The 56528-nt window shown below is 73.7% G+C and carries 57 protein-coding genes (2 of these 57 only partly in view); 27 read left to right on the top strand and 30 right to left on the bottom strand.

What is annotated here, in order from left to right; genetic code table 11:
* Together OG799_RS02185 and OG799_RS02180 are read right to left on the bottom strand one after the other, a co-directional pair.
* A protein-coding gene (locus OG799_RS02185) for an SGNH/GDSL hydrolase family protein (protein ID WP_406042554.1) crosses the window boundary here: on the bottom strand, positions 1 to 400 show its 5' end (the start). Its footprint begins 404 nt before the window's first position; 400 of the gene's 804 nt are visible here — the first part of the coding sequence; it begins with the start codon at positions 398 to 400; the stop codon falls past the left edge of the window.
* A gap of 206 nt (positions 401 to 606) precedes the next feature.
* A complete protein-coding gene (locus OG799_RS02180; protein ID WP_406042552.1) occupies positions 607 to 1098 on the bottom strand; it encodes a GNAT family N-acetyltransferase in 492 nt (163 codons plus the stop codon).
* Positions 1099 to 1147: 49 nt separating this feature from the next.
* On the opposite strand from OG799_RS02180, the gene OG799_RS02175 reads away from it, so the two are divergent.
* The 3 genes from OG799_RS02175 to OG799_RS02165 are packed head-to-tail and all read left to right on the top strand — an operon-like array spanning position 1148 to position 3785.
* Positions 1148 to 2113 carry a DUF4397 domain-containing protein gene (locus tag OG799_RS02175; protein WP_406042550.1) on the top strand — a complete coding sequence of 322 codons (966 nt, stop codon included), beginning with the start codon at positions 1148 to 1150 and terminating at the stop codon, positions 2111 to 2113.
* On the top strand, positions 2110 to 2790 hold the full coding sequence (locus OG799_RS02170) for a sortase domain-bontaining protein (RefSeq protein ID WP_406042548.1): 681 nt from the start codon (positions 2110 to 2112) through the stop codon (positions 2788 to 2790). The genes OG799_RS02175 and OG799_RS02170 overlap by 4 nt, the downstream gene beginning before the upstream one ends.
* A 47-nt stretch (positions 2791 to 2837) precedes the next feature.
* Positions 2838 to 3785, top strand: a complete 948-nt coding sequence (locus OG799_RS02165; protein ID WP_406042546.1) for a threonine/serine dehydratase — start codon at positions 2838 to 2840, stop codon at positions 3783 to 3785.
* A 44-nt stretch (positions 3786 to 3829) separates the two neighbouring features.
* On the opposite strand, the gene OG799_RS02160 is transcribed toward OG799_RS02165, so the two are convergent.
* From OG799_RS02160 to OG799_RS02140, 5 genes are all read right to left on the bottom strand, one after another.
* Positions 3830 to 4180, bottom strand: coding sequence for a DUF2203 domain-containing protein (locus OG799_RS02160; protein ID WP_406042544.1), 351 nt, complete (start codon positions 4178 to 4180; stop codon positions 3830 to 3832).
* A gap of 103 nt (positions 4181 to 4283) precedes the next feature.
* Positions 4284 to 5102, bottom strand: coding sequence for a pyrroline-5-carboxylate reductase (proC, locus tag OG799_RS02155; protein ID WP_406042542.1), 819 nt, complete (start codon positions 5100 to 5102; stop codon positions 4284 to 4286).
* 74 nt (positions 5103 to 5176) lie between these two features.
* Positions 5177 to 6205 carry a 6-phosphofructokinase gene (locus tag OG799_RS02150; RefSeq protein WP_406046174.1) on the bottom strand — a complete coding sequence of 343 codons (1029 nt, stop codon included), beginning with the start codon at positions 6203 to 6205 and terminating at the stop codon, positions 5177 to 5179.
* 179 nt (positions 6206 to 6384) lie between these two features.
* On the bottom strand, positions 6385 to 6888 hold the full coding sequence (locus tag OG799_RS02145) for a pyridoxamine 5'-phosphate oxidase family protein (protein ID WP_406042540.1): 504 nt from the start codon (positions 6886 to 6888) through the stop codon (positions 6385 to 6387).
* An 86-nt stretch (positions 6889 to 6974) separates the two neighbouring features.
* Positions 6975 to 7472: a polyadenylate-specific 3'-exoribonuclease AS gene (locus OG799_RS02140; protein ID WP_406042538.1), complete on the bottom strand. Its 498-nt coding sequence runs from the start codon at positions 7470 to 7472 to the stop codon at positions 6975 to 6977.
* A gap of 247 nt (positions 7473 to 7719) precedes the next feature.
* Between OG799_RS02140 and OG799_RS02135 the strand changes: the two genes are divergently transcribed.
* The gene (locus OG799_RS02135; RefSeq protein WP_406042536.1) at positions 7720 to 8412 is read left to right on the top strand and encodes a Crp/Fnr family transcriptional regulator; all 693 of its coding nucleotides are present in this window, start codon (positions 7720 to 7722) and stop codon (positions 8410 to 8412) included.
* A 57-nt stretch (positions 8413 to 8469) separates the two neighbouring features.
* Here the strand turns inward: OG799_RS02135 and OG799_RS02130 are convergent, their stop codons facing one another.
* Entirely contained in the window at positions 8470 to 8682 is a 213-nt protein-coding gene (locus tag OG799_RS02130) for a hypothetical protein (RefSeq protein WP_406042534.1), read from the bottom strand.
* A 178-nt stretch (positions 8683 to 8860) separates the two neighbouring features.
* Between OG799_RS02130 and OG799_RS02125 the strand changes: the two genes are divergently transcribed.
* Positions 8861 to 12451 carry an ATP-binding protein gene (locus OG799_RS02125; protein WP_406042532.1) on the top strand — a complete coding sequence of 1197 codons (3591 nt, stop codon included), beginning with the start codon at positions 8861 to 8863 and terminating at the stop codon, positions 12449 to 12451.
* 7 nt (positions 12452 to 12458) lie between these two features.
* On the opposite strand, the gene OG799_RS02120 is transcribed toward OG799_RS02125, so the two are convergent.
* Positions 12459 to 13160 (bottom strand): lysophospholipid acyltransferase family protein, encoded by a 702-nt coding sequence (locus tag OG799_RS02120; protein WP_406042530.1) that lies wholly within the window; start codon positions 13158 to 13160, stop codon positions 12459 to 12461.
* Between the two features lie 244 nt (positions 13161 to 13404).
* Here OG799_RS02120 and OG799_RS02115 point away from each other — a divergent pair, with 244 nt between their 5' ends.
* On the top strand, positions 13405 to 14253 hold the full coding sequence (locus OG799_RS02115) for a DUF308 domain-containing protein (protein ID WP_406042528.1): 849 nt from the start codon (positions 13405 to 13407) through the stop codon (positions 14251 to 14253).
* Positions 14254 to 14423: 170 nt separating this feature from the next.
* A complete protein-coding gene (locus OG799_RS02110) occupies positions 14424 to 15842 on the top strand; it encodes a trehalose-6-phosphate synthase (RefSeq protein ID WP_406042526.1) in 1419 nt (472 codons plus the stop codon).
* Positions 15843 to 15868: 26 nt separating this feature from the next.
* On the opposite strand, the gene OG799_RS02105 is transcribed toward OG799_RS02110, so the two are convergent.
* The 6 genes from OG799_RS02105 to OG799_RS02080 form a co-directional block, all read right to left on the bottom strand.
* A complete protein-coding gene (locus OG799_RS02105) occupies positions 15869 to 16693 on the bottom strand; it encodes an alpha/beta hydrolase (RefSeq protein ID WP_406042524.1) in 825 nt (274 codons plus the stop codon).
* Between the two features lie 55 nt (positions 16694 to 16748).
* Positions 16749 to 18155 (bottom strand): flavin-containing monooxygenase, encoded by a 1407-nt coding sequence (locus OG799_RS02100; protein WP_406042522.1) that lies wholly within the window; start codon positions 18153 to 18155, stop codon positions 16749 to 16751.
* A 105-nt stretch (positions 18156 to 18260) separates the two neighbouring features.
* Positions 18261 to 18968 (bottom strand): endonuclease/exonuclease/phosphatase family protein, encoded by a 708-nt coding sequence (locus OG799_RS02095; RefSeq protein ID WP_406042520.1) that lies wholly within the window; start codon positions 18966 to 18968, stop codon positions 18261 to 18263.
* A gap of 1 nt (position 18969) precedes the next feature.
* Positions 18970 to 19926 (bottom strand): ROK family glucokinase, encoded by a 957-nt coding sequence (locus OG799_RS02090; protein ID WP_406042518.1) that lies wholly within the window; start codon positions 19924 to 19926, stop codon positions 18970 to 18972.
* 52 nt (positions 19927 to 19978) lie between these two features.
* Positions 19979 to 20653: a hypothetical protein gene (locus tag OG799_RS02085; protein ID WP_406042516.1), complete on the bottom strand. Its 675-nt coding sequence runs from the start codon at positions 20651 to 20653 to the stop codon at positions 19979 to 19981.
* A 39-nt stretch (positions 20654 to 20692) separates the two neighbouring features.
* Positions 20693 to 21148 (bottom strand): SRPBCC family protein, encoded by a 456-nt coding sequence (locus OG799_RS02080; protein WP_406042514.1) that lies wholly within the window; start codon positions 21146 to 21148, stop codon positions 20693 to 20695.
* A gap of 189 nt (positions 21149 to 21337) precedes the next feature.
* Between OG799_RS02080 and OG799_RS02075 the strand changes: the two genes are divergently transcribed.
* From OG799_RS02075 to OG799_RS02055, 5 genes are all read left to right on the top strand, one after another.
* Positions 21338 to 23149 (top strand): AMP-dependent synthetase/ligase, encoded by a 1812-nt coding sequence (locus tag OG799_RS02075; RefSeq protein ID WP_406042512.1) that lies wholly within the window; start codon positions 21338 to 21340, stop codon positions 23147 to 23149.
* Positions 23150 to 23163: 14 nt separating this feature from the next.
* On the top strand, positions 23164 to 24855 hold the full coding sequence (locus tag OG799_RS02070) for a GAF domain-containing sensor histidine kinase (protein ID WP_406042510.1): 1692 nt from the start codon (positions 23164 to 23166) through the stop codon (positions 24853 to 24855).
* Between the two features lie 7 nt (positions 24856 to 24862).
* Positions 24863 to 25531, top strand: a complete 669-nt coding sequence (locus OG799_RS02065) for a response regulator transcription factor (RefSeq protein WP_007072219.1) — start codon at positions 24863 to 24865, stop codon at positions 25529 to 25531.
* A gap of 201 nt (positions 25532 to 25732) precedes the next feature.
* Positions 25733 to 26545: an SAM-dependent methyltransferase gene (locus tag OG799_RS02060; RefSeq protein WP_406042506.1), complete on the top strand. Its 813-nt coding sequence runs from the start codon at positions 25733 to 25735 to the stop codon at positions 26543 to 26545.
* An 82-nt stretch (positions 26546 to 26627) separates the two neighbouring features.
* Positions 26628 to 28295, top strand: a complete 1668-nt coding sequence (locus OG799_RS02055) for a putative bifunctional diguanylate cyclase/phosphodiesterase (RefSeq protein WP_406046173.1) — start codon at positions 26628 to 26630, stop codon at positions 28293 to 28295.
* A gap of 57 nt (positions 28296 to 28352) precedes the next feature.
* Here the strand turns inward: OG799_RS02055 and OG799_RS02050 are convergent, their stop codons facing one another.
* Complete coding sequence (locus OG799_RS02050) at positions 28353 to 29477, bottom strand: glycosyltransferase family 4 protein (RefSeq protein ID WP_406042504.1); 1125 nt, start codon at positions 29475 to 29477, stop codon at positions 28353 to 28355.
* Positions 29474 to 30733, bottom strand: coding sequence for a M48 family metallopeptidase (locus OG799_RS02045; protein WP_406042502.1), 1260 nt, complete (start codon positions 30731 to 30733; stop codon positions 29474 to 29476). Before OG799_RS02045 ends, OG799_RS02050 begins: the two co-directional genes overlap by 4 nt.
* A 230-nt stretch (positions 30734 to 30963) precedes the next feature.
* Here OG799_RS02045 and OG799_RS02040 point away from each other — a divergent pair, with 230 nt between their 5' ends.
* From OG799_RS02040 to OG799_RS02025, 4 genes are all read left to right on the top strand, one after another.
* Entirely contained in the window at positions 30964 to 31479 is a 516-nt protein-coding gene (locus OG799_RS02040) for a ribbon-helix-helix domain-containing protein (RefSeq protein ID WP_406042500.1), read from the top strand.
* 67 nt (positions 31480 to 31546) lie between these two features.
* Positions 31547 to 32392 carry a DUF4097 family beta strand repeat-containing protein gene (locus OG799_RS02035; RefSeq protein ID WP_406042498.1) on the top strand — a complete coding sequence of 282 codons (846 nt, stop codon included), beginning with the start codon at positions 31547 to 31549 and terminating at the stop codon, positions 32390 to 32392.
* Positions 32393 to 32419: 27 nt separating this feature from the next.
* Positions 32420 to 33373 carry an ATP-binding cassette domain-containing protein gene (locus OG799_RS02030; protein WP_406042496.1) on the top strand — a complete coding sequence of 318 codons (954 nt, stop codon included), beginning with the start codon at positions 32420 to 32422 and terminating at the stop codon, positions 33371 to 33373.
* A complete protein-coding gene (locus OG799_RS02025) occupies positions 33370 to 34161 on the top strand; it encodes an ABC transporter permease (protein ID WP_406042494.1) in 792 nt (263 codons plus the stop codon). The genes OG799_RS02030 and OG799_RS02025 overlap by 4 nt, the downstream gene beginning before the upstream one ends.
* Before the next feature lie 24 nt (positions 34162 to 34185).
* Here OG799_RS02025 and OG799_RS02020 read toward each other — a convergent pair whose 3' ends face one another.
* Both OG799_RS02020 and OG799_RS02015 read right to left on the bottom strand, forming a co-directional pair.
* Positions 34186 to 34404: a hypothetical protein gene (locus tag OG799_RS02020; protein WP_406042492.1), complete on the bottom strand. Its 219-nt coding sequence runs from the start codon at positions 34402 to 34404 to the stop codon at positions 34186 to 34188.
* Positions 34405 to 34547: 143 nt separating this feature from the next.
* Positions 34548 to 35999, bottom strand: a complete 1452-nt coding sequence (locus OG799_RS02015; protein ID WP_406042490.1) for an NYN domain-containing protein — start codon at positions 35997 to 35999, stop codon at positions 34548 to 34550.
* A gap of 127 nt (positions 36000 to 36126) precedes the next feature.
* Here OG799_RS02015 and OG799_RS02010 point away from each other — a divergent pair, with 127 nt between their 5' ends.
* From OG799_RS02010 to OG799_RS01990, 5 genes are all read left to right on the top strand, one after another.
* Positions 36127 to 37884, top strand: coding sequence for a DEDD exonuclease domain-containing protein (locus tag OG799_RS02010; RefSeq protein WP_406042488.1), 1758 nt, complete (start codon positions 36127 to 36129; stop codon positions 37882 to 37884).
* Positions 37885 to 38012: 128 nt separating this feature from the next.
* Positions 38013 to 39800, top strand: a complete 1788-nt coding sequence (locus OG799_RS02005; RefSeq protein WP_406046172.1) for a RelA/SpoT family protein — start codon at positions 38013 to 38015, stop codon at positions 39798 to 39800.
* 49 nt (positions 39801 to 39849) lie between these two features.
* Positions 39850 to 40389, top strand: a complete 540-nt coding sequence (locus OG799_RS02000) for an NUDIX hydrolase (RefSeq protein ID WP_406042486.1) — start codon at positions 39850 to 39852, stop codon at positions 40387 to 40389.
* 110 nt (positions 40390 to 40499) lie between these two features.
* Complete coding sequence (locus OG799_RS01995) at positions 40500 to 41411, top strand: NDP-sugar synthase (protein ID WP_406046171.1); 912 nt, start codon at positions 40500 to 40502, stop codon at positions 41409 to 41411.
* Positions 41408 to 41695 (top strand): Lrp/AsnC family transcriptional regulator, encoded by a 288-nt coding sequence (locus OG799_RS01990; protein ID WP_406042484.1) that lies wholly within the window; start codon positions 41408 to 41410, stop codon positions 41693 to 41695. The genes OG799_RS01995 and OG799_RS01990 overlap by 4 nt, the downstream gene beginning before the upstream one ends.
* A 57-nt stretch (positions 41696 to 41752) precedes the next feature.
* On the opposite strand, the gene OG799_RS01985 is transcribed toward OG799_RS01990, so the two are convergent.
* From OG799_RS01985 to OG799_RS01965, 5 genes are all read right to left on the bottom strand, one after another.
* Positions 41753 to 42451 (bottom strand): DUF4142 domain-containing protein, encoded by a 699-nt coding sequence (locus OG799_RS01985; RefSeq protein WP_406042482.1) that lies wholly within the window; start codon positions 42449 to 42451, stop codon positions 41753 to 41755.
* 213 nt (positions 42452 to 42664) lie between these two features.
* Entirely contained in the window at positions 42665 to 44293 is a 1629-nt protein-coding gene (locus OG799_RS01980; protein WP_406042480.1) for a cytochrome b N-terminal domain-containing protein, read from the bottom strand.
* Complete coding sequence (locus tag OG799_RS01975) at positions 44290 to 45381, bottom strand: ubiquinol-cytochrome c reductase iron-sulfur subunit (RefSeq protein WP_406042478.1); 1092 nt, start codon at positions 45379 to 45381, stop codon at positions 44290 to 44292. The genes OG799_RS01980 and OG799_RS01975 overlap by 4 nt, the downstream gene beginning before the upstream one ends.
* A 67-nt stretch (positions 45382 to 45448) precedes the next feature.
* The gene (locus tag OG799_RS01970; RefSeq protein WP_406042476.1) at positions 45449 to 46285 is read right to left on the bottom strand and encodes a cytochrome c; all 837 of its coding nucleotides are present in this window, start codon (positions 46283 to 46285) and stop codon (positions 45449 to 45451) included.
* Positions 46286 to 46357: 72 nt separating this feature from the next.
* The gene (locus OG799_RS01965) at positions 46358 to 46957 is read right to left on the bottom strand and encodes a heme-copper oxidase subunit III (RefSeq protein ID WP_406042474.1); all 600 of its coding nucleotides are present in this window, start codon (positions 46955 to 46957) and stop codon (positions 46358 to 46360) included.
* A gap of 108 nt (positions 46958 to 47065) precedes the next feature.
* On the opposite strand from OG799_RS01965, the gene OG799_RS01960 reads away from it, so the two are divergent.
* From OG799_RS01960 to OG799_RS01945, 4 genes are all read left to right on the top strand, one after another.
* Positions 47066 to 48019 (top strand): cytochrome c oxidase assembly protein, encoded by a 954-nt coding sequence (locus OG799_RS01960; RefSeq protein WP_406042472.1) that lies wholly within the window; start codon positions 47066 to 47068, stop codon positions 48017 to 48019.
* 185 nt (positions 48020 to 48204) lie between these two features.
* Positions 48205 to 48603, top strand: a complete 399-nt coding sequence (locus OG799_RS01955; protein ID WP_406042470.1) for a hypothetical protein — start codon at positions 48205 to 48207, stop codon at positions 48601 to 48603.
* Between the two features lie 86 nt (positions 48604 to 48689).
* On the top strand, positions 48690 to 49736 hold the full coding sequence (gene trpD, locus OG799_RS01950; RefSeq protein ID WP_406042468.1) for an anthranilate phosphoribosyltransferase: 1047 nt from the start codon (positions 48690 to 48692) through the stop codon (positions 49734 to 49736).
* A 169-nt stretch (positions 49737 to 49905) separates the two neighbouring features.
* Positions 49906 to 50115, top strand: a complete 210-nt coding sequence (locus tag OG799_RS01945; protein WP_406042466.1) for a hypothetical protein — start codon at positions 49906 to 49908, stop codon at positions 50113 to 50115.
* A 303-nt stretch (positions 50116 to 50418) separates the two neighbouring features.
* Here the strand turns inward: OG799_RS01945 and OG799_RS01940 are convergent, their stop codons facing one another.
* Positions 50419 to 50844 (bottom strand): cytochrome c oxidase subunit 4, encoded by a 426-nt coding sequence (locus OG799_RS01940; protein ID WP_406042464.1) that lies wholly within the window; start codon positions 50842 to 50844, stop codon positions 50419 to 50421.
* Positions 50845 to 50854: 10 nt separating this feature from the next.
* On the bottom strand, positions 50855 to 51826 hold the full coding sequence (gene coxB / locus OG799_RS01935) for a cytochrome c oxidase subunit II (RefSeq protein WP_406042462.1): 972 nt from the start codon (positions 51824 to 51826) through the stop codon (positions 50855 to 50857).
* A 170-nt stretch (positions 51827 to 51996) separates the two neighbouring features.
* On the opposite strand from coxB, the gene OG799_RS01930 reads away from it, so the two are divergent.
* Positions 51997 to 53148, top strand: coding sequence for a cysteine desulfurase family protein (locus OG799_RS01930; protein ID WP_406042460.1), 1152 nt, complete (start codon positions 51997 to 51999; stop codon positions 53146 to 53148).
* The gene (locus tag OG799_RS01925; RefSeq protein ID WP_406042458.1) at positions 53145 to 53372 is read left to right on the top strand and encodes a sulfurtransferase TusA family protein; all 228 of its coding nucleotides are present in this window, start codon (positions 53145 to 53147) and stop codon (positions 53370 to 53372) included. Before OG799_RS01930 ends, OG799_RS01925 begins: the two co-directional genes overlap by 4 nt.
* Before the next feature lie 4 nt (positions 53373 to 53376).
* Here the strand turns inward: OG799_RS01925 and OG799_RS01920 are convergent, their stop codons facing one another.
* From OG799_RS01920 to OG799_RS01905, 4 genes are all read right to left on the bottom strand, one after another.
* On the bottom strand, positions 53377 to 53961 hold the full coding sequence (locus tag OG799_RS01920; protein ID WP_406042456.1) for an AAA family ATPase: 585 nt from the start codon (positions 53959 to 53961) through the stop codon (positions 53377 to 53379).
* Positions 53958 to 54935, bottom strand: coding sequence for a carbohydrate kinase family protein (locus OG799_RS01915; protein WP_406042454.1), 978 nt, complete (start codon positions 54933 to 54935; stop codon positions 53958 to 53960). The genes OG799_RS01920 and OG799_RS01915 overlap by 4 nt, the downstream gene beginning before the upstream one ends.
* A gap of 228 nt (positions 54936 to 55163) precedes the next feature.
* The gene (gene erpA / locus OG799_RS01910) at positions 55164 to 55532 is read right to left on the bottom strand and encodes an iron-sulfur cluster insertion protein ErpA (RefSeq protein WP_322442650.1); all 369 of its coding nucleotides are present in this window, start codon (positions 55530 to 55532) and stop codon (positions 55164 to 55166) included.
* A 166-nt stretch (positions 55533 to 55698) separates the two neighbouring features.
* Positions 55699 to 56528 carry the 3' portion of a glycerate kinase gene (locus OG799_RS01905; RefSeq protein ID WP_406046170.1) on the bottom strand. The gene runs 331 nt beyond the window's last position, so the window shows 830 of its 1161 coding nt (coding positions 332-1161); its start codon lies off the right edge, out of view; it ends in the stop codon at positions 55699 to 55701.

The raw sequence follows: 56528 nt of genomic DNA, 5'->3' as shown, positions 1-56528 counted from the left end.
CCACGCACTCGGTGGTGCCGTAGAGCACGCAGGTGGTCATGATGTTGGCGAAGCCGACGTCGTTGCCGCCGACGGTGACGCTGACCAGCGTGGTGGTCGAGCCGAGGGCGGCGAGCTGGCCGTTGACCACGTCCGTGGTGCGCGCGCCCGAGCAGGCCACCGAGCGGTACGAGGCCGGCCGGACGCTGGTGTTGTAGAGGGCGGGATAGGCGTTGGTGCTGCGCTGGCAGGAGCCGCTCTCGGCGGTGTAGCTGCCGGCGCCCACGCCGGAGGCGTACGAGTCGCCGAGGGCGACGTACCGATCGGTGGGGGCGGCCTGGGCCGGAACGGCCAGGGCGAGCGTGGCGCCGAGGGACGTCGCCAGACTCAGGGCGAGGGTTACCAGACGGGATCTCCGCACGTCGCACTCCAGGGGTGGGAAGTGGTGGTGGGAGATAGATATCAATGAGTTGGGATCTTGCGAAAGCCCGGTGATTCGCGCCAGAAGCTCATAGAAGCTCATAGATACAAATCATTGCCAGCCGTATGCTGTGGCGTGAAGGATTTCGCCACCGACAACCGGCCACGGTGGTCGGGAACGCCCGCGGCCACCGCCGCGCCCGGCGGTCAGTCCACCGGATCGGCCGGGAGGGCCAGCCGCATCGCCGGGTCGCGGGTGAGCTGGAAACCGAGCGACCGGTAGAGGGGCTGCGCCGACGCGGAGGTGCGCAGGTCGACCGTGCGCACCCCGCGATCGTGATACCAGTCCAGCAACGCCGTCAGGCACGCCCGGGAGTAGCCGCGCCGGCGGTGGCGCGGGTCGGTGCAGACGTTGAAGACGTAGCCCACCCGACCGCTCGGGTTGGCCGGACCGCCGAGCCGCCGCTCGATCGTGCCGGCGGCGCAGGCGGCCAGCGTTCCCGGCGCGTCCGGGGCGTCGACCACGAACGCCGTCATCGATCCGTCGGGATCGCCCAGGCGTTCCCGCAGGGCCTCCCGCGCAGTGTCCCGCCACGGGCCCGGCGGCGGTTCCGTCCCGGCCATCGACGCCAGCATCAGCCCGCGCAGCCGGACCAGCTCGGCAGCGTCCTCGCCGGTCGCCCGACGTGCCTCGATCATGGACCGGACCGTACCGGGGTGGGTCGCGTCGCCGCCGGCCGGGTCCGCCGTGGACGGACAGCGTGTCCGACCGGCCGGACGGACGACTTGCGGCCTGGTCCCGTGGACGGGACCCTGGAGGCCGGGCCGGACCGGCCGGACCGCTCCCGGAGGCGACAAGCACCTGCTCCGTACCGCGCCGCGCCGGCTGCTGGCCGCCGCGGGCGCCCTGCTGCTCGGCGCCGCGCTCACCGCGCCCGCCACGCCCGCCGGCGCCGCCACCCGGCAGGAAACCGTCGGGTACGTGCGCCTCGCGCACCTCTCCCCCGACACCCCCGCGGTGGACGTCTACCTCTCCGCGCCGGGCGCCGCCGAGCCGCGGGTCTTCCCCGGCGTCGGGTACGGGGTGGTGTCGGCGTACCTGCCGCTGCCGGCCGGGCGCTACGCGGTGGCGATGCGCGGGGCGGGCGCCCCGGCCGACCAGCCGCCGGTGCTCACCACCGAGGTCGCGGTCACGCCCGGCGCGGCGTACACGGTGGCCGGGGTGGGCCGGCACGCCGACCTGGGGCTGCGGGTCATCACCGACGACCTGAGCGCCCCCGCCGGCGGGCAGGCCAAGGTGCGGGTGGTGCAGGCCTCGGTACGCGCGCCGGTGCTGGACGTCGCCGCCGCCGACGGGCCGACCATCGCCGACGCGGTCCGCTTCGCCACCACCACCGACTACCGCGAGGTCCAGCCGGGTCGCTGGCGCCTGCGGCTGGGCGGCGGCACCGGGCCGAGCACGGACACCGAGGTAAACCTCCACGGTGGAGTCGTCTACTCGCTGCTGGTGCTCGACGCGAAGAGCGGCGGACTCACCGCCGAGTTGCGCCAGGACGCCAGCGGCGGCACCGTGGTCCCGGCCGGGGGCATCGACACCGGCGCGGGCGGGCTGGCCGGCCCGCCCGCGGGGACGTACGCGATGATCGCCGGCGGCCTGCTCGCGGGCGCCGCGCTGCTCGGGGTGGCGTGGCGTCGCCGGCGCGCCACCTGGTGACCACCGGGCCGGGCCCCGCGATCCGACGGCACCGCGCCCGCCGGGCGCCCCGGGCCGCGCTCGGCGCGGCCGGCGTGGCGCTCTGCCTGGCCGCCGGCACCGGCGTCGGCCTGGCCGGCACCACCGGCCCGCCATCGGCTGCGGCCCCACCGGCGGCCGCCGCCTGGCGGCCCGGCTGCGCCACCGACTGTCCGACCCCGGTCCCGGACCGACCTGCGGGCGCACCGGACCGGGTACGCGTGCCCCGGATCGGCGTCGACTCGCCGCTGACCGTGCTCGGGCTCGACCGCGCCGGCGCACTCGTCCCCCCGGCCGACTTCGCCCGGGCCGGCTGGTACGGCGGCGGACCGTCCCCCGGCGACCCCGGGCCGGCCGTGCTCGCCGGCCACCTCGACTCCCGCGCCGGCCCGGCCGTCTTCGCCCACCTCGGCGAGCTGCGCCCCGGCGACCGGGTCGAGGTGCGGCGGGGCGACCCGGTGGCTGACGTTCCGCGTCACCGGGTCGCTGCGCGTCGCCAAGGACCGCTTCCCCACCGCCCGGGTGTACGGCCCCACCTCCGGGCCGGAGTTGCGCCTGGTCACCTGCGGCGGCGACTTCGACCGCCGGCGCGGCCACTACCGCGACAAGTGGTGGTCTTCGCGGTCGCCGAGTCCCCGGCCGACCCGCTGCCCGGCTGACCCCCCGCGGGCTCCGCCGCGCCGCCCGGCGGGCTAGGCTCCCGCGAATGCGGCTGGTGACGGGCGACGACATCACGGCGGCCGAGAAGCGCCTCGACGGGCGGGTGGTCCGGACCCCGCTGCTCGCGGCCGCCCCGCTCAACGCGGAACTGGGCCTGCGGATCTCGGTGAAGGCGGAGAACCTCCAGCACACCGGCAGCTTCAAGGCCCGGGGCGCGATGAACGCGCTGCTCGCCCGCGCCGAACGCGAGGGCATGCCCGCCGGGCTGGTGGCCTTCTCCGCCGGCAACCACGCGATCGCGGTGGCCTTCGTCGGCCGCGCCTTCGGACTGCCCACCGTGGTCTGCATGCCGCCGGGCGCCGTGCCCACCAAGGTGGACACGGTCCGCCGGCTCGGCGCCGAGGTGGTCCTCACCCACGACCTGCTGGACACCGCGCAAGGGCTCGCGGCCGAACGCCGCTACCACCTGCTGCCGCCCTTCGACGACCCCGACGTGATCGCCGGCCAGGCCACCATCGGGCGGGAGCTGCTGGCCGACGGTCCGGTCCCGGCCGTGGTGCTGGTGCCGGTCGGCGGTGGGGGCCTGATCAGCGGCATCGCGGCGGCCGTGAAGAAGGCGTCCCCCACCACCCGGATCGTCGGGGTGGAACCGGACGGCGCGAACGCGATGTCGTACGCCCTGCGCACCGGCACGCCCACCCCGCCGGTACGGCCCGTCTCCGTCGCCGACGGTCTGGCCGCCCCGTTCGCCGGTCGGCACACCCTGGCCCACGTCCGGGCGCTCGTCGACGACCTGGTGGAGGTGCCGGAGGAGTCGATCCTGCCCGCCTGGTCCGACCTGGTGGACGCGACGAAGCTGCTCGTCGAGCCGGCCGCCGCGGTGACCCTGGCGGCGCTGCGCGCGGGTCTGGTCAAGGTGGCCCCCGGCGACCGGACCGTCCTGGTCCTCAGCGGCGGAAACGTCGACCTGTCCCGGCTCGCCTCCCTCGGCTGACGCCGGCTCGCCCGTCGGCTGGCGGCGCTGCGGCCGGTCCCCGGTCAGACCGGGTGCCGGCCGGCGAAGCCGCACTCCACCCGGTGGTACCAGCGCACGTCGGAGTCGCCCTCCAGCCAGCACCAGAGCACCTGGCGGCCGTCCCGCTCGCCGGGGAAGTCCAGCAGCACCGGCGCGATCCCCTTGACCTGGATCTCATGGGTGTGGAACTCGTCCACGATGGCGTGCAGCCGGGCTTCGAGGGCCTTCACCTCGGCCAGCCCGCCGAGCACGCTGGCCCCGTGGTCGGCCAGGTCGACCCGCAGCTCGGCCAGGTCGGCCCGGAGCCGGATCAACTCGTCGACGCGCGGCCGCAGGGTGGCCACCAGATGGCGCGCCTGGGCGAGAGTGAACACCGCGCCAGTATGCGCCACGGCGGGCCACCGCTCGCCCCCACCGCCCGGGGCGGGGACCCACGCGGCCTGGGCGCCCGGTTCGCCGGCCCGAGTCCGGCCGGCGTCAGTCGGCCTGGGCGGCCAGTTCGCGGGCGCGGTCCCGGGCGGCCTCCAGCGCGGCCAGCAGGGCGGCCCGGACGCCGTGGTTCTCCAGCTCCCGGATCGCGGAGATGGTGGTGCCGGCCGGCGAGGTGACCGCCTCGCGGAGCTTGACCGGGTGTTCGCCGGAGTCACGCAGCATCACCGCCGAGCCGATCGCGGTCTGCACGATCAGCTCGTGCGCCACCTGCCGGGGCAGGCCGAGCAGGATGCCGGCGTCGATCATGGCCTCGACCAGCAGGTAGAAGTAGGCCGGGCCGGAGCCGGAGAGGGCGGTCACCGCGTCCTGCTGGGACTCGGGGACCCGCAGGGTCGCGCCGAGGGGCTTGAACATCTCCTCGGCGAGCGCCAGGTGCTCACCGGTGGCGTGGGCGCCGGCCGAGATGGCGCTCATCGCTTCGTCGACCAGGGCCGGGGTGTTGGTCATCACCCGGACCACCGGGGTGCCCTCGGGCAGCCGGCGGTTGAAGAAGGTGGTGGGCAGGCCGGCGCAGAGCGAGATCACCAGCTTGTCGGCCGGGACCTTGGGACCGATCTCGTCGAGCAGCGCCGCGGCGTCCTGCGGCTTGACCGAGATGGCCAGCACCGCCGCCTCGTCCACCGCGGTGAGGTTGTCCACCACCCGGACGCCGTACCGGGCGGTCAGCTCCTCGGCGCGGCTGGGCCGCCGGGCCGTGGCGAGCAGCCGCTCCACCGGCCAGCCGGAGCGGAGCAGACCGGAGAGCATCAGCTCGCCGATCTTGCCCGCGCCGATCACCGCGACCGTGTGCACCTCGGGTGCCATTCCGCCGTACCCCTCTCGCCTGCCAGCCGGGGCGCGGCGGTCCCCCGCGGGACCGCCGCGCCGCCTGCCGTCGATCAGCTGCCGAAGAAGACCTCGGCCTCGGCGTACCGCTCCAGCGGCACGGTCTTCAGCTCACGGGTGGCCTCCGCGAGGGGGACCCGGACGATGTCCGTGCTCTGCATCGCGACCATCTTGCCCCAGTCGCCCTCGTGCGCGGCGTCGATGGCCTGCAGGCCGAGCCGGGTGGCGAGCACCCGGTCGAACGCGGTCGGGGTGCCGCCGCGCTGGATGTGGCCGAGCACGACGGTGCGGGCCTCCTTGCCGGTCTTCGCCTCCAGCTGCTCGGCGAGCCACTGGCCGATGCCGCCGAGGCGGACGTGGCCGAACGAGTCCAGCTCCTGGTTGTGCAGGACCATCTGGCCGTCCAGCGGCTGGGCGCCCTCGGCGACCACGACGATCGGGGCGTACTGGTGCTGGAAGCGCTTCTCGACGTAGCCGGCGACCTGGTCGACGTCGAACTGCCGCTCCGGCAGCAGGATCACGTTGGCGCCGCCGGCGAGCCCGGCGTGCAGGGCGATCCAGCCGGCGTGCCGGCCCATCACCTCGACGACCAGGGTGCGGTGGTGACTCTCCGCGGTGGTGTGCAGCCGGTCGATCGCCTCCATCGCGATGTTGACCGCGGTGTCGAAGCCGAACGTGTAGTCGGTCGCGCCCAGGTCGTTGTCGATGGTCTTCGGCACGCCGATCACGTGCACACCCAGCTCGTGGAGCTTGGTGGCGACGCCGAGGGTGTCCTCGCCGCCGATCGCGATCAGCGCGTCCACGCCCTGCGCGGCCAGGTTGTCCTTGATCCGCTCCACCCCGTTCTCAATCTTGAACGGGTTGGTGCGGGACGAGCCGAGGATGGTGCCGCCGCGCGGCAGGATGCCGCGGACCTCCGCGATGCCGAGCGGCTTGGACAGCCCCTCGAGCGGGCCCTTCCAGCCGTCCTGGAAGCCCACGAACTCGTGATCGTAGGTGGCGACGCCCTTGCGGACCACCGCCCGAATGACCGCGTTGAGACCTGGGCAGTCGCCACCGCCGGTGAGCACGCCGATACGCATGATCTGCTCATCCTCCTGGAGCATCAGGTGAAGCCCGGATAAGCCCCAGGATATGTGTCAGATCAGACCATCGGCGCCGTTGCCGGCCCGGGGCGGGCCGTCAGTGCGCACTGTAGTCGGCGTGGGGGTACGCCGACACCGCGCCCCGGCCCGTTCCGACCGCCGGACGGGGCTACCCGTCAGTAGCTGACCTCGTGGTTTTCGCCCGCCTTCGGCGACCGCCCGGTCGCCGCCGCCTTGGCGAAGCCGAGCAGGTTGACCACCGTGCTGCCGGGCGATTCCCAATACTCGGCCGAGCTGGCGCGCACCTTGATCAGCGTGATGCCCGGGGCGTCCAGGCCGTCCGGGAACCAGGTCCGCAGCAGGGGGTTCCACAGCTCCTCAGCGCGGTCCCGGTCCCAGCCCTCCTGGGCGGTGCCCGCCACCGCGACCCAGGCGTGGTGCCGCTGGTCGGAGAAACCGACGTTGACCTGCGGGTTCACCCGGATCTGGCGGACCTTGGCGGAGTCGGCGTAGGCGAAGAACCACAGAACGCCGTCGAACTCGGCGGCCTGCAGGCCCATCGGCCGGCTGACCAGCCGGCCGTCCACGGCGGTCGTGGTCAGCAGGCAGATCCGGGCGTCCCTGATCAGCTCGGTGACCCGCCCGCGGGCCTCCTCGGCGCTGGTCGGCTCCTGGCTCATTACGGCACTCCCTCGCATCGGCTCGATGCCGAACGGTGCCCGGGACAGAACCGGTCAAACCTGCGGGACGTCACGATCCGGACAGATCACCGCCGGGCCATCGCCCGCCACCGGGCCAGGTTGTGCCGGGCGTCGACCAGGGCGTCGTGCCGGTCCGCCTCGGCGTCCGGCAGCTTCGGGCGGCCCCGGTCGTCCCAGAGCTGGCGCAGCTCCTTGGTGAAGCGGGGGATCTCCCGGGGCAGTGCCGGCATCGCGCCCCAGAGCTGGGCCAGCACCACGTGGTCGTACGCGGCGAACCAGGCCCAGAGTTCGAGCTGCTCGCCCGGCCGGTCCCGGATCGGCTCCAGCAGGAAGTCGTACAGCTCGTCGCGGATGCGCTCCCGAGAGCGCCAGGCCCGGTCGGCCGGCGAGGGAAGCTTGTCGAGGACGTTACGGCGCACCCAGGGCACGGCGCGGGAGTCGTCGAACTCGGTGGAGACCGCGTAGAACTCACGGCCGTACTCGTCGACGACGCCGATCGACACGAGGTCGACGATCTGGCCGTCCTCGATGAATTCGCAGTCGTAGAAGTAGCGGTAGACCATCCCCGCCATCCTCGCCCACGCCCGACGGGCGCCGGGCGGCGGGGCACCTGACGGGCCGGCCGCCGTCCCTGCGCCGCAGCTCGGCAGGGTCACGGAAGTGTTTCCAGGGGTGTACAGCACGCAACCGGACCGTCATGATCTGATGTGTACCGCTACCGGACGCCGAACCGGTTCAGAACCTCGTACCGGGGGCTGTCAGGTTCACCCGGCTGCGATTTGTGGTCCTTGACCGGGGAGGGGTTGGGCCGTGGAGGTTCGCCTGCCGGAGCCGGGTGACGCGCTCACGGGCGTCGACATGTTCGCCGGCCTCGAAGCGGAGGTGCGACAGCGAGTGATCGCCGCGGCGGTGCCCCGCACCTACCGCAAGGGTCAGCTGCTGTTCGTGGAGAACGATCCCGGCGAGTCGCTGATCGTGCTGCGCCGGGGGGCCGTCGCGGTGTTCCGGACGGCCCCGACGGGCGAACGGGCCATCCTGACCGTGATGCGTCCGCCGGACGTGCTGGGTGAGGTCTCGCTGCTGGACGCCTCGACCCGGTCGACGTCCGCCGAGGCGATCGAGGACACCGCCGCGCTGGCGCTGAGCCGAGGCGCTTTCATGGAGCTGGTGCACTCCAACCCGCGGATCCTCGACGCGGTGATGCGCTCGCTCGGCGGGCTGATCCGCCGGCTCACCGAGCAGAACGCCGACCACGTCTTTCTCGACCTGCCCGGCCGGGTGGCCAAGACGCTGGTTCGGCTGGCCGGCGAGAGCCAGGCCCCAATGATCACGATCGAGCTCAACCAGAGCCAGCTCGCCGAGATGGCCGGCGGGTCGCGGCAGAGCGTCAACCAGGCGATCGGCTCGTTCGCCAGCCGCGGCTGGCTGCGTACCGAGGGGCGCCGGATCGTCGTCACCGACGTGGCCGCGCTGCGCCGCCGCGCCGGCATGAACGACCGCTGAGCCGTACGCGAGGGGCCGGGGTGGCGAGGCCACCCCGGCCCCTCGTCGGCGCGGTCCTCAGACCCCGGCGCTGCCCGGCCCCGCCCAGGCGGTGGTGCTGCCCGGGCCGGCCCAGTCGGTGGTGTCCTTGCCGCCGCCGGACCCCTCGCTGACGATCCCGTCGGCCTGCAGTGCGGCGAGCGTGGCGGCGTCCACGTCGACCGACTCGCCCGCCGAGTGGGCGACCCCGTCGGCGTCGGTCCAGTCGCTCTCCAGCTTCACGTACACCATGGCAGTATCCCCCTTGATCGCGGTCGCATTCGGCCGCCTGAATGTAGCTCTTGACACGTCCGGCGTACTGTCCACAAGCCAACAGCCCGGTACCTGACAGCATCGTCGGCGGTGATACTCACGGTGGACGCCGCGGGGGGCGCGGCGCCCGGCTGCGGGGCGGCCGGCAGATCCACCAGTGGAGGGTGTCATCTCCGCGCAGTGTGACCGTTGTGGACGTACCGCCGCCGACGGCGACCGCTTCTGCGGTGGCTGCGGCGCGGAGCTGGGCGCCGTCTGCCCGCACTGCCTGCGTCCGTTGGCCGCCGACGTGGCGTACTGCACCTCGTGCGGGGCGCCCCGGACCGGGACGCGGCGCCCCGCCGCGGCGCCGCAGGAGGACCGCCGCCGGGTCAGCGTGCTCTTCGTCGACCTGATCGACTTCACGCCGTACGTCGAGCGGGCCGACCCGGAGCAGGTCCGCGGCATGCAGACCGGCTTCTTCTCCGCCGCGAAGCGGGTGGTCGGCCAGTACGGCGGCGTGGTCGAGAAGTACATCGGCGACGCGGTGATGGCGCTCTTCGGCGCCCCGGTGGCCACCGAGACCGACGCGTTGCGCTGCGTGCGGGCCGGGCTGGAGCTGCAGCGGGTGCTGACCCGGTTCGCCCCGACCGGTGCCGACGAGCTGCGCTTCCGGGTGGGGGTGGCGACCGGCGAGGCGCTGGTCGACGTGGCCGCGGCCCGCGACGGCGGGCAGGCCATCGTCGCCGGTGACGTGGTCAACACCGCCTCCCGGATGCAGTCGGTCGCGCCGCCGGGCGGGGTGCTGGTCTGCGGCACCACCCACGCGCTGACCAAGGACGCGATCCGCTACGAGGAGCAGGCCCCGGTCACCCTGCGCGGGCGTTCCTCCCCCACCGAGGTCTGGCTGGCGCTGTCCCCGGTCCGGCGGCAGCCGACCGACCGGGAGCCCGACACCACCCCGCTGATCGACCGCGAGCACGAGCTGGGGCTGCTGGTCAACGCCCTGCACCGGTCGCTGCGGGACCGGTTGCCGCAGGTGGTGACCGTCTTCGGCCGGGCCGGCATCGGCAAGAGCCGGCTGGTCCGCGAGCTGTACCGGCACGCCGGGCGGCTGGTCGACGAGCCGCTGACCTGGCGGACCGGGCGCTGCCCGCCGTTCGGCGAGAACGTCACGTTCGCCGCGCTGGCCGACGTGGTCAAGACCGAGGCGGGCATCCTGGACACCGATCCCGCGTCGACCGCGGCACAGCGGCTCGCCTCGGCGGTGACCGAGCTGGTCGGCCCCGGCGAGCGGGACCGGATCGTGGACGCCCTGCGCCCGCTGGTCGGGCTGACCGGCACCACACTGCCGGCCGAGGAGGCCGAGTCGGCGTGGCGGCGGTTCCTGCTGGCGCTCGCCGCCCGCCGACCCACCGTGCTGGTCTTCGAGGACCTGCACTGGGCCGACGACGCGATGCTGCGCTTCGTCGAGCTGCTCGGCGCGGCCGCCCGCGACGTGCCGCTGCTGCTGCTCTGCACGGCCCGGCCGGAGCTGGTCGACCGGGACCCGAGCTGGGCGGGGACGATCACCGGCTCGGTCACCATCACCCTGCCGCCGCTGCGGGACACCGGCATCGCCTCGCTCTACGCGCACATGTTCGGCCAGGCGGCCTTCGCCGCCGACATGCTCAGCCCGCTGGTCGAGGTGGCCGGCGGCAACCCGCTCTACGCCCACGAGTACGTGCGGATGCTGATCGAGCAGGGTGCGCTGCGCCAGTCCGGCCGCGGCTGGTCGCTGGAGAAGCACCTCGACCTGCCGATGCCGGAGAGCGTGCACGCGGTCATCGCCAACCGGGTGGACCTGCTCGACGCCAAGGACCGGGCGGTGCTGCTGGCCGCCTCGGTGGTGGGGGTGCAGTTCTGGCCGGGCGCGGTGGCGGCCGCCCTGGGGCTGGCGGTGGAGTCGGTCGAGCGGGCGCTGCGCCGGCTGGAGCAGCGCGACTTCGTGCACGAGCAGGCGGCGTCCACGATGGCCGGGCAGCCGGAGTTCCGGTTCCGGCACGTGCTGGTCCGGGACGTCTGCTACCAGCGGCTGCCGCGTACCGAGCGGGTGGCCCGGCACGAGCGGACGGCGGACTGGCTGGACGCGCTGTCGCAGAGCCGGGACACCGACCTGGCGGAGGTCCTCGCGCACCACCGGTGGGCCGCGCACGAGATCGCCCGGACGCTGGGCATGGACACCCACCGGTACGCCGGCCCGGCCCGCGCGGCGCTGCACCGGGCGGCCCGCCGGGCGTACGCGCTGCACGGCCTGGACGCGGCCGCCGGCCACGCGGGCCGCGCGCTCGGCCTGGCCGACGACGGCGATCCGGTCGGCCGGCTCCAGCTGGAGCTGCTGAGCACCGAGATCTCGTTCTACCGGGACGGCAACACCTTCCTCTCCGGCGGCGGGCCGGAGCAGTTGCACACGCTCGCCGACCGGCTGCTCGCGCACGGCGACGACGCCTGCGCCGCCCGGGCCTGGACGCTGCTCGGCCAGGCGGCCTGGCTGCGCGCCGACCGGACCACCGCGGTGGCCTGCCTGGACCGGGCGGTGGCGCTGTTCGAGCCGCTGCCGGACGGCGCCCAGAAGGCGGACGCGTACGCCGAGCTGGGCCGGCTGCACATGCTCAACTACGAGCGGGACGCGGCGGTCGCCGCGGCGGAGACGGCGGCCGAGATCGGCGAGCGGCTGGGGCTGTCGGAGACCCGCACCAACGCCCGGATCACCGCGGCCACCGCCCGCTACCAGGCCGGCGACCGGGTCGGCCTGGACGAGCTGTACGCGATCGTCGAGTTCAGCCGGGCGCAGCAGTTGCTGGCGCTGCACCGAGCGGTGCAGAACCTCGCGTACGCGGTCCGCGAGGAGGGCGACTGGCTGCGCTCGGACGCCCTGCTGTCGGCGGCGCCGGCGCGGACGGCCAGCGGGCAGACGCTGACCACCAGCTACTCGGGGGAGGCGATGCGAGCGTACTTCGACGGGGACTTCCCCCGTCTGCTCGCCGCCGCGGACGCGTTCGTGGACACCCCGACCGGCGGCTGGGACATGCAGGTCCGCGGGCTGCGCTCCTGCCTGCTGGTGCTGCGCGGCCAGCCGGTCCCGCCGGCGTCCCGGCCCACGCCCGCGCAGCGGGACGGCACGGACCGGCGCGCGGAGCCGCCGCCGCACCGCGACGACGTGGCCGCCGCGCTGGACACCGCCCGCCGCAGCGGCTTCCACCGGCCGCACTGGACGATGCTCGGCATGGCGGCGCTCTGCCGGGCCCTGCAGGGGCGGGCCGCCGAGGCGGCGGCGCTGGTCGACGAGCTGGCCGACTCCTGGTCGGCGGTGCCGGCGCTGGCCAGCGGCGAGTGGATCGCCGCGGCGGCGTACGCGGCGGCCCTGGCCGGCCGGAACGCGGCGGTGCGGGTCCGCGCGATGCTCGATCGGCTGGGACACCGCACGCCGTGGTCGGAGGCGGCGCTGCGGACGGTCACCGGTGCGCTCGCAGCGGCCGACGGCGATCACCGGCGGGCCGGTGAGCTGCACCTGGCCGGCGCCGAGATCTACGCACGGATCCCGGACGTGACCGACCGGATACTGGCGCTCGCCCTGGCCGTCGCGGAGTTCGACCGGGCCGGTGATCGGGCGGCGGCCGGGGCGCCGCTGGCCGAGGTGCGGACTTTCGCGCTGCGCAACGAGGCGCCCGGCCTGCTGGCCCTGGGCCGGCGTCCGATTGCCGACACCGGGCCCGCGGTGGCCTGCTGAGGCCCGCTCAGACCGGGACGGGTTCGCTCGGCACGGCCGGCTGGCTCTTCGCCTTCTGCGCGTACATGTCGACGTACTCGCGGCCGGAGAGCTCCATCAGGTCGTACATGATCTCGTCGGTGACCGCGCGTTCGACGAACCGGTCGCCGGCCATCCCGGCGTACCGGGAGAAGTCCAGCGGCGCGCCGAAGCGGATCCGCACCCGCTTGACGTTGGGGATCAGCTGACCGGGGGGCTGGATCTCGTCGGCGTTGAGCATCGCCATCGGGACCACCGGGGCGCCGCTCTCCAACGCCAGCCGGGCCACTCCGGTCTTGCCTCGGTAGAGCCGGCCGTCCGGCGACCGGGTGCCCTCGGGGTAGATGCCGGCGATGCCGCCGGAGCGCAGCACCGTGAGCTGGGTGTCCAGGGCGGCGCGGGCGGCGCGGCCGCCGGAGCGGTCGACCGGGATGGTGCCGGAGCCGACGAAGAACATCTTGGTCAGCCAGCCCTTGATGCCCTTACCGAGGAAGTATTCCGCTTTGGCGATGAATGTGACTTTTCGCTTGACGATGAGCGGGGTGAAGATCGAGTCCGAGAAGGAGAGGTGATTGCTGGCCAGGATGACCGGGCCGGTCTCCGGGACGTTCTCGAGCCCTTCCACCTGCGGGCGGAAGATCAGCCTCAGCAGCGGGCCGAGAATGATGTACTTCATCAGCCAGTACAGCACCGGTGTCCTTCCAGCGGGGGCGGCGACGCCCGTCGCCGGGAGCCCGGCCGGGCCGCCGGCACCCGCCGGGGACCACGCCCGGGGCGCCGTCGGCGAGCGGGACTGTCGGGGATGAGCCTACGAACCGGGAGCGGCACGCCACAACGCACTCCCGGAACCGGGTCCTGACGTGTCACGATTCAGGGCACGGCGTAGCGCGCGCCGCGGCAGGGAGCACCATCAGGTGCCACGAGGAGGGTGTCCGGTGTCAGCGGGTGGGCCCCGTCGGGGACGGCGGGACAACGGGCTCGACGCGAGCGAGTACGCCGTCGCGGGCGATGTCGATCCGCGCGTCGGCGAGCATCTGCTCGACGTGCTCGCCGCCGGCGGCATCGCCGCGTACCTCCAGCCCTCCGCCGACCTCAACCCGGTGACCCGCACCACCACCGTGCCGTCCCGGCCGGTCGACCGGCTCTACGTCGACCGTTCCCACCTGACCACCGCCCGGGACTACCTCACCCAGCTCGCCGACGAGGGCGACCCCGAGCCGGCCCGGGACGACGAGCCCGACATCGAGGCCGAGTGGGCCCGGATCGTCGCCGCCTTCGACACCGCGCCGGCCTCCGGGAACCACCCCTGGCCCGCCGCCGAGGACGTGGACGACCCGGTCGACCCGAGCGAACCGGCCGGCGGGACGGCCCCGCGCGCCGGGGCCGAGGAGTCGGGCGGCCCGACCGCCACCGACGTCCGGCGGCTGCCGTACGCCGCGGACATCTCCGGGATCTCGGTCACCCGGGGCCGGCAGGACGAGCCGTCGCTGCTGGACGGCCTGGACACCTTCGGCGCGGACCTGCCGGCGGACGCCGACGAGGAGCACTTCACCCCGCCGCCACCACCCCCGCTGCCCCGCTTCTCGAAGTACACGGTGGTCGGCGTGCTGGCCATCGTCGTCGGCTTCGTGTTCTTCCTCTACCCCACGGCGCTCCCGGTCGACCCCTCGGTGGTGACGCTGCTCGGCTTCACCGGCATTCTGGCCGGCTTCGTGACCCTGGTCTGGCGGCTGCGTCCCGGCGACACCGACGACCACGACCCGGACGACGGCGCGGTCGTCTGACTCCGCCGCACCTCACCCGCAGGCCGGGCCGATGACGGCCTCCGACCGGCGGCGTAACAATGGTGTAACTTACGGTCAGTAGGAATATCGCTGCACGTCACTTCCCCCACTGACTGCCCGGTTCCTCCCCGCTCGCGGCGGTCAGCCCTCTGCTGATCGGAATGCCCGAGATGCGACAGAGTCCCCTGGTAGTGGTCGCCAACCGCCTCCCCATCGACGACAGTGTGGCGCCGGACGGCGCCTGCGAGTGGCGCCGCAGCCCCGGCGGCCTGGTGAGCGCCCTGTACCCGCTGCTCCGACACACCCCGGCCACCTGGGTCGGTTGGGCCGGGGGCACCGGCCCGGCGCCCCACCTGCCCGAGGTGGACGGCGTCCGCATGCACACCGTGCCGCTGACCGCCGAGGACCTCCGCGACCACTACGAGGGCTTCGCCAACGCGACCCTCTGGCCGCTGTACCACGACGCCGTGGAGCAGCCCGAGTATCACCGCCGCTGGTGGGAGGCGTACCAGCGGGTCAACCAACGGTTCGCCGCGGCGGCCGCGGAGGTGGCCGAGCCGGGCGCCCTGGTCTGGGTGCAGGACTACCACCTGCAACTCGTCCCCGGGCTGCTCCGGGCGCTCCGCCCCGACCTGCGGATCGGCTTCTTCCTGCACGTGCCGTTCCCACCGCCGGAGCTGTTCATGCAGCTGCCGCGCCGGGCCGAGCTGCTGCGCGGGATGCTCGGCGCCGACCTGATCGGCTTCCAGCGGGCCCAGGCGGCGCACAACTTCGCGCAGCTGGTCACCAAGGTGCTCGACCTGCCCGCCACCGACCGGCGGATCGGCGTCGACGACCGGGTGGTCCGGATCGGCGCGTTCCCGGTCTCCATCGACACCGCCGAGATGGCCGCCCTCGCCGCCCGACCGGCGGTCGCCGACCGGGCCCGCCGGCTGCGCCGGGACCTCGGCGACCCCGCGCACGTCATCCTCAGCGTCGACCGGATGGACTACACCAAGGGCATCGAGCAGCGGCTCAAGGCGTACAGCGAGCTGCTGGCCAGCGGCGACGTCAAGGTCCGCGACACGGTGCTGGTCCAGGTGGCGGTGCCCAGCCGGGAACGGGTCGCCCAGTACCAGATCCTCCGGGACCGGGTGGAGCGCGAGGTGGGGCGGATCAACGGCGAGTTCGGTCGGGTCGGCGAACCGGCCATCCACTACCTCAACCAGACCTTCGACGCCGCCGAGCTGGCCGCCCTCTACCGGGTCGCCGACGTGATGGCGGTGACCCCGCTGCGGGACGGGATGAACCTGGTCGCCAAGGAGTACGTCGCCGCCCGGGTGGACGACACCGGCGCCCTGCTGCTCAGCGAGTTCGCCGGGGCGGCCACCGAGCTGTCCCAGGCGTTCCTGGTGAACCCGCACGACCTGGAAGGGCTCAAGCAGGAGCTGCTCGCCGCGCTGCGGGCGACACCGGCCGACGTCGCCGCCCGGATGCGGGCCATGCGGGAGTACCTGCATCGCAACGACATCCACGCCTGGGCCCGGTCCTACCTGAGCGCGCTGGACGCCAGCGGCTCCCTGCTCACCCGGGTCGTCGGGGCCGACTGACGGGTGCCCGGCGCCGGGCCCGCCGCTCAGCCGGCCGTCGGCGCCGGGTCCTTCTCCAGCCAGTCGAGGATCGCGTCGATCGGCTCCCGCCAGCGGGCGTCCAGCATCAGGTCGTGACCCATGCCGGGAAAGAGCAGCGGGGCCGAGGCGTACCGGCGGGCGGCCCGGGTCAGCGCGGCGACCGGCACCACCCGGTCGTCGGGGCTGCCCAGCACCAGCACCGGCGGACGACCCACCGCCGGCTCGGGCTCCCGGCCGGTCAGCAACTGCCACTGCGCGCGCCGACCGGCCCGGCCCAGCCGGGAAACGTAGCGGCGGGCCTCGCCGTCCGGCAGCTCCCGGCTGAACAGCTGCCGGCGGCTCAGCCGCAGCCCGCCGCCGAAGACCGCCGGCAGGGTGCCGCCGGGATTGCGCCGCAGCGCGGCGCCGAACGTCCCCCAGCCGCCGAGCACCGGCGCCACCAGCACCGCGGCCCGGGCCGGGTAGCGGGCCAGCGCGTGCGCCGCCACCCGGGCGCCGGCGCCGTGCCCCACCAGCACCGCCCGCCGCGGCAGGCTCGCCGCCACCTGGGTCACGTCATGGGCGTACGACCGCAGCGTCGCGCCCGGCGCCGGCTCGCTGCCGCCGTGCCCGCGCAGGCTCAGCGCGTACGCCGGGAAACCGCGCGACGCGGCGTGCTCCAGCCAGTGCTCGGCGAACGCCCACGCCCCGTGCCCGAACCCGGGCACGAAGAGCAGCGGTGGCCGCGCCTCGTCCAGCTCCGGCAGGGCGCTGAGCACCTCGCGACGGGCCGGGCGCTCCGGTCGGGCCCACTCCCACGCCCGGACCACCCGTACCCGCTCCGTGGTCACTGGCTCTCCCTCTCGTTCGCGACCGCGGGGCTCCGCTGCGCTGCACTCCTCGCGCTCACCGGCTTCCCTCCAGGTCGTGGAGGGCGCGTTCCAGCGCCCGCAGGTAGTCGGCGTGGCCGACCTCGAACCAGTGCCGGGTGCTGTCCTTGACCGCCCCGGAGTAGCGCTCGCCGATGCCGGCGGCGACCTTCCGGTCGAACGCGGCGGCCCGGTCCGGCCGGGTGGCGCGCAGCCGCAGCAGCCGGGCGAAGAGCACGCTCTGCCAGTGCGAGATGGTGAAGACGCCGGAGTCGGGCTGCACCAGGCCGACCACCGCCAGGGTGGGATGCCCGGCGGTGAACTCGTTCAACCAGAGTCGGGGCCGGCCGACGCCCTCGTCGTCGCCGAGCACCTTCGCCTCCAGGAACTCGAAGCGGGGCAGGTAGCCGGTGGCGAAGACGACCAGGTCGGGATCGATCTCCCGGCCGTCGGTCAGCTCGACCGTCCGGTCGTGGAAGCGGGCCAGCTCCGGCACCGGGCTGATCCCGCCGTGGCCGACGTGGTAGACGAGTTGGCTGTTGGCGATCGGATGGGTCTCGTAGACCCGGTGGTCCGGCCTGGGCAGCCCGAACCGGGTGAGGTCGCCGACGGTGAGCCGCAGCGTCCAGTGGTAGAGCCACTGGCGAACCCGCAGTGGCACCCGCAGCGCCAGCAGCCTGTCGTTGACCTGGTCGGCGGGTCGGCCCAGGACGTACTTCGGGGCGTACCAGTAGCCGCGGCGGGTGGAGTGCCAGCAGCGGGAGGCCTGCTGGGCGGCCTCGACCGCGATGTCGCAGCCGGTGTTGCCGGCGCCGACCACCAGCACCCGCTTGCCGCGCAGCTGCGCGGGGTCCTTGTAGGACGAGGCGTGCATGACCTCGCCGCGGAACCCCTCCAGCCCTTCGTAGCGGGGCAGCTTGGGCGACCAGTTGTGTCCGTTGGCGACGACCACGGCCGCGTACCGGGAGGTGCGCTCCGGGCCGTACCCGCCGGTGCTGCGGGTGGTGACGTCCCAGCGGTCGCCCTCGACCGGCTCCACCCGGACCACCTCGGTGCCGAACCAGATGTGCCGGCGCAGGTCGAAATGGTCGGCGTACCGCTCGAAATAGGACAGCAGCTGGCTGTGGTGCGGGTAGTCCGGCCAGTCGTCCGGCATCGGGAAGTCGGGGAACTGGGTGAACGGCCGGGACGAGATGAGGTGGGTGCTGGCGTAGACCGGGCTGCGGTCGTGCCGCCAGTTCCAGGCCCCGCCGACGCCGGTCTCCCGCTCGTAGCAGTCCACGCCGAAGCCGTGCTCGGCGAGGTTCTTCACCGCGGTGAGGCCGCTGGCCCCGGCCCCGATGACGCAGACCGTGTCGCCGCGGTCCGAGACCGGGCGGCCGTCCCGGGTCAGGGCGAGCGTCGTCGGCCCCGGGTCGGGGTCGAGGTCGGTGGAGGAGGACACCGGGGAATCTCCTTATGTGCGGCACGGTGTGCCGGGTCGCTGCGAAATCCTGCCGACAACTGCGGCCGTTGTCCAGCCCCCGCCCCGCCGGGCGGGGGCGGCGGCTCAGTCGGCGGCGGGCAGCAGCAGGTCCACCAGGATCGGGAAGTGGTCGCTGGCCCGGCGGGTCAGCGGCGTGTCCACCACGTCGTAGTCGACCACGGTGATGCGCGGGTCGACGAAGAGGGCGTCGATCCGGCGGCGCGGGTCGGCACACGGGTAGGTGTGCCGATCGGCCCGGTCGGCCGCGACCGCGGCGTCGGTCAGTCCCGCCGCGACGGTCTGCCAGGCGGGCCCGTCCGGCCCCTCGTTCAGGTCGGCGCCGGCCACCACCGGCAGGGTGGCGGCGAGCTCCCGCTTGAACGCCGCCGCCTGGGCCGGCCGCTCCGCCGGGTCGGTGGACAGGTGCGAGCCGGCCAGCAGGAACCGCGCCGCGCCGACCTGGCATTCGGCGTACGCGGCGCCGCGCAGGTGCCGCCCCGGGGTCAGCGGGTAGCGCTGGCAGCGGGTGTCGTGTACCCGGACCCGGAGGCTGGTCAGCAGCAGGTTGCCCAGCGACGGCAGGCCGCCGGCCGCCACCACCAGCCCGAACGACTCGGCCAGCGTGGCCGACTTCTGCCGCCACCGGAACCGCCGCGGCGCCTCCTGCACGATCAGCACGTCCGGCGCGGCCGCCCGGACCACCGCGGCCAGCGCGGTCGTGTCGTCGCGCCGGCTGTGGATGTTGTACGACACCACCCGCAGCGGCACGCCGCCGGAATCTGGCGTCGTCACCTCAGGCCCGGCGGGCCAGGTCGGCGGCGCCGATCACCCCGGCGGTGTTGCCCAGCTCGGCGGGGCGGACCTCGGCCACCGGGAGCCGGCTGCGCTGGGCGAGGGCGTCGGTGAACGACCGGCGGGTCGGGCCGAGCAGCAGGTCGCCGGCCTCCACCACGCCACCGCCGACGACCAGCACCTGCGGGTCGAGGATCTGCGCCATGTCCGCGAGGCTGGTGCCGAGCCAACGTCCGACCTGGGCGAACGCCTCGGCGGAGACCGGGTCGCCGCCCTTCGCGGCGGCGGTCACCATCGGGCCGGTGACCGCCTCGGCCTCGCCGCCGGCCAGCTCCAGCAGGGCGGTGGCGCGGTGCGGCTCCTGGCGGGCGGCGGCGCGGGCGAAGCGGACCAGGGCGCTGCCGCTGGCGTACTGCTCGATGCAGCCCAGGCGGCCGCAGCCGCACTGGTGGCCGTCCGGCACGGTGAGCATGTGCCCCAGCTCGGCGGCGATGCCGTGGGCGCCGCGGAGCAGTTCGCCGCCGAGCACGATGCCGCCGCCCACGCCGGTGCCGATGGTGAACATGACCATCGAGTCGTCGGCTTCCCGCGCCGCGCCGTAGCGGAACTCCGCCCAGGCGGCGACGTTGGCGTCGTTCTCCACGATCACCGGCAGGCCGGTGGCGTTGCTGACGTACTCCCGCAGCGGCTCGTCCCGCCAGGCCAGGTTGGGGGCGAAGAGCACGGTCGACCGGGTGGCGTCGATCCAGCCGGCCGCGCCGATGCCGACCGCCGCGATGTCCCGGCCCACGGCCAGCTCGGTGACCAGCTCGATGATGACGTCGCGGGTCTTGCCCACGTCCTCGGCGGGGGTGTCCCGTCGGGCCTGCACGAGAACCTTGCCGGTGTCGTCAACGACACCGCCGGCCACCTTCGTGCCACCGACGTCGACTCCGATGGTCAGCGTCACCGCTGCCACTCCCCTCTGCTGTGCTGCCCGAACCGCCGTGCAAGGTCGGGATGTCCGGTGGTCAGGCCCCGTCGCCTGGTGCGTCCCCGCCCACCTCGCCGGACGCCCGCGAGGCGGGCACCACGGGACGGCCGGCCGGCGGCCGGATCGTCACCGGCGCGTCCGGCCCGGCACCATCGGCAGGCGGCACGACGGCACCCGGATCGGCCGCGCCCTCCCCCCGGGTGGCGGCGGACCACACGTCCTGCTCGGGTGCCGGCTGAGAATCATGCCCGGTACGGGTGGCCTCGCGCCACACGTGGTCCCCCGCCGCAGCTCCGGCGGCCGGTCCGGCGGTGGCCGGGGAGGCCGGGCGGGCGGGTTCGGCGGGGGCGAAGGCGCGCAGCAGGCTTGCCACCCCGGCGGCCAGGTCACCGGCTCCGGTGGCGAGTCGCTCGGCGAATTCGGGACTCGGATCGCGCAACGCGGCGATACCCCGGCAGACCGGGCAGATGCAGCATTCGGCCGAGCCGGTGGCGAATCCGGCGGGTCCGGAGCCGGCGCCGGCGGGCGGGGCGTCCCCGCCGCCGGTCCGGCCGGAGCCGGCACTGTGACCGAGGACACCCGAAAGGATCCCACCGAGCGGACCCCAGGGCCCGGCCCCGGGAGCCGAACCGGCCAGCCGGGCGGTCGCCAGCACCATCGCGACCAGACGTTCCGCCTCTTCCCGGGCCGAACCCGGATCCGTACTCCCCATGGTCGGCTCCTCTACGTGCAGACCGGGTCGCCGGTCGGGTCAGTGGGCCGCACCGGGTGCTTCTACCCGGCGCTTGAGCTGCTTCAACGCGGTATCCATGATCATTTTCTCGGCCTTGCGCCGAAACATGCCGAGCATGCCCACCGACAGCTCCACCTCGAGCGTGTACGTCACCGTCGTGGTGCCGTCCGGGTTGCCGACCAGGTCGTACGAGCCGCGCTGGGCCTTCTGCATCTTCGAGGGCTCGACCAGGTGCCACTCGATCCGGGAAAGGTCCTCGGCGTACTCGTAGGCGAGCACGTACTCGTCGGCCAGCACGCCGGCGTCGATGGTGAACCGGACCTGACTGGCGTACCCGTCCTCGTACTCCTCGACCACCTCCGCCCGCCGCACCGCTTCGGTCCACTCGGGGTAGCTGGGGAAGTCGCAGATGACCGCCGCCACCTGGTCCGGTGGCGCGCCGACGACGATCGACTGGGTGGAGGAGTCCGCCATGGGGGGAGGCTACCCGGCGGCGGCCCCGCCCGCGTCGCTCCACCCCGCGCCGCCGGCGTCCGCGGCGCGGGCCTCGCGTCCCACCAGGCGGGCGGGCAACCTCCCTACCTCACCCACCGGGGTGGGCGGGTAGGTTTCGACAGAGCCGACCACGGCCGGCCCGGCCAGTGCGAGCACGAGGGAGTGCAGGTGCGCGAGTTCTCCGTTCCGCCCATCGTCACCGTCGGCGACGCGGCAAACCTGACCGACCCGGTCTGGGACAACGCCGAGGTCGCCCCGGACGCCGTGCAGTTCGTCCGGGCCGTGCCGGCCGACGCGGACGGCCGCGCCTGGGTGGACGTGACCTGCCGGCAGTTCCGCGACGAGGTCGTCGCGGTGGCCCGCGGCCTGGTCGCCGCCGGCATCTCCCCCGGCGACCGGATCGCCCTGATGAGCCGCACCCGCTACGAGTGGACGCTGTTCGACTACGCCATCTGGGCGGCCGGCGCGGTCACCGTGCCGATCTACGAGACCTCCAGCGCCGAGCAGGCCGCCTGGATCCTGGCCGACTCCGGCGCGGTCGCCGTGGTGGTCGAGTCCACCGCGCACGCCACCCTGGTCGCCGGCGTCCAGGACCGCCTGCCCGAGCTGCGCCACGTCTGGCAGATCGAGCTGGGCGCGGTCGACGAGCTGGTCGCCGCCGGCGAGTCGGTCGACCGGGCCGACATCGAGGTACGCCGCAAGATGGTCAAGGCCGGCGACGTGGCCACCATCATCTACACCAGCGGCACCACCGGCCGCCCCAAGGGCTGCGTGCTCACCCACCGCAACATGTACGCCGACATCGCCAACGCGGTGCCGGTGCTGCCGAACCTGTTCCGCCCGGGCGCCTCCACCCTGCTCTTCCTGCCGCTCGCGCACGCCTTCGCCCGGCTCATCCAGATCGGCGTGGTGCAGGCCCGGGCCACCATGGCCCACTGCTCCGACACCAAGAACCTGGTCGGCGAGCTGCAGGAGTTCAAGCCGACCTTCGTGCTCTCCGTACCCCGGGTCTTCGAGAAGGTCTACAACGGCGCCCGACAGAAGGCCGCGGCCGACGGCAAGGGCGGGATCTTCGACCGGGCCGAGAAGGTCGCCATCGCCTACAGCGAGGCCCTGGAGACCTCGGAGGGCCCCGGCCTGGCACTGCGCGCCCAGCACGCGGTCTTCGACAAGCTGGTCTACCGGAAGCTGCGGGCCGCCCTGGGCGGTCGCTGCCACGACGCGATCTCCGGCGGCGCCCCGCTCGGCGCGCGGCTCGCGCACTTCTTCCGGGGCATCGGGGTGACCATCTGCGAGGGCTACGGCCTCACCGAGACCTCCCCCGCCGCCGCCGCGAACCTGCCCACCGGCACGAAGGTCGGCACCGTCGGCCGGCCGCTGCCCGGCGTCGCGATCCGGATCGACGACGACGGCGAGATCCTGATCTCCGGCGACCTGGTCTTCCAGGGCTACTGGAACAACGAGGCGGCCACCGCCGAGGCGCTGACCAGCGACGGCTGGTTCCGCACCGGCGACCTCGGCAAGCTCGACGAGGACGGCTACCTGAGCATCACCGGCCGCAAGAAGGAGATCATCGTGACCGCCGGCGGCAAGAACGTCGCCCCGGCCGTCCTGGAGGACCAGGTCCGCGCGCACCCGCTGGTCAGCCAGTGCGTGGTGGTCGGCGACCGGCAGCCGTTCATCGCGGCGCTGGTCACCATCGACGAGGAGGCGCTGCCGAAGTGGCTCGCCGCGCAGGACCGGCCGGAGACGACCAGCATCGCCGAGCTGCGCGACGACGAGGCGCTGAAGGCGGAGGTGCAGAGCGCGGTCGACCAGGCCAACCAGTCGGTCTCCAAGGCCGAGGCGATCAAGGTCTTCCGGATCCTGCCGCAGGACTTCACCGAGGCCACCGGCGAACTGACCCCGTCGCTGAAGGTCAAGCGGCAGGTCGTGCACAAGACGTACGCGGCGGAGATCGCCGACATCTACCGAGGCTGACTACGATCCGTCACGTGCCCGCCTCCACACCCAGCCAGCCCCAGACGCAACCCCTCGCCGCCGCCGCGCGTGGGGTGCTGCTCGCGCTGGTCGCCGTCCTCACCCTGTTCGCCACCCGCGACGTCGCCCAGCTCTGGTGGATAGCCCTGCTGGGCGTCGCCGGGCTGCCGGCCGTCCTCGCCCCCCAGCATCGGCTGCTCGGCCCGCTCAGCCGGTTCGCCGAGGTGGTCGTCCTCGGGCTGGCCGCCAGCCAGGTCGCCGCCGACACCCACCTGAGCGGCGTGACCGGCGGGCTGGGCGCGTCGGCGGTGCTGGCGTACCTCGCCGTGCCGGTGACCGTGACGGCGCTGCGCCGCCGGTTCGCCGAGGGTGCCGCGCTGCTCGCGGTCGCCGCGGCCACCCTGCTGGTCGCCGGCGCGCTCACCGAGGTCGACGGGCGTCGGCAGCTCACCGAGCCCGGCTACCTCGCCGTCTGCGCGCAGTGGCTGATCCTCGCCGGGCTCGGCCTGTTCACCGCCCGCACCCTGCAACGGGTGATGCGGGTTCGCGGCGAGGGCAAGCCCCAGCCGTACGCCGAGGCCACCCGGCTGCTGACCCAGCTCCGTACGGTCGCCCGTCAGCTGCCCGGGGCGACCCTCGACCCGGGTGGCATCTCCGAGCACCTGCTGGAGGAACTGCGGGTGGTGGCGAAGACCGACCGCGGCGCGGTGCTCTCCGCCAGCGGCGGCGGCCGACTGGTGGTGCTCGCCCAGGTCGGCGTGGACCGGGTCGACTGGGAGACCACGCTCGACGCGGACTCCGCGATCGCGGACGCCTGGGCCAGCCAGCAGGCGCAGACCTCGGCCCGCTCCCAGTCCCGCTCGCATCGCGGCGGGGAGGTCTCCGCGCTGATCGTGCCGCTGGTCGCCGGGGTGCGGACGGTCGGCCTGGTGGTTCTGGAGGCCGACGCCGGCCACGCCTACCCGCCGCCGGTGGTGGCCCGGGTGACGGCGCTGACCGGGCCGGCGGCGCTGCGGCTGGAGGCCGCCCTGCTCTTCGACGAGGTGCGGTCGCTGGCCACCAACGAGGAACGGCAGCGGCTGGCCCGGGAGATCCACGACGGGGTCGCCCAGGAGCTGGTGATGGTCGGCTACGGCATCGACAACGCCCTCGCCACGGTGCACGAGGACGCGGAGGAGACCGCCGACTCGCTGCGGACGCTGCGCCAGGAGGTCACCCGGGTGATCACCGAACTGCGGCTGAGCCTGTTCGAGCTGCGCAGCGAGGTGGACCGGCACGGTGGCCTGGCCGCCGCGATCGCCGAGTACGCCCGCACCGTGGGCGCGTCCGGCGGCCTGCGGGTGCACCTGTCGCTGGACGAGTCGACCGCCCGGCTGCCCGCCGCCACGGAGGCCGAGCTGCTGCGGATCGCCCAGGAGGCGGTCACCAACGCGCGTAAGCACGCCGGGGCGTCGAATCTGTGGGTTACCTGTGAGGTGGACCCCCCGTACGCTCAGATTGAAGTGTCGGATGACGGTCACGGCATCGGTGACCAGCGCCCCGACGGGCACTACGGTCTTGCGATCATGGCCGAGAGGGCGGAACGTATCCGGGGCCGGTTGGAGATCAGGCCGCGGCAACCCAGCGGCACGACCGTGGCGGTGGTACTCGGCTCCTCGCCCCGGCGCGATAAGGTGCGCGGCAGCACAGCAGCAGAAGGGGAGTAACCCGAGGATGACCACAAGTCCGACACCGGCCACCCGTACCAAGGTTCTCCTTGTCGACGATCACGACCTGATCCGCAAGGGTCTGCGGCACGCCTTCGAGCGGGACCGGCAGTTCGAGGTCGTCGGCGAGGCCGCGACGGCGGCGGAGGGCGTACGCCAGGCCGGTGCGCTGCAGCCGGACGTGGTGATCATGGACCTGCGGCTGCCCGACGGCAGCGGCCTGGAAGCCACCCGCGCGCTGCGCAAGTCCAGCGCGTCGATGGGCATCGTCGTGCTCACCATGTACGCCGGCGACGACCAGCTCTTCGGCGCACTGGAGGCGGGCGCGAGCGCGTTCGTGCCGAAGACCGCCCCGGCCGACGAGGTGGTGGCCGCCGCCCGGCACGCCGCCTCCTCCCCCAGCGCCTTCACCGCGGCCGACCTGGCCGAGGCGATGAAGCGCCGGCTCGCCCCGTCCGGTCCGCAGCTCTCCCCGCGGGAGGGGCAGGTGCTGCGGCTGCTCGCCGACGGCATGAGCGTGGCGGGCATCGCCAAGCAGCTCTTCGTCAGCGAGTCGACCGCCAAGACGCACATCTCGAAGCTCTACGAGAAGCTGGGCGCCGCCAACCGGGCCCAGGCGCTGATGACCGCGCTGCGGCTCGGCCTGCTGGAGGCCCCGGACGCCCCCAAGTTCTAACGGCTCGACAGCTCACGGCAGAGGCCCGCGTCCGTCCTGGACCGGGCCTCTGCGGCATTCCGGACCGCTGCCGCCGCACACCGTGAGCGGGTCGACCACGCAGAGACCGTGGTCTTTGCACCGCGACAACGGACGGGCAGAATACCGGGTGGCCCACGGGGCCGTGGATTTCCCGCGCGGTTGACAAAAAGGGGTAGGGACATGCAGCGGCCGGACTGGGCACCCGACACGATCGACATCGAACGCCCCAGCGTGGCCCGCATGTACGACTACTACCTCGGCGGCTCGCACAACTTTGCCGCCGACCGGGCGGCCGCCCGGGCCATGATGGACGCCGTGCCGGAAGCCCCGCTGATGGCCCAGGCCAACCGGGCGTTCCTCCGCCGCGCGGTGCAGTTCCTCGCCGACGCCGGGGTACGCCAGTTCCTCGACATCGGCTCCGGCATCCCCACCGTCGGCAACGTGCACGAGATCGCCCAGCGGATCGACCCGGAGTCGCGGGTGAGCTACGTCGACGTCGACCCGGTGGCGGTGGCGCACAGCCGGGAGATCCTCCACGGCAACGACCGGGCCACCGTCCTCCAGGAGGACCTGCGCCGGCCGGAGGCGATCCTCGGTCATCCGGAGGTCACCAAGCTGCTGGACTTCTCCCAGCCGGTCGCGGTGATGATCGTGGCGGTGCTGCACTTCATCCCGGACGCCGACCGGCCGGCGGAGATCCTGCGGACGCTGCGGGCGGCCCTGGCGCCCGGGAGCTACCTGGTGCTGTCGCAGGCCAGCGACGACGGTCGCGGCGAGACCGGTGAGCGGGCGGAGGCGGAGCGGGTCTACCGCCGCACCGACAACCAGCTCTGGATCCGCAGCCGCGCCGAACTCACCGCGCTCTTCGACGGCTTCGAACTGGTCGACCCGGGGGTGGTCTGGGTGCCGCAGTGGCGGCCGGAGTCCCCGGAGCAGGCGGAGCACGGGGAGCAGGCGGTCTTCATGGGCGGCGTGGGGCGGCTCGGTGGGTGAGCGGGCCGCCGGGGCCCGCTCCTGCCCCGGCACCTTCGCCCGCGCCTGGGCCAAGGCGGTCTCCGGGACGAGCTACCTGCCGATGACCCAGGCCCAGCTGGAGGCCCTGCTGCAACGGCTCACCGAGCGGCTGGCCGTGGCGATCCGGGCCGAGCCGTTCGACCTGCGGATCGGCCAGCAGGTCGGCGCCGAGCTGGTGGCGGCGCACATCGCCTCGGCGGAAGGGCTCGGCCGGACCATCGAGGTCATCCAGCTCCGCCTGGTCCGCGACCTCGGGCTGGTCGCCGACGACGTCGAGGATCGGATGGCCCGGCTGCTGGCCACCGTGGCCACCGGGTACGCCCGCGCCCTGCGCGACCGGACCCTGGACGAGCAGGAGTCCATCCGGCGGGCCGCGATGGTGGCCCGGGCGCAGGCCGAACGGGCGCTGCGGGACAGCGAGGCCCGGTCCCGGTACCAGGCCACCCATGACCCGCTCACCGACCTGCCCAACCGCATCCTGTTCACCGAGCGGCTCTCCGCCGCCATCGACGAGCCCGGCCGGGGCGCCGACCGGGTCGGCGTCTGCTTCCTCGACCTGGACCGGTTCAAAGTGGTCAACGACTCCCTCGGCCACCAGGTCGGCGACTCGCTGCTGGTGTCGGTGGCGCAGCGGCTGCGCCGGGCCCTCGGCGAGCACCTGGTGGCCCGGCTCGGCGGGGACGAGTTCGTCATCCTGGTCGAGCGGACCGCCTGCACCGACGATGCGGTCAAGGTCGCCGAGGCGGCCCTCGCGGCGGTGCGCGAACCGGCCCTGGTGGACGGCCACGAGCTGACCGTGTCGGCGAGCATCGGCATCGTCGAACGGCAGGTGGCCGGCACCTCGCCCGGTGAGCTGATGCGGGCCGCCGACAGCACGCTGCACTGGGCCAAGGCGGCCGGCGGCGCCCGCTGGGCCCTGTTCGACGCCGACCGCAACCGCCGCGAGCTCGCCCGGTACGCCCTCTCGGCGGCCATCCCCACCGCCCTCGACCGGGGCGAGTTCTTTCTGGACTATCAACCCCTGGCCTCGCTGCGGGACGGGCGGGTGCTCGGGATGGAGGCGCTGGTCCGCTGGCGCCACCCCGAGCTGGGTGTGCTCCGGCCGGACAGCTTCATCGGGCTGGCCGAGGAGACCGGGTTGATCGTCCGGCTCGGCGGTTGGGTGCTGGCCGAGGCCTGCCGGGAGGCGGAGCGCTGGTCGGCGGGGCACGACGACCCGCCGTTCGTCAGCGTCAACCTCGCCGTCCGCCAGGTCCACCGTCCCGGTCTGGTGGGCGAGGTGCGGGGTGTGCTGCGGCAGACCGGGCTGCCCCCGGAGCGGCTCCAGCTGGAGATCACCGAGAGCACCATGATGAGCACGGCCGAGGAGCCGGTGCGGGCGCTACGGGTGCTGGCCGACCTGGGGGTGCGGATCGCCATCGACGACTTCGGCACCGGCTACTGCAACCTGGCCTACCTGCGGGACCTGCCGGTGACCGAGCTGAAGGTGGCCGGCGAGTTCGTGGCCGGCCTGCGCGCCCCGGCCGCCGGCCCGGGCAGCCGTACCGACGAGCGGATCCTGGCCTCGCTGGTGTCCCTGGCGCATGCCCTGGACCTGACCGTCACCGCCGAGGGCGTGGAGACCGCCGACCAGGCCGACCGGCTGCGGGCGATCGGCTGCGACGCCGGCCAGGGCTGGCACTTCGGCCGCCCCGCCCCCGCCGACCGCTTCCTGGCCCACCTGACCTGACCTCCGCCCTCATCGGCTGGGGCGGCAGCGCGGCCCGGTGGCGGGCGGGCTGGGCGGTCAGCCGGCGAGCAGGGCGGCCATCCGCTGGGCCTGGGTCTCCCAGCGCCACTCCTTCTCCACCCAGGCCCGGCCGGCCGCACCGAGCTGGCGGGCCAGGTCCCGGTCGGCGAGCAGCATCGCCACCCGGTCGGCGAGCTGGGCGACGTCCCGACCTCGGACCACGTAGCCGGTCTCCCCCTCGCGCACCGCGTCCGGCGCTCCACCGGAGTCCCCGGCCACCACCGGCAGCCCGGTCGCGCTGGCCTCCAGGTAGACGATCCCCAGGCCCTCGACGTCCAGGCCGCGGTTGCGGGTGCGGCACGGCATCGCGTACACGTCGCCGGCCGCGTAGTGCGCCGGCAGCTCCGCCGACGGCACCGAGCCGGTGAACACCACGTCCCGCTCCACGCCGGTCTGCCGGGCCAGCTTCTCCAGCGTCGCCCGGTAGGGGCCCCCGCCGACGATCAGCAGCGCGGCGTCGGGCACCCGGCGGCGGATCTCCGGCATCGCCCGGATCAGCATGTCCTGGCCCTTGCGCGGCACCAGCCGGGACACGCAGACCACCACCGGCCGGTCGGCCAGGCCCAGCCGGACGCGCACCGGCTCCCCGTCGACGGACGGGTGGTAGGTGTCCACGTCCACGCCGGGTGCCAGCCGGCGCAGCTCGGTCACCCCGTCCAGCACCCGGGCCAGCCGCACCCGGGTGTACTCCCCCAGGTAGGTGGTGACGTCCACACCCCGACCGATCCGGCGCAGCGCCGCGCGGGCGCCGGGCAGCGCCGCCCAGCCGACCTCGTGGCCGTGGGTGAGCGCCACCGCCCGTCGGATCCCGGCCCGCCGGCGCAGCCCGGCCGCGAGCAGCCCCAGCGGGGCCGCCGCGCCGAACCAGACCGTGTCGCAGTCGTACGAGCGGGCCAGTTTCGCCGCCCGCCGGGCGATCAGCGGGGTGGGCAGCAGCACCCGGGTGCGTTCCCGGACCACCTCGAAGGGCTGGTCGGCGTCGAACTTCTCGGCGCCCCGCCAGCTCGACGCGTAGACCACCACCGAGCCGGCGGGCTGGCGTACCGCCAGGTGGTGCACGAAGGACTGGATGCCGCCGGGGCGGGGCGGGAAGTCGTTGGTGACCAGCAACGTCCGGGTCATCGGCCGCTCTCCCTGGCGTAGGCGCGGGCGGCGGCCATCCGCTCCACGGTGGACGGGTGCGACGCCGACCAGAGGTACTCCCAGCGGGGCGGATCGGGGTCGGCCAGGTTGACCCCGGCCAGCCGGCGTTGCATCGCCTCGAAGGTCGCCGGGTCGCCGGTCAGGGCGAGTGCGTGCGCGTCGGCCCTTGCCTCGACCCGTCGGGAGACCAGCGCCTGGACCGGCGCGGCGACCAGCCCGGCGACCGTGACCAGCGCGATCAGCAGTGGGAAGGCGCGCGGCTCGGCCACCGAGTCGACCCCGGCCAGCCGCAGCAGCGGCGCCCAGGAGCCGATCAGGTAGAGCGCGATCACCGCGGCGGCAGCGCCCAGCGCCCCGGTCAGGGTGGCGACCCACACGTCCCGGTCCTTCGCGTGCCCCAGCTCGTGGGCGACCACGCTGGTGACCTCGGCCGGGGTCGCCTCGCGCAGCAGGGTGTCGTAGACCACCACCCGCCGGGTCGGCCCCAGCCCCGAGACGTACGCGTTGACCGCCTTCGTCCGGCGGGACGCGTCGGCGACCAGCACGTCGCGCACCGGCACCCCGTCCCGGGCGGCCAATGTGGTCAACTCGGTGCGCAGCGGGCCCTGCTCCATCGGGGTGAACCGGTTGAACACCGGCTCCACCAGCACCGGGAGCACGAACGACAGCAGCACCACCAGTCCGGCCGCGCCGGCCGACCCGAACGCCCACCACCAGCGCGGCGCGACCCGGACGACGGCGTAGAAGCCGAGCAGTGCGAGCCCGCCGATGACCGCGCTGACCGCGTACGACTTGAGCAGGTCGACCGTCCAGCCGCCCCAGCCCTGGGTGCTCAGCCCGTAACGGACCAGCACCGTCTGCCGCCAGGCGGCGAAGGGCAGGGTGAGCAGGTCGGCGAGGAGCATCACGGCCAGCCCGCCGAGCACCGCCCGGGCCGCCCAGTGGCCGCCGAGCGGCCGGCCGGCCAACTCCACCAGGCGGCTGCCGAGCGGGGTGAGGCCGAGCAGGAGGGCCACCGCCAGGCCGACGGCCAGCGCGCCGTACCCGCCGGGGCGCAGCGCGGCGTGGAAGGCCCGGCCGCGGGTCACCTGGTCCACGGGAAGGGATCGCAGCGCGGCGAGCTGGTCGGCCCGGGGCGCCGGGGGTCGGCTCCACGGGATCAGCAGGGCCCCGGCCACCACCACCGCCACGACCAGGGCGGCGAGGGTCGCCACCGCCCATCCGCGGGGGGTCATGCCGGCACCTCGGGCGTCGGCCTGCCGCCACCACGCCGTACCCGCGTCATGCGCCGCTCCTCCCGCCGTGAGCGCCCATCCTATTGGCCGCCCGAACGGCCGCTCGCGGGGCGTCCACGGTGCGGAACGGACGGTGGGACCCGCCCGGCGACGCCATGACGGCACCAGTGCGACGCCAGTCGACGCCAAAGTGGCTTGTTATGGCGTCATCTTGGTGCCATGATGGCGTCATGGACCTGACGTCATATGTCGACAACCTCCGTCGGGAGCTGGCCGGCGTCGCCGAACTCGGCGGCGAGGAGGCCCGCACGCTGGCCGGGCGGCTGACCGGGCCGCTGGAGTCCGCCCTCCGGTTGGCGCTGCTGGAGGCGCTGTCCGCCGCGGCGAACGAGATCACCCGGGATCTCGCCCCCGGCTCGGTAGAGCTCCGGCTGCACGGCCGGGAGCCCAGCTTCGTCGTGACGCCACCCCCGACCGAACCGCAGTTCGAGGCCGGCCCGGACGACTCCGGCGCCGGCGCTCCGACGGCTTCACCGGACGCCGAGGACGGCCCGGTGTCCCGGATCAGCTTCCGCCTCCCCGACCAGCTCAAGAGCCGGATCGAGGAGGCCGCGGGCAGGGAGGGGCTCTCGGTCAACGCCTGGCTCGTCCGGGCGGCCACCGCCGCGGTGCAGACCAGCCCGCCGACCCGGCCGGCCGGTCGGGCCCCGCGCGGCGGCCAGCGCTACACCGGCTGGGTCCGCTGACCGCCCGCCCCGCCGCACCGTCCACGACCGACATCCCCTTCGACCCGAGCACGGGAGGAACGCCGCCATGCCCAGCTTCGACACCCCGCAACCGATCCAGGTGACCATCGAGGTCGCCGTCGGCGACGTCCGCATCACCGCCGGTGACCGCGAGGACACGGTCGTCGAGGTACGCCCCACCGACGAGGCGACGGAGGCCGACGTGCAAGCCGCGGCACAGACCCGGGTCGAGTACGCCGACGGCAGGCTGCTGGTCAAGGCGCCGCGGCAGAAGGTGCTGGGCATGTTCGGCAAGGTCGGCTCGATCGACGTGACGATCGACCTACCGACCGAGTCACGGGTACAGGGCAGCGCCTCGGTTGCCGGGTTCCACTGCACCGGCCGCCTCGGCGAGTGCCGACTCAAGACCTCCGCCGGCGACATCCACGCCGACCGGACGGGCCCGCTCGAACTGAGCACCGCCGCGGGCGCGGTGGAGGTGGCCTCCGTCGCCGGACGCGCCGAGGTCAGCACCGGCTCCGGCCGGGTGCGGCTCGGCGAGATCGACGGCAGCGCGGTGATCAAGAACTCGAACGGCGACAGCTGGGTCGGCACGGTCGCCGGTGATCTCCGGGTGAACGCGGCCAACGGCGACATCTCCGTCGACCGCGCCGGGGCGGCCGTCACCGCCGCCACCGCCAACGGCAGCATCCGGCTCGGCGAGGTCCTTCGTGGACCGGTATCGGTGAAGACCGCCCTGGGCGAGCTGGAGGTCGGCATCCACGGCGAGACCGCGGCCTTCCTGGACCTGCATACGCAGTTCGGCACCGTGCGCAACCAGATCGAGCCGTCCGACACCCCGGCGGAGCACGAGCGGACCGTCGAGGTCCGGGCCCGCACCTCGTACGGCGACATCGTCATCCGGCGCAGCTGACCCCCGGCCCATCACGGAGGAGACACAATGACCACCTCGCCCTCACCCGCGATCGCAGCCACCGGGCTGCGCAAGTCCTACGGCGAGCACGTGGTGCTTGACGGCATCGACCTGGCCGTCGCCCCGGGTACCGTCTTCGCGCTGCTCGGTTCGAACGGCGCCGGCAAGACCACCACCGTGCAGATCCTGTCCACCCTGATCCCGGCCGGTGGCGGCGAGGCCCGGGTGGCCGGGCACGACGTTGCGCGGGAGCCCGACGCGGTGCGCGCGGCGATCGGAGTGACCGGCCAGTTCGCCGCCGTGGACGGCCTGCTCACCGGCACGGAGAACCTGCTCCTGATGGCCGACCTGCACCACCTGACCCGGGCGGAGGGCCGGCAGCGCATCCGCGAGCTGCTGGAGCGTTTCGACCTCGTCGAGGCGGCCGGTAAGCCGGCGTCGACCTACTCCGGCGGCATGCGCCGCCGGCTCGACCTGGCCATGGGGCTGGTCGGCCAGCCGCGCGTGCTCTTCCTCGACGAGCCGACCACCGGCCTCGACCCGCGCAGCCGCCGCGCCGTCTGGCAGATCGTCCGCGACCTGGTCGCCGACGGGACGACCGTCTTCCTCACGACCCAGTACCTGGAGGAGGCGGACCAGCTCGCCGACCGGATCGCCGTCCTCGACCACGGCCGGCTGGTCGCCCAGGGCACCCCGGACGAGCTCAAGCGGCTGGTGCCGGGCGGGCACATCGCCCTGCGGTTCACCGCTCCGGCGGGGCGCGCCGCGGCCGCCGCCCTGCTCGGCGGCGCCCCCGGCGCCGACGACCTCACCCTGCAGGTCCCCGGCGACGGCGGCGTCACGTCGCTGCGGACGCTGCTCGACCGCCTCGACGGCGCCGCGATCGGCGTCGAGTCGCTCGCCGTACACACCCCGGACCTCGACGACGTCTTCCTCGCGCTCACCGGCCAGCCCACCGCAGAGAGGGTTCCGCTGCCATGACCACGCTCTCCTACGCCGTCCGCGACTCGACGACGATGCTGCGTCGCAACCTGCGGCACATGCAGCGCTATCCCTCGATGACGCTGATGCTCGCCGGCCTGCCGGTGGTGTTCCTGCTGCTCTTCGTCTACGTCTTCGGCGGGACTCTGGGCAACGGCCTCGGCGGCCCCTCAGGCGGGCGGGCGGCGTACCTCACCTACGTCGTACCCGGCATCCTGCTGATGGGCGTGGCCGGCGCGGCCACCGGCACGGCGGTGTCGGTCGCCACGGACATGACCGAGGGGATCATCGCTCGGTTCCGCACGATGGCGATCGCCCGCGTCTCGGTGCTGACCGGTCACGTGATCGGCAGCATCATCCAGACGATGCTCAGCCTGCTCGTGGTCGTCGCCGTCGCGCTGCTGGTCGGCTTCCGGTCCGACGCCGACCCGCTCGCCTGGCTCGCCGCCGCGGGGGTCCTGACGATGGTGGCCTTCGCGCTCACCTGGCTGGCGGTGGCCCTCGGTCTGGTCAGCGAGAGCGTCGAGACGGCCAGCAACCTGCCGATGCCGCTGACCCTCCTGCCCTTCCTCGGCAGCGGCTTCGTGCCCCCGGACTCGATGCCGGCCGGGCTGCGTCAGTTCGCCGAGTACCAGCCGTTCACCCCGATCATCGAGACCCTGCGCGGCCTGCTGACCGGCGGCCCAGTCGGGTCGAACGCGGTGGTCTCCGCCGCCTGGTGCGCCGGCGTGGCGCTGGTCGGCTACCTCTGGGCGAAGCGGCTCTACGCCCGCCGCACCGCCCGCTGACCCCCGGGACCTACGGCGCCCGATTCACGCCGCCCGGCCCCGCCGTCCCACCCGGGAAAGGGTGGCGGGGCCGGGCGGCGGCAGCACCTCCACCTCGAAGCCGGCCCGGGCGAACACCTCGAGCGCCCGGTGCTCGGCGGCGCCGAGGTCGGCGGCCGGCGCGCCGGTGTCGAGCAGCGCGGTCACCAGGCAGCCGGAACAGCCCGCCCCCCGGATCCTGCAGCTGTCGCAGTCGATGAGCATCAACGCCTCCTGACGCGTCACGGCGGCGGCGGGCGGACGCCGTCGTGGCCGCCCGACCACCGTCGGTCAGGTCGACGCTAGGCGAGGGGTGCGACAGAAACGGACAACGAGGTCACAGCCGCCCCGAATCCGATCAAGCAGCGTCAGGAGCGGGCCAGCCGGCGCAGCAGCGAGTCCGCGCCGAGCGGGTACGCGCCGTGCCGGCGTACCCCGTCGGCGACCTCGCGGTCGGAGGAGATCACCACCACGGGCCGGCCGGTGGGTTCGGCACGGACCAGCCGGCGGATCAGCTCGTCGGCGGTCTCCCCCTTGTGGGAGAAGAGCACCCGCACCCCCCGCGGCGTGGGCGGCAGGCCGTGCATCCGCTCGGCCCCGTCGAAGACCACCGTGACCTCGTCCCCGGTCTGCGCGGCGATCCCGCCCAGGCCGGTGATCAACCGCTTGCGCTGCTGCTCCAGGGACATCTCGCCGAAGCCGCGCTTGGTCACGTTGTAGCCGTCGACGACCAGGTGGGCCCGGGGCAGGGCGAGCAGCTGGTCGAGGCGGGCGGGGTCGTCGGTGTCCCGGGCCCGGGCGGCGGCGCCGGCCGGGGTGGTCGCCGACTGGTCGGCGAAGGCGTCGGCGACGAAGTCGGCCGGCAGTTTCTCCACCGGGTCGAGGGCCAGTTCGCGGCGCAGCCCGACGGCCGCCTGGCCGATGGTCTCCAGCAGCAGCCAGAGCCGGGCGTCGTCGACCGAGCGGGCCTCCTTGGCGGCGGCCCGGACGGCGCCGGCGGCCGACTCCGCCTCGGCCAGTCGGGCGCGGGCCCGGCGCAGCTCCGCCTCGGTGTCCGCGGCGGCCCGGGCGGCCCGGCCGCGTTCGGTGGCGAGCAGCTCGTTGGCCCGCCGCTCCCGGGCCTGGGTTTCGCGCAGCGTACGGCTGAGCTGCCGGGACTCCTCGCGGAGCTGGCCCAGCTCTTCGCGGACCCGGGCCAGCTCGTCGCGGAGCTTCTCGGCCTCGACCCGGGCGACCGCCCGGTCGTGCTCGGCGCGGGTGGCCCGCTGCTCGGCCTCGCGGACCAGCTCGGCCACGACCGCGCTGTCCGCCTCCGCCCGCACCGCGGCGCCGCTCGCCTCGATCAGCTCGCGCCAGCCGCGCGGCCGGGCGAGGTACGCCAGGGCGGCCACCTCGACGGGGTCGGCGGCGGCCGGGGCGGTCCCCTCGACCACGGCGGCGCCGAGGTCGCCGGCGTCGGTCAGCACCCGCGCGGTGACCCGCTGCCGGAACAGCGGGTCGGCGGTGAGCTGGGCGGCGATCGCCGGCGCGCCGAGCCGGGCGCGGCGGTTGGGGGCGAACTTGGCCACCCGGCGCAGCGGGACGGGCACCTCGTCGGTGGGCATCGCCGGCAGCACCGCGGCGGTGAGCGCCACGATCCGCTGCCGGACCGGCTCGGGCAGGACCGGCTCGGGCTCCGGCGTGCCGGGCTCGGTCTCCCCCGGCCGGGGCTGCTCGGCGCCGGCCGCGAAGTCGTCCGCGTCGCCCCCACCGACGTCCCGCCCGGCAGCCACCGACCCCGCCTCGGGGAGGTGGTCGTCGTGCGGCTCGGTGAGGGGCATGTGGCAAGTCTCCCACCGCGAACGGGGCCAGCGCCCAGTGAGTGAGCCGATCTCTCATCCTAGACCCGTGGTAACCCCTGGGACGGCTGGGACGGGAGTGTCGGACCCGGGCACTAGCGTGCCCCGGGTGGCACGAGCGGAGTACGTCCAGGAGGCGCTGGCCGGCCTGGACCGGACGGCGGGCGCGGGGGTCGACCCGGCGCTGCCGTTGTACGCGACCACCTTCGTGGTGGTCGACCTGGAGACCACCGGCGGCGCGCCGGACGGCGGCGGGATCACCGAGATCGGCGCGGTGAAGGTGCGCGGCGGCGAGGAGCTGGGGGTGCTCGCCACCCTGGTCAACCCGGGGGTGCCGATCCCGCCGTTCATCACCGTGCTGACCGGGATCACCCAGGCCATGCTGGTCCCGGCGCCGCCGATCGAGCAGGTGCTGCCGAGTTTCCTGGAGTTCATCGACGACGCGGTGCTGGTCGCCCACAACGCGCCCTACGACGTGGGGTTCCTCAAGGCGGCCTGCGCGAAGCACGGCTACCGCTGGCCCAACCCGCGGGTGCTGGACACGGCGGCGCTGGCCCGCCGGGTGCTCACCCGCGACGAGGTGCCCAACCGCAAGCTCGGCACCCTGGCCGCCTACTTCCGCACCGCCACCCAGCCGACCCACCGCGCGCTCGACGACGCGAAGGCCACCGTCGACGTGCTGCACGGGCTGATCGGCCGGCTGGGCGGCCACCGGGTGGACACCGTCGGCGACGCGATCGAGTTCGCCCGGGCGGTCACCCCGACCCAGCGCCGCAAGCGGCACCTGGCCGAAGGGCTGCCGAAGGTGCCCGGGGTCTACATCTTCCGGGCCGCCGACGACCGACCGCTCTACGTCGGCACCTCGGGCGACATCGCCACCCGGGTGCGCAGCTACTTCACCGCCGGGGAGAAGCGGGCCCGGATCTCCGAGATGCTGGCCGCCGCCGAGCGGGTGGAGGCGGTCGAGTGCGCCCACTCGCTGGAGGCGGAGGTCCGCGAGCTGCGGTTGATCGCCGCGCACGCGCCGCCGTACAACCGGCGGTCGAAGTACCCGGAGCGGATGGTCTGGCTGAAGCTGACCGACGAGGCGTACCCCCGGTTGTCGGTGGTGCGCGACCTCGCGCCCGCGGACACCGCGTACCTGGGCCCGTTCCGCTCCAAGCAGGCCGCGGAGCTGGCCGCCGCGGGCTTCCACGACGCGGTGCCGCTGCGCCAGTGCACGCACCGGCTGTCGCGGCGCACGACCATGCCGGCCTGCGCGCTGGCCGAGCTGGGTCGCTGCCCGGCGCCCTGCGAGCACCGGATCGCCCCCGAGGAGTACGACCACCTCGCCGCCACGCCGTTCCGTACGGCGACCACCAGCGACCCGCAGGTGGTGGTGGACGCCCTGCTCGCCCGGATCGAGGTGCTCGCCCGCGACCAGCGCTACGAGGAGGCGGCGGTGGTGCGGTCCCGGCTGGCGGCGGTGCTGCGCGCCACGGTGCGGATGCAACGCCTGGTCGGGTTGACCGGGATCGCCGAGCTGGCCGCCGCCCGGCGGGCCGCGCACGGCGGCTGGGAACTGGCGCTGGTCCGGCACGGCCGGCTGGCCGGCGCCGGGGTGTCCCCGCCGGGTGTCCACCCACGACTGACCCTGGAGGCGATCCGGGCGACCGCCGAGACGGTGCTGCCCGGACACGGCCCCGTGCCGCGGGCCTCCGCCGAGGAGACCGAACGCATCCTGTCCTGGTTAGAGCGGGCGGAGACCCGACTGGTGGAGATCTCCTCCGGCTGGGCGTCGCCGGTGACCGGCGCGGGCCGGTTCCGCGACCTGCTGGCCAAGGCGGAGAACGGCGGGTCCCACCAACTCTCGACCGAACGCTCATGACCAAGTGACCGATCGGACTACGTCAACTCCCTTAGGCTGTTAGAGAAGTGCAGTCCTGCCCGTTTCGCGGGCCTGCTCCCGATCGTCGGTGACGGCGACCGTGGGGCCGGGGTGAGGAGGTGTCCCAGGTGGACGTCGACGCCGGACACGGCGCCGCCCTGGGCGGCGCCCTTCCGACCCAGCCCGGCGACCTGCCGCTCACCCGCCGGCTGCGCTCCCTGCTCACCTGGCCCACCAACGACACCGACCCGATCAGCGCGCTGGTCCGCGCCCATCGGAGCATCCACGCCAGCGCCGATTCATCGGTGCTGCGCCGCGCCTACACGATCGCGGAGAACATGCACCGCGGCCAGTTCCGCAAGAGCGGCGAGCCATACATCACCCATCCCCTCGCGGTCGCCCAGATCTGCGCGGACCTGGGAATGGACACCATCACCCTGGTCGCCGCGCTGCTGCACGACACGGTGGAGGACACCCGCTACACCCTGCAGGCCCTCGCCGAGGACTTCGGCCGGGAGGTGGCCCACCTGGTCGACGGGGTGACCAAGTTCGACAAGGCGTTCTACGGAAAGGCCGCCGAGGCGGAGACCGTCCGCAAGATGATCATCGCGGCCGGCAAGGACGTCCGGGTGCTGATCATCAAGCTGGCCGACCGGCTGCACAACATGCGGACCCTCGGCGTCCGGTCCGCCGCCTCCCGGGAGCGCATCGCCCGCAAGACCCAGGAGGTGCTGATCCCACTCTGCGACCGGCTGGGCATCCAGACCCTCAAACGCGAGCTGGACGACGTGGTGCTGCTGCACCTGGAGCCCGACGAGCACGCCCGGATCGCCCGGCACGTACACGACCGGCCAGGCTGGGACGCGTACCTCGACGATGTGGTGGCGCAGACGAGGGTGGCGCTGCGCCGCAGCCGGGTGGACGCCGAGGTCGCACCCCGCCCCCGGCACCTCTACTCGATCTGGAAGGACACCGTGGCCGGTGGCCACGCCGCCCCCTTCGACCTGCCCCGCATCTCGATCGTGGTGGCCGGCCCGGCCACCGACTGCTACGCGGCGCTCGGCGCGGTGCACGGGCTGTGGCGCCCGGTGCCCGGCCGCTTCAAGGACTTCATCGCCTCGCCGAAGAACAACCTCTACCGGTCGCTGCACACCAGCATCCTGGGCCCCCAGGACCGCAGGGTAGAGGTGCTGATCCGGACCGAGGAGATGCACTGCGCCGCCGAGTACGGCATCGCCGCCCACTACCGGTTCCCGCGCACCGGCCCGGCCGCCGACCGGGACGACGAGCTGGCCTGGCTGCGCCGGGTGTTGGACTGGGAGCAGGAGGCCGTCGACCCGGCCCAGTTCCTGGAGTCGCTGCGCTGCGACCTGGCCGAGGCGCAGATCCAGGTGGTCGCCGACGGCCGGCAGGTCGTCCTCCCCGCCGGCGCGACCCCGGTGGACCTGGCGTACGAGCTGGGCACCGAGCGGGGCGACCACTGCCTGGCGGCGCGCATCAACGGCCGGCTGGCGCCGCTCTCCTCCGAACTGAAGGAGGGCGACGTGGTGGAGATCTTCACCGAGTCCGACGCGGACAGCGGCCTCGAGGCCGACGTCGCGCCCCGCGGGCCGCGCCGGGAGTGGCTCGGCTTCGTCAAATCGCCGCAGGCCCAGATGCAGATCAACCGCTGGTTCGCCGAGCACACCGAGCCGGGCATCTCGATCGCCGACAAGGTACGCCTCGGCCGCGCCACCATCGGCCTGGCGCTGCGCAAGCACGACCGGGGGCTGGCCAGCGACCTGCCGCTGCTGCGCCTGTCGGAGGAACTGGGCTACCCCGACCTGGAGACCCTGCTGGTGGCGGTCTTCGACCGGGCGGTCGAGCCGGACGCGGTGGTCCGGCAACTCATCGACCTGGTCGACCACCGGCAGTAGCCCGAACTCCCCTCGCACGATCCGGCCGGACGGCCACTAGCCTGGAGGCATGATCCCCCGCGCGCGTGCCACCGGACGGGCCCTCGGCTACCAGGTCTTCTACCGGCTTCCCGTCCCGCTGCGCCGCCGGCTGGTGCGGCTCGCCGTGCCGAAGTACATCGTCGGCGCGGTCACCCTGGTCCGGGACGCCGACGCGGAGGGAACGGGCCGGCTGCTGCTGCTGCGCCAACCGCCCGGGCACAGCTGGACGCTCCCGGCGGGGCTGCTGCAGCGTGGCGAGGCGCCGGTGGTCGGTGCGGCCCGGGAACTGTTCGAGGAGTCCGGCATCCGGGTCACCCCCGACCGGCTCCGGCCGGCCGTGCCGAACGCGGTGGTGCACGCCAAGGGCTGGGTGGACGTGGTCTTCGAGGTCGAGGTCCCGGCGTCGACCGCCGAGCTGGTGGTGGACGGTGCCGAGGTCTTCGAGGCGGCCTGGCACCCGCTGGACGACCTGCCCCGGCTGAGCCGGGCCACCGCCAACCTGCTCGGCTACTACGGCATCGGCCCGCAGTCCGGGCAGCGCCCGCCCGCCACCCCGTCGGGAGCGTGACCGGCTCCCGGCCGGACGCCGGCCCCACCGCCGCCGACCCGGTCCCGCCGGGCGCCACCGGCGCGCCCTCGGGCGGCACCGGGTGGCGGGCGGAGGTCGAGGTCTGCGCGGTGGTGCTCGCCGCGGGCGAGGGCACCCGGCTGCTGCCGCTGACCGAGCGGCTGCCCAAGGCGCTCTGCCCGGTCGGGAACGTGCCGCTGCTGGACCGCGCTCTGGCCCGGCTGGCCGGGCTCGGCCTCGCCGGCCCCGACCGGGTCGCGGTGAACGCCTGCTACCTGGGCAGCCAGGTCGTCGACCACGTCGGGACGCGGGCCCACCTGTCGGTCGAGCGGGGCGACCCGCTCGGCACCGCCGGCGGGCTGGGCAACCTGCGGGACTGGATCGCCGGCCGGGGTGTGCTGGTCGGCAACGCCGACGCGTACCTGGCCGACCCGCAGGCCCCGCCGGGGCCGGACGTCGGAGCGCTGGTGGACGGCTGGGACGGGCGGAGCGTACGGCTGCTCGGCCAGCCGGCCGACGACCCGGCGGCGCCCGGCACCTTCAGCGGCCACCGCTTCGTCGGTTTCTCGCTGCTGCCCTGGCGGCTGGTCCGGGACCTGCCGCCCACCTTCGGCGACCTGGTCCGGGCGGTCTGGCGGCCGGCGGAGGCGGCCGGCGCGCTGGAGGTGGTGCCGTACCGGGGGACCTTCTACGACACCGGGACCCCGGCCGACTACCTGGCGGCCAACCTGCACGCCGCCGGGGGCGGGAGCCTGGTCGACCCGACCGCGACGGTGACCGGCCGGCTGGACCGGGCGGTGGTCGGCGCGGGAGCGGTCGTGCGCGGCGAGGTGACCCGCGCCGTGGTGTGGCCCGGCGCCACCGTCGGGGCGGGCGAGCGGCTCACCGACGCGGTCCGTGCCGGCGGCGGCCTGACCGTCCCCGCTGCCCCCCGACAGCCGGATCCACGAGCCGGGGACGCCGTGCCAGGGCGAGCCTCTAGCATGGGCGACGACGTCGACGAACGGAGAAATGTCCCGTGATCACCGCGATCGTGCTGATCGACTGCGCCACCGACTCCATCCCCGAGGTGGCCGAGACCCTGGCCAACCTCCCCGGCGTCAGCGAGGTGTACTCGGTGGCCGGCCACGTCGACCTCATCGCCATGGTCCGGGTCCGCGAGTTCGAGCAGATCGCCCAGGTCATCGCCGGCAGCATCTCGAAGGTCCCCGGCGTGCTCAACACCGAGTCGCACATCGCGTTCCGGGCGTACTCGCGGCACGACCTGGAGGAGGCGTTCGCGATCGGGCTGGCCAGCGCCGACTGAACGCGCGGCGGCCGGCCCGCCCCGGAGGACGGACCGGCCACCATCGGCCGTACGACGTCAGCTGAAGCTCGGAGCCGGCGTCTCAGTGGTGCCCGGAGCCGGCGACTCGGTGGTCGTGCCGCCTGGAGCCGGGGACTCGGTGCCACCCGGAGTCGGGGACTCGGTGCCACCCGGAGCCGGCGTCCCGCTGCCACCCGGGCTGGGCGTGCCGCTGGCGCTGGTCTGCGGGACCGGGACGCCCAGGGTCTGGGCCAGGGCCACCAGCGCGTCGTAGTGCGCCTGGAGGACCGGCAGGGCGTCCTGGGCCAACTGGACCACCGACTGCTCGGAACCCTGCGAGATCTCGGTCTGGGTGGCCTGGATGGCCTGGACGTGGCCGGCCAGCTCGGCGGTCACCCACGCCTTGTCGAACGCGGCGCCGCTGAGGTTGTTGAGCTTGTCGACCACCTTCTGCTGATCGGCGGTGGGCTCGGACGGCAACTTCACGTTCAGCTGCTGCGCGGTGCTCTGCACCGTCTGGTCCAGCTGGGTGTGGTCCGTCACGAACTGCTTGCCGAGGTCCTTGACCTGCTGGTTCTGGCCCTTCTGCTGCGCCAGGTTGCCGGTGACGATCTCCGCCAGGTTCACCTGATGCAACGCCTGCAGGTACTGGGTGTCCTGCGTGGACGGCTGTGCCGCGGCCTGCGCCGCCGCTGCGGGCGCCAGCCCGACCACCACCAAGGCGGCCAGCAGTCCGAGGCGTTTGATACCCAACATGTTTCCCCCCCTTTTTCGTTGGACCGCACGGATACCCGGCTGACCGGGGTTATTCCTGCGATTCCACCCGTCCGGGTCGGGGGCGACGGGGCCGCACAGTGGGCCCGGCGGGTGACACGGGCGCGGAAGGGGACGGCACCGACCCGGGGGCCGGAAACGGACGTGGCGCCCGCCGGAGATCCGGCGGGCGCCACGGTCGGGTGTGTCGGGCGGTCAGCGACGGCTCTCGCCGCTGCCGATCTCCTCCCGCTCCGGTCGGGGCTCGACCGGCGGGTGCCCCGGCGAGACCGGCGCCTCGGCCGGCTTCTCGATCGGGTAGAAGAAGCCCCGGATCGCCGGGCCGAGGGCACCGAGCCGGTTCATCTTCTTCGGCACGACCCAGCCGACGTAGTCGAGCTCGCCGTGCCCGTCGTGGCCGTCGACCGCGGTGAGCGGCTGGTGGACCTCGACGAACCGGCCGTCCGGCAGCCGCTTGATGATGCCGGTCTCCACGCCGTGGGCCAGCACCTCCCGGTCGTGCTGCTGAAGACCCAGGCAGATCCGGTACGTGACGTAGTAGGCCAGCGGCGGGACGATCAGCAGACCGACCCGGCCCGCCCAGGTCATCGCGTTCAGGCTGATGTGGAACTTGTCGGCGATCACGTCGTTGGCGCCGGAGAGGGTCAGCACGAGGAAGAAGGCCACCGCCATCGCGCCCACCGCGGTCCGGGCCGGGACGTCCCGGGGCCGCTGGAGCAGGTTGTGGTGGCGGTAGTCCTTGAGGCGGCGGGCCTCCAGGAACGGGTACATGAGCGACAGGCCCACCAGGATGCCGGGCAGCACGACCGTCGGCCAGAAGATCGGCGGGATGACGTACCCGTCGCCGATCGGGATGCTGATCTCCCACGCCGGCATCAGCCGGGTCGAGCCGTCGAGGAACATGACGTACCAGTCGGGCTGGCTGGCGGCCGAGACCGTCCATGCCTCGTACGGGCCGAAGTACCAGATCGGGTTGATCTGGAAGAGGCCACCCATCAGCGCGATCACGCCGAAGACGACCATGAAGAAGCCGCCCTGCTTGAGCGCGTAGCGCGGGAACATCCGCTCGCCGACCACGTTCTCGTTGGTCCGGCCGGGGCCGGGCCACTGGGTGTGCTTCTGCTTGAAGACCAGGCCCAGGTGGACGCTGATCAGCGCCACCAGCAGAGCCGGGATGAGCAGCACGTGGGCGATGAAAGCCCGGCTGATGAGGATCGCGCCGGGGAACTCGCCGCCGAAGATCGACGAGGTGACCCAGGAGCCGATCACCGGGATCGACAGCATGATGCCGGAGGCGATCCGCAGGCCGGTGCCGGACAGCGCGTCGTCCGGCAGAGAGTAGCCGGTGAAGCCGGCCAGGAAGCCGACCCAGAACAGCAGCGAGCCGATGATCCAGTTCGTCTCCCGCGGCTTGCGGAACGCGCCGGTGAAGAAGACCCGCAGCATGTGCACCACGATCGAGGCCATGAAGAGCAGGGCCGCCCAGTGGTGCATCTGCCGCATGACCAGGCCGCCCCGGACGTCGAACGACAGGTTCAGGCTGGAGGCGTACGCGGCCGACATCGGCGTGCCCCGCAGCGGGGCGTAGCTACCCTTGTAGACCACCTCGGTCATGGCGGGCTCGAAGAAGAAGGTCAGGAAGACACCGGTCAACAGCAGCACGACGAACGAGAAGAGCGCGATCTCGCCGAGCAGGAAGGACCAGTGGTCCGGGAAGACCTTGTTCAGCAGCTTCCGCAGCGGCGTGGCCGCCTGGAAGCGGTCATCCAAGGCTCCGGCCGTCCTGGCCGGCACCGCTGCTACGTCAAACTTTCGGCGCTTCATGGCCGCTCCCAGAAGTCGGGACCGATGGTCTCGGTGTAGTCGGACTTCGCCACGAAGAAGCCCTCATCGTCCACCTCGATCGGCAGCTGCGGCAGCGGCCGGTTCGCCGGGCCGAAGACCGGCTTGGCGTTGTCGGTGATGAGGAACTGCGACTGGTGGCACGGGCAGAGCAGACGGTTGGTCTGCTGCTCGTAAAGGCTGGCCGGGCAACCGGCGTGCGTGCAGACCTTGGAGAACGCGACGTAGTTGCCCCACATGTAGTCGCCGTGACCCTTGCGTGCGTTGGCGGCCCGCGACTTCTGCGCGTCGTCCTCGCGCAGGTGGATCAGCAGGGTCGGCGAGTCGGCGTGCTTGTTGCTCACGCCGTCCTTGATACCGGGGAAGACGGTGATCTGGCCGCCCGCGCTGACGTCCGCCGGGCGGATCGGCCGGCCGTCCTGGCTGACCAGCCGGATCTTCGTCTTGCCGCCATCGGCCGGCGCGAAGCCGGTGGTGAACATCTGGTTGTTCTTGTGCGGGTTGGAGATCAGCCCACCGACCAGCGGGGCCGCGACGACCGCGCCGACCGGCGCGAGGCCGGCGAGCAGCGAGATGCCGAGCAGCGGCCGGCGCCGGACGCCCATCTCGTCGGCGAGGTAGAGCATCGTCTCGCCGGTGATCCTGCGCTCCTCCGGCGGACCCGGCTGGTCGTGCCGATCCTGGATCGAGACCTCCTTGGGCAGCAGCTTCTTGCCCCAGGTGAGGATGCCGAAACCGACGGCCAGGAGCGCGACGCCCAGGGTGAGGCCGAGCAGCGGGGTGTAGTACTTGTCCCCGCCGCGACCGGGCTCCCACTGCCACGGCCACCAGATGTAGATGACCAGGAAGGCGGTCGCGGCCAGGCCGGTCAGCAGGAAGAACGAGGCGACCGTACGGGCCAGCCGGCGCTCGGCCTTGGTGCCGGGGATGACCTGCGGCTCGTAGTGGACGATCTCGATGTCGTCCCGCCGGGCGCCCTCCCGGACGATGTCGAACCGGGACACCCGGGGGTCCATCACGTCGAGCGGCTCCCGGCCCTGCGGGGCCTGGTGCTCGGTGTGGGTGCTCATGCCGTCACCTCGCTACGGGCGGTGCCGCTGGCCGGCACCACAGCACTGAAACGAATGATCCGCCCGGTCACGACTTGCCCGCAATCCACAGGCTCGCGAAGACCAGCGCGACGATGCCGACCAGGAAGATCGCCAGACCCTCGGTGGACGGCCCGTACCGGCCCAGGTTGAAACCGCCCTGGTCCTGGTTGTGCTTCAGGTTCTCCTGGATGTAGGCGATGATCTGCGCCTTCTGCTCCGGCCGCAGCTGGTTGTCGCCGAAGACCGGCATGTTCTGCGGGCCGCTCAGCATGGCGGCGTAGATCTGCCGGTCGCTCGCGGGCTTCAGGCTCGGGGCGTACTTGCCCGAGGAGAGGGCGCCGCCGCCACCGCCGAAGGCGTGGCACTGCGAGCAGTTGATCCGGAACAGCTCACCACCGGCGGAGATGTCCGCGCCCTGGTGCAGGTTGTTGCCGGCGGGCACCTGCGGACCGCCGCCCAGCTCCTGGATGTACTGGCCGAGCTGGCGCACCTGCTCGTCGGTGAACTGCGGGGGCTTCCGCAGGGCCTGGGCTTCCTGCCGGGCCATCGGCATCCGGCCGCTGCCGACCTGGAACTCGACCGAGGCCGAGCCGACGCCGATCAGGCTCGGCCCGCGGCCCTCGACACCCTGGGCGTTGCGACCGTGACAGGTCACACAGCTCACGTCGAACAGCGCCTTGCCCTCACCGGCGGCGGCGCTCAGCGGCGGGTTTTCCTGCGCCTGCACGCCGGGGGCGAAGACGGTGTAGGCGCCGCCGGCCAGCGTCAGCGCGGCGATCAGCCGGACCGCGGCGCCCAGCCGGCGGCGGCCCCTGCTGCGCGCCACGGGCCGCCCGCGCAGCCGCGCGAGCAGACCGCGTCGGCGGTCGTTGTCAGAAGTCATGACCTGTGTCCTTAACCGGTTGGACCTTGTCTCAGGGGACGGAGCAGCGGCGCGGTTCGTGACGCGCCAAGATCACTGGAGCCAGTAGATCATGGCGTAGAGGCCGATCCACACGACGTCGACGAAGTGCCAGTAGTACGACACGACGATCGCCGACGTGGCCTGCGCCGGGGTGAACCGGCCCATGGTGGTGCGGACCATGAAGATGATGAAGGCGATGAGACCGCCGGTCACGTGCAGGCCGTGGAAGCCGGTGGTGAGGTAGAACATCGACCCGTAACCGTCTCCGTTGATCTTCACGCCCTCGTGGACCAGGTTGCGGTACTCGTTCGCCTGGCCGAGCACGAAGATCAGACCCATCACGAAGGTGATCGTGAACCAGCGCCGCAGGGCGTGGACGTCACCCTTCTCCGCGGCGAAGACACCGAGCTGGCAGGTCACCGAGGACAACACCAGGATCACCGTGAAGGTGGTCGCGTACGGGATGTTCAGGATCTCGGTGTGCTTCTCCCACTGCTCCGGCGCCGCCGCGCGGATGGAGAAGTACATCGCGAACAGCGCCGCGAAGAACATGAGTTCGCTGGAGAGCCACACGATCGTCCCGACGCTGACCATGTTGGGTCGGGTCAGGGAGTGGATCCGGCTCTTGTCAATGGCTGGGGCCGCAGTCACGCGGTCATTATTGCCCTTGACCGGGACCGGCGATCAGCGGGGTGGCAAACCTGCGCCATCCGTGGCCCGATCGGGGTGGTCCGGTTCGCCTGACCTACCCTGAAAAGCGTGCTGCACGTCGATCCGATCTTCGCCGCCACCTCGGTCGCCCCGTCGACCCTCGCGGTGGGGGGCGAGGCCGTCCCGCCACCCTTCACCATCGCCCGGGTGTTCACCGAGACCCGGCTGGACAGCTGGCTCACCCTCGGGCTGGTCGTCGCCGCCGGGCTCTACCTCTACGGCGTGTACCGGATGCGGCTGCGCGGCGACCGCTGGCCGGTCCTCCGCACGGTCGCCTTCCTCGGCCCGGGCCTGGGCGGCATCGCGCTGGTCGCCGCCAGCGGGCTCGAGGCGTACGACACCGCGCTGCTGTCGGTGCACATGGTGCAGCACATGGTGCTGGCGATGGTGGCGCCGATCTTCCTGGCCCTCGGCGCGCCGGTGACGCTCGCCCTGCGCACCCTGCCGGTGCGCCCGCGCAAGCGGCTGCTGGCGATCGTGCACAGCCGGATCGCCCGGGTCTACAGCTTCCCGCTGGTGGCGTTCGCCATCTTCGTGGCGAACCCGTTCGTGCTCTACTTCAGCGACCTGTACCGCTACACCCTGCAGCACGCGTGGGCGCACGAGCTGGTGCACGCGCACTTCATCATGACCGGCTGCGTCTTCTTCTGGCCGCTGCTCGGCCTGGACCCGCTGCCCGGACGCTGGCCGCACCCGGCCCGGGCGCTGCTGATGCTGCTGTCGGTGCCGTTCCACACCGTGCTCGGGCTCACCATCATGCAGAGCACCACGCTGCTCGGCGGGGACTGGTACCCGTCGTTGCACCTGGCCTGGTCGAACCCGTGGAACGACCAGGTGGTGGCCGGCGGCATCCTCTGGGCCGGCGGCGAGTTCGTCAGCGTCACCATGCTGGCCGTGCTGGTCGTCCAGTGGGTGAAGCAGTCCGAGCGGGAGGCCCGCCGGGTGGACCGCGAGCTGGACCGCCAGGAAGCTCTGCAACGCGCGGCCGAGTCGCCCGCCTGACCATCCCGGGGGTACGCCCACCCGGTCCGCCAGGGCGGGCCGACCGGCCCGATGTGACGACCGCTACCATCAGCGGGCAGCTACGAGGTGGGAGCCAAGCCAGCCATGAGTGAGCGCAGCGAACGAATCATCAGGCTCAGTGCGATGGTGCCTCATGACGGCACGGAGCGAAGCGGAGTGCCGGCATGAGCGATCGTCTTTGCACCGTCCTGCTCTACAGCGACGACCCCGAGGTCCGCGACCGGATGCGGCTGGCCGTCGGCACCCGGCCCGCGCCGGGGCTCCAGATCGAGTTCGTCGAGGCCTCCGACTACGCCGGGTGCGTGCGGCTGGTCGACGACTACGAGATCGACCTGCTCCTGCTCGACGGTGAGGCCACCCCGGGCGGCGGCATCGGCATCGCCCGCCAGATCAAGGACGACCGGGACGACGCCCCGCCGACCTGCGTGGTGATCGCCCGGGCGGCCGACCGCTGGCTGGCCGCGTACGCCGAGGTCGACGCGACGCTGGTGTACCCGCTCGACCCGGTGACCACCGGCACCACCGTGGCCGAGCTGCTGCGGCGTACGCACGCCGCGGCCTGACCCGCCCGCCCGGCGCCACGGCATCGCGGCCGGGGCGCCGCCGCCGTTGCTCACCCGCACCACCATGCCCGCTCGGGAGGCCCGCCATGGGCGAACGGACCTGGCCGCTGCTGCTCAACGCGCTGCTGCGCGGTGAGGAGCTCACCACCGCCGACACCGCCTGGGCGATGGACGAGATCATGACGGGTGCGGCCAGCCCGGCCCAGGTCGCCGGTTTCGCCGTGGCGCTGCGCGCGAAGGGTGAGACCCCGGCCGAGCTGGCCGGCCTGGTGGAGGCGATGCTCCGCCGCTCGGTCGAGGTGGTGCTGCCCGAGGAGCTGCGCCGGACCGCCCTGGACGTGGTCGGCACCGGTGGTGATCTCGCGCACACGGTCAACATTTCCACCATGACCGCGCTCGTCGTGGCCGGCGCCGGGGTGCGCGTGGTCAAGCACGGCAACCGCGCCGCCTCGTCCTCCTGCGGCACCGCCGACCTGCTGGAACACCTCGGCATCCCGCTGGACCTGGGCCCGGAGCAGGTGGCGCGGTGCGTCGACGAGGCCGGCATCGGCTTCTGCTTCGCGGCCCGGTTCCACCCGGGGATGCGGCACGCCGGCCCGGTCCGCCGGGAGATCGGCGTGCCCACCGCGTTCAACTTCCTCGGTCCGCTGACCAATCCGGCCCGGCCGCGGGCCGGCGCGGTCGGCTGCTTCGACCTGCGGATGGGGCCGGTGATGGCAGCCGTCTTCGCCGAACGGGGCGACTCCGTGATCGTGATGCGCGGCGAGGACGGGCTCGACGAGTTCACCACCGCCGCGCCGACCCGGGTCTGGGTGGCGCAGCAGGGCACCGTGAGGGAAGCGCTGCTGGACGCGGCCGACCTCGGGGTACCCCGGGCCACCCTGGCCGATCTGCGGGGCGGGGACGCGACGTACAACGCCGCCGTGGCCCGGCGGCTGCTGGCCGGCGAGACCGGCCCGGTCCGCGACGCCGTGCTGGTGAACGCCGCGGCGGCGCTGGCCACCCAGGGGCCGCTGGACGGGGACCTGACCGAGGCGCTGCGGGCCGGGATGGCCACGGCCGCCGAGGCCATCGACTCCGGCGCCGCCGCCGGCGCGCTCGACCGCTGGCTCGAGGTCGCCCGCTCGCTCTGACCCACCGCTGCGCCAGCGACCCGTGCCGGAAACGCCGCGTCGGGGGCGACGGTCAGGTCCGAACCGGATCGTGTCGGACCGGCGTGCCAAACTACACGGGAGTAATTTGCCGTTTTCCGCCGATGGCGGCGCTGCCCGTCGGTGGGCACCGGAGCGAGAGGAGCCGCCCGTGTCGGACCGCGAGCTCTACTGCGACACCTGCGAGGGCGTTCAGCCGTTCGAGGCCCCGCCCTGCGTCGACGGCCACGGCGCCGACTGCCCCGAGCTGGCCTGCACCGGCTGCGGCGCGGCCGTGCTGATCGCCACTTTCACCTTCTCCGCGCCGCGCCTGGACGTCCAGGCGCCGCGCCGCTCGGCACCCCACCGCCGGGCCGCCTGACCCACCGACCACCCAGCCGGCGCAGCGCGGCGCGCAGTCGGTCGTCGGCGGTCCTGCCGTCTCCCCGCCCAGCCGGGTGGCAGCTGTTCGGTCACCGCCTTTGCTCTGCTGCACCCCACGCAACACCGGTTGTCCGGATACCGGACGGCTGGTGTTGCCGTCGCTGCAGCAGAGCAAAGGGGCCGGGTCGGTGGTCCGGTGCCGGGCGGGCACCGGCTCCCGGCACCACCTTGGCGAGGCGGCCGGGGAAAAGGCGAACGGCCCGCGTCCGGAGGACGTCGGGCCGTTCGGGAAGCCGTCAGCTCAGTGCTCGGCGGTGCGGCGGGTGCCGCTGTAGTACTCGAAGAGCAGGCCGCAGGCGGCGAAGATGACCGTCACCAGGCCCAGGCCCAGCAGCCAGAACTGCCAGAAGACCAGGCCCAGACCGGCGATCGCGGCGGCCAGCGCCAGCCCGAACGGCCAGTAGCTGCCGGGGCTGAAGAAGCCGACCTCGCCCGCGCCGTCGGCGATCTCGGCGTCCGCCCGGTCCTCCGGGCGCAGGTCGATGCGGCGGGAGACGAACCAGAAGAAGCCGCCGCACATCGAGCAGAGCAGGAAGGACAGCAGCAGCGCCACCGTGCCGACCCACTCGACCCGGCCGCCCTCGCCGTACGTCCAGGCGCCGTAGAGGATCGCGACGCCGAAGAGGAACGTCCCGACGATCAGGAAGATTTTCCACTCGGTCTTCATGCCGGATCCCTCAGCTTCCCGCGCCGGCCGAGGCGCCGCTCGGATTGAAGTTGTCCTTGTCGCGCCGGGTGTTGAACGGCTCGGTCTTCGTGGCGTACTCGGGCTCGCCGATCGCCTTGAGCGCCTCCTGCGTCGACTTGCCGGCCTTCTTGGCCGCCAGGAACTGCTCGTACTTCGCCGGCGAGACGACCCGCAGCTCGAAGTTCATGAAGGCGTGGTAGCTGCCGCACAGCTCGGCGCACCGGCCGACGTACGCGCCCTCCTGGTCCAGGCTGGTGACCTCGAAGGTGTTCCGGATGTTGCCCGGCATGACGTCCCGCTTGAACAGCAGCTCCGGCACCCAGAAGGAGTGGATGACGTCGCGGCTCTGCTCCTCGAACCGGATCGACTTGCCGGTCGGCAGGACGAGCACCGGGATGACCTCGCTGGTGCCGAGGACCGAGGCGACGGTGTTGGCGTCGCGGCCCTGGCCGTCGCGGTAGTTGAACTGCCAGTTCCACTTGAAGGCGACGACCTCGACGGTGACGTCGGGGTTCTTCGACTCCTTGTTCACGTCGGTCTGCACGATCGCCGTGTAGTAGAAGAGCACGGAGACGATCAGGACCGGCGCGATGGTGTAGAGGAACTCCATCGGCATGTTGTAGCGGGTCTGCACCGGCAGGTCGTTGCCCCGCTTCCGGTAGCGGATCACGCACCAGAAGATCAGGCCCCAGACGAAGACGCCGACCGCGAGCGCCGCGATGCAGGACGCGATCCACAGGTCGTACATCCGGTGCGACTGGGGGCTGATGCCGCCCTGCGGCCAGCCGAAGCCGCCGAACGTCTTGCCGACGTCACAGCCGGTGAGCAGAACCAGCAGCGCCGCTCCGCCGAGACCGAGCCCGGCGAGTCGACCAGCACCACGCCGCCGGCGCCCATCGGCTCCTGGGGAAGCGCTGTGCCGTACGGCCGTCGGCCGTACCTCCGAACTCCTTGCGACCACCTGGTCCTGCCTCCCTAGCGCGCCGCGGCGGTTGTTTCGTCAACACCGACGGCAAAGGCGTCACCGACGGTCGCAGATTACTCGACCATGACGGGCCTGACCGTGTTGGGGTCAGTGTCCGCCCCCATCGGGGGGATCTTGGGCGTATCGGCGCGATAGCGTGGACATTCGTGAGCGCATCCCCGGTCTACCTGGACGCGGCCACCGCCGCGCCGCTGCACCCGGTCGCGCGGCAGGCGTTGCTGGCCGCGCTGGACGACGGCTGGGCCGACCCCGGCAAGCTGTACAGCCAGGCCCGCCGGGCCCGCCAGCTGCTCGACGCCGCCCGCGAGGCCACCGCGCAGACCCTCGGCGTCCGCGCCGACGAGCTCTCCTTCACCCCCAGCGGTACGACCGCCGGGCACGCCGCCGTGCTCGGCGGGCTGGCCGGCCGGCGCCGGGTCGGGGCGACCCTGGTGCACTCCGCGATCGAGCACTCCGCGGTGCTGCACGCCGCCGAACGGCACGTCGCCGCCGGCGGCGCGGCCGTCCCCGTACCGGTGGACCGGGCCGGCCGGCTCGACCTGGACGCCTGGTCGGTGGCGGTCCGGGCGCCCGGGGTGGCGTTCGCCGCGCTGATCGGGGCCAGCCACGAGGTGGGCACGGTGCAGCCGGTGCCGACGGCCGCCGCCGAGTGCGCCGACGCCGGGGTGCCGCTCTACGTCGACGCCGCCCAGCTGATCGGCCGGGTCCCACTGCCGGCGGGCTGGTCGGTGCTCAGCGCCAGCGCGCACAAGTGGGGCGGACCGCCCGGCGTCGGGCTGCTGGTGGTCCGCAAGGGCACCCGGTGGGAGTCGCCGTTCCCGGCCGACGAGCGGGAGTCGGGGCGTACCCCCGGGGTGATGAACCTGCCCGCGGTGGTGGCGGCGGCGGCGAGCCTGCGCGCGGCGGCGGCCGACGCGGCGGCCGAGGCGACCCGGCTGGCACCGCTGGTGGACCGGATCCGGGCCCGGGTGCCGGCCGAGGTGCCGGACGTGGAGGTGGTCGGCGACCCCGTCGACCGGCTCCCCCACCTGGTCACCTTCTCCTGCCTCTACGTGGACGGGGAGGCGTTGCTGCACGCGCTGGACCGGCGCGGCTTCGCCGTCTCCTCCGGGTCCTCCTGCACGTCGTCGACGCTGCGGCCGTCGCACGTGCTGGAGGCGATGGGGGTGCTGTCGCACGGCAACGTCCGGGTGTCGCTGCACCGGGAGACCACCGAGGCGGACGTCGAGCGGTTCCTCGCCGAGCTGCCCGGCATCGTCGCCGACCTGCGTGCCGAGGCCGGGGTGGTGGGGCTGTGAGCGGGCCGGACGAGGTGCTGGACTGCCGGGGCCAGCGCTGCCCGCTGCCGGTGATCGCCCTGGCCCGCCGCCTGCCCGACCTGCCGGTCGGCGCGGTGCTCCGCGTCCTCGCCGACGACCCCGCCGCGGCCGTCGACATCCCCGCCTGGTGCCGCATGCGGGGGCAGGAGTTCCTCGGCGCCGTGACGGGCGGGTCCAGCTACGACGTCCGGCGCAGCCGGTGACGGGTCATGCGAGATAGCTGAGGATCGCCGGCAGGGGGTCGATGTCGACCGCGGTGTCGACCACCAGGCGGGGGCCGATGATGGGCTCGTACTGGGCGCGGCGGAGCAGGGTCTGCTCCCAGGTGGGCAGGAGCGGGTCCGGCTCGGCGGGCAGGCGTGCCTCGACCCGGCGGCGGTGCTCGGCCTCGTCGCCGCAGTGCACCTCGATCACCCGCAGCGGCACGCCGGCCCGCTCGGCCAGGTCGTGCCAGAGGCCCCGGGCACTGGCCACCGGGTTGACCGCGTCGACGACCACGCTCAACCCCAGCCCGAGCTGCACCTCGGCCAGGCCGGCGACCGCGCCGTACGCGGCTATCCCGGGCACGTCGCCGACCAGGCCGAACCGGGCCATGGCCCGCTCGACCGGGTCCACCGGCAGGACCGGGGCGCGCAGCGCCGCGCCGACCCGGACGGCCAGCGTGCTCTTGCCCACCCCGGGCAGCCCGGCGAACGCCACCAGCACCGGACCGGCGGCGCCGGCCGCGCCGGGCCGGACGGCGCCCGGATCCACCGCGCCGGAGACGCCGCGGTCGGGTGTGGCGGAGGTCATGGGAGCAGGTGCGGCCGCACGTCCTCGGCGGCCACGTCGCCGTACGACTCGGCGAGGCGCTTCACGAACAGGTCGCGGCGGACCTCGTACTCCTGGGTACCGACGGTCTCCAGGACCAGGGTGGCGAGCAGCGAGCCGACCTGGGCGGCCCGCTCCAGGCCCAGCCCCCAGGACAGGGCGGTGAAGAAACCGGCCCGGAATCCGTCCCCGACGCCGGTCGGGTCGACGGCCTGGATCTCCCGGGCGATCGGGACGTGGATCGTCTCGAAGTCCCGGCCGGCGATCTCCGCGCCGTCCTTGCCCAGCGTGGTGACCCGGACCTTGACCCGCTCCAGCAGCTGCGCGTCGGTGAGACCCGCCTTGCTCTGCAGCAGCGACTTCTCGTAGTCGTTGGTCAGCAGGTACTCGGCACCGTCGATCAGGCCGAGCACGTCCGCGCCGTCCATCCGGGCGAGCTGCTGGGACGGGTCGGCGACGAAGGCGTACCCACGCTCCCGGCACTCCGCCGAGTGCCGGATCATCGCCTCGGGGTCGTTGGCGCCGACCAGCACCAGGTCGAGGCCGCCGAGCCGCTGCGCGACCGGGGCCAGCTCGATGTTGCGGGCCTCGCTCATCGCCCCCGCGTAGAAGGAGGCGATCTGGCACATGTCGGTGTCCGTGGTGCAGACGAAGCGGGCGGTGTGGGCCATCTCGCTGACGTGCACCGAGTCGCAGTCGACGCCGTGCCGCTCCAGCCAGGAGCGGTAGTCGGCGAAGTCGGGGCCGACGGCGCCCAGCAGCACCGGCCGCAGCCCGAGCTGGGCCATGCCGAAGGCGATGTTGGCCGCCACCCCGCCCCGGCGCAGCACCAGCTCGTCCACGAGGAACGACAGCGACACCTTGTGCAGCTGGTCGGCCAGGAGCTGGTCGGCGAAGCGACCGGGGAAGCTCATCAGGTGGTCGGTCGCGATCGAGCCGGTCACGGCGATCTTCATGTCAGCCCTCGGGGTCGGCAGCACGGCGCCGGTCAGCCTACCGGCCCGGTCGGCGCGCCGGTCGCGGGTCGGTCGAGAACCGGTCGACCCACGCATACCCGGACGTCACCGCCCGGACACCCGGCGGCGCGAAAAAACGGCGGGATCACTCGAAGAGAGTGATCCCGCCGTTTTCGTCACGTCACCCGTCGGCCCGGTGCGGGCCGGCCGGCTCGGCGCGACGTCGACTCAGCTGAACGAGTCGCCGCAGGCGCAGGAGTTGCCGGCGTTCGGGTTGTCGATGGTGAAGCCCTGGGCGTCGATCCGGTCGGCGAAGTCGATCGTCGCGCCGGCCAGGTAGGGGGCGCTCATCCGGTCGACGACAACCTCGACACCGTCGTAGTCGGTGACGACGTCACCGTCGAGCGACCGCTCGTCGAAGAAGAGCTGGTACCGCAGGCCGGAGCAGCCGCCCGGCTGCACCGCGATCCGGAGCCGCAGGTCGTCGCGGCCCTCCTGCTCGATCAGGGCCTTGACCTTCTGCGCCGCGACGTCGGTGAGGACGACGGAAGTAGGGGCCTTGGCCTCGGTCGACTCGGTCTGCGCTGGCGTGGTCACGTGGAAATCTCCCTGCGCGGTATGGGTCCGGACGCACTGGCCAACGTCGCGCGTCGCCCAGTGATTCCCGGTGTGGTCCAGATCTGATCGTACGCCGCCCCGGCGGGAGTCACCTCCACTGGCGTGGTCCGGCGCGGGTGAGCCGCGCCGCAGGCCAGCGGGCCCCTCAGCGGCTCCACTGCCGGGCCAGCCGGGCGCCGAGCGCCCGCAGCCCCTCGACGGGCCGGCCCATCGCCGCCGCCACCCCGCCGCCTTCCTCGCCGCCGAAGTGCTCCACCAGGCTGTACGCCTCGGTCACCCCGGCCGCGGCGGCCTCCCGGCGGCCGGTGCTCACCCGTCCGGCCAGCACCACGCAGGGCACGCCGCGGTCCCGGGCGGCCCCGGCCACCCCGGCCACCACCTTGCCGCGCAGCGACTGGTGGTCGAAGGAGCCCTCCCCGGTGATCACCAGGTCGGCGGCGTCCAGCGCGGCGTCCAGCCCGATGGCCCGGGTGACCAGGCCGATGCCGGACTCGCACCGGCCGCCCAGGGCCAGGATCGCCGCGCCCAACCCGCCGGCCGCACCCGCGCCGGGCAGCGCGCCGAACCCCGGCGGGCAGCCGGGCAGCTCGCGTTCCAGCACGGCGGCGAAACGCTCCAGCGCGGCGTCGAGGAGCAGCACGTCGGACCGGGTCGCACCCTTCTGCGGGCCGTAGACGTTGCTGGCGCCGTGCAACCCGAGCAGCGGGTTGTCCACGTCGGTGGCGGCGACCAGGGCCACCCCGCGCAGCCGGGGCGCGCCGTCCAGCGCGGCCACCGCGGTGAGCGCCGCTCCCCCGTACGGCAGGGCGTGGCCCGCCTCGTCGAGGGGGGTGACGCCGAGCGCGGTGAGCATGCCGGCGCCCCCGTCGTTGGTGGCGGAGCCACCGAGCCCGATCACCACGCGCCGGGCCCCGGCCTCGACGGCGGCGGCCACCAGCAGCCCCAGCCCGTACGAGGTGGCGGCCTTCGGGTCGC

The organism is Micromonospora sp. NBC_00898 (assembly GCF_045207895.1).
In the GTDB taxonomy this organism is placed as follows: domain Bacteria; phylum Actinomycetota; class Actinomycetes; order Mycobacteriales; family Micromonosporaceae; genus Micromonospora.
The sequence above is the reverse complement of the archived record's forward strand: the minus strand, read 5'-3'. Positions and strand labels throughout refer to the sequence as shown.

Coding starts and splice junctions, on each gene's coding strand:
- OG799_RS02180 (WP_406042552.1), bottom strand. CDS start 1,098: ATGATCGAGGCACGTCGGGCGACCGGCGAGGACGCTGCCGAGCTGGTC.
- OG799_RS02165 (WP_406042546.1), top strand. CDS start 2,838: ATGCGGCTGGTGACGGGCGACGACATCACGGCGGCCGAGAAGCGCCTC.
- proC (WP_406042542.1), bottom strand. CDS start 5,102: ATGGCACCCGAGGTGCACACGGTCGCGGTGATCGGCGCGGGCAAGATC.
- OG799_RS02150 (WP_406046174.1), bottom strand. CDS start 6,205: ATGCGTATCGGCGTGCTCACCGGCGGTGGCGACTGCCCAGGTCTCAAC.
- OG799_RS02145 (WP_406042540.1), bottom strand. CDS start 6,888: ATGAGCCAGGAGCCGACCAGCGCCGAGGAGGCCCGCGGGCGGGTCACC.
- OG799_RS02140 (WP_406042538.1), bottom strand. CDS start 7,472: ATGGTCTACCGCTACTTCTACGACTGCGAATTCATCGAGGACGGCCAG.
- OG799_RS02130 (WP_406042534.1), bottom strand. CDS start 8,682: ATGGTGTACGTGAAGCTGGAGAGCGACTGGACCGACGCCGACGGGGTC.
- OG799_RS02110 (WP_406042526.1), top strand. CDS start 14,424: ATGCGACAGAGTCCCCTGGTAGTGGTCGCCAACCGCCTCCCCATCGAC.
- OG799_RS02085 (WP_406042516.1), bottom strand. CDS start 20,653: ATGGGGAGTACGGATCCGGGTTCGGCCCGGGAAGAGGCGGAACGTCTG.
- OG799_RS02080 (WP_406042514.1), bottom strand. CDS start 21,148: ATGGCGGACTCCTCCACCCAGTCGATCGTCGTCGGCGCGCCACCGGAC.
- OG799_RS02065 (WP_007072219.1), top strand. CDS start 24,863: ATGACCACAAGTCCGACACCGGCCACCCGTACCAAGGTTCTCCTTGTC.
- OG799_RS02060 (WP_406042506.1), top strand. CDS start 25,733: ATGCAGCGGCCGGACTGGGCACCCGACACGATCGACATCGAACGCCCC.
- OG799_RS02055 (WP_406046173.1), top strand. CDS start 26,628: ATGACCCAGGCCCAGCTGGAGGCCCTGCTGCAACGGCTCACCGAGCGG.
- OG799_RS02050 (WP_406042504.1), bottom strand. CDS start 29,477: ATGACCCGGACGTTGCTGGTCACCAACGACTTCCCGCCCCGCCCCGGC.
- OG799_RS02045 (WP_406042502.1), bottom strand. CDS start 30,733: ATGACCCCCCGCGGATGGGCGGTGGCGACCCTCGCCGCCCTGGTCGTG.
- OG799_RS02040 (WP_406042500.1), top strand. CDS start 30,964: ATGGACCTGACGTCATATGTCGACAACCTCCGTCGGGAGCTGGCCGGC.
- OG799_RS02035 (WP_406042498.1), top strand. CDS start 31,547: ATGCCCAGCTTCGACACCCCGCAACCGATCCAGGTGACCATCGAGGTC.
- OG799_RS02030 (WP_406042496.1), top strand. CDS start 32,420: ATGACCACCTCGCCCTCACCCGCGATCGCAGCCACCGGGCTGCGCAAG.
- OG799_RS02025 (WP_406042494.1), top strand. CDS start 33,370: ATGACCACGCTCTCCTACGCCGTCCGCGACTCGACGACGATGCTGCGT.
- OG799_RS02020 (WP_406042492.1), bottom strand. CDS start 34,404: ATGCTCATCGACTGCGACAGCTGCAGGATCCGGGGGGCGGGCTGTTCC.
- OG799_RS02015 (WP_406042490.1), bottom strand. CDS start 35,999: ATGCCCCTCACCGAGCCGCACGACGACCACCTCCCCGAGGCGGGGTCG.
- OG799_RS02000 (WP_406042486.1), top strand. CDS start 39,850: ATGATCCCCCGCGCGCGTGCCACCGGACGGGCCCTCGGCTACCAGGTC.
- OG799_RS01985 (WP_406042482.1), bottom strand. CDS start 42,451: ATGTTGGGTATCAAACGCCTCGGACTGCTGGCCGCCTTGGTGGTGGTC.
- OG799_RS01980 (WP_406042480.1), bottom strand. CDS start 44,293: ATGAAGCGCCGAAAGTTTGACGTAGCAGCGGTGCCGGCCAGGACGGCC.
- OG799_RS01975 (WP_406042478.1), bottom strand. CDS start 45,381: ATGAGCACCCACACCGAGCACCAGGCCCCGCAGGGCCGGGAGCCGCTC.
- OG799_RS01970 (WP_406042476.1), bottom strand. CDS start 46,285: ATGACTTCTGACAACGACCGCCGACGCGGTCTGCTCGCGCGGCTGCGC.
- OG799_RS01955 (WP_406042470.1), top strand. CDS start 48,205: ATGAGCGATCGTCTTTGCACCGTCCTGCTCTACAGCGACGACCCCGAG.
- trpD (WP_406042468.1), top strand. CDS start 48,690: ATGGGCGAACGGACCTGGCCGCTGCTGCTCAACGCGCTGCTGCGCGGT.
- OG799_RS01940 (WP_406042464.1), bottom strand. CDS start 50,844: ATGAAGACCGAGTGGAAAATCTTCCTGATCGTCGGGACGTTCCTCTTC.
- OG799_RS01920 (WP_406042456.1), bottom strand. CDS start 53,961: ATGACCTCCGCCACACCCGACCGCGGCGTCTCCGGCGCGGTGGATCCG.
- OG799_RS01915 (WP_406042454.1), bottom strand. CDS start 54,935: ATGAAGATCGCCGTGACCGGCTCGATCGCGACCGACCACCTGATGAGC.